The sequence below is a fragment of the Bradyrhizobium sp. Kon56 genome (genome assembly GCF_055807635.1).
Genome location: NZ_JBVVOU010000015.1, coordinates 1 through 54,686, shown reverse-complemented (window position 1 = coordinate 54,686; position 54,686 = coordinate 1). Strand labels below are relative to the sequence as shown.

The window sequence follows — 54,686 nt, the reverse complement described above, 5'->3', positions numbered from 1 at the left end:
CGCCGGAAAACCGCGGAAATGATTGTCGTCCGCTTTCATGCGCAGATCGGCGAAATATAATGCGCTGGTGACGATGATGGCGACGCCGAGCAGGGGAGCTGCGACCGGCAGCAGCAAGCCGCTGGCCACGATCGCATAGGCCGGCACGAAGACGTAAGTGACGAAATCGACCACGAGGTCGAGCACGTCGCCCGACCAGTTCGGCTGCACGTCCTTGACGTTGAGCCGGCGCGCGATCGGCCCATCGATCGCGTCGATGATGAGGGCGACGCCCAGCCATTGAAACATCGCCGCCCAGTGCTCACGCACGGCCTCAAGCATCGCCAGCAGCGCGATCGCCGCACCGAACGCGGTGAAGATGTGCACCGAGAAGGCAGCGGCGCGGATCGCGGGCCTGGGCTTCAGGGAATCCTCTTGGCTGTCCATGACTTCTGCTATCAGAATGACACCGGTTTGCACATAAGCCATTGCGGCGCCTGGTCGCACAATTCGTCATAAAATCAGGGAAATATGAGTGGGCTTGAATTTGCCGCGGGGCATGTCCAATGTCGTTCCATGACAGATGCATCGACACTCTTTGACGCGGCCGTGATCGGCGGCGGACCGGCGGGACTGAGCGCCGCCATCGCATTGGCGCAGGCGGGCGCACGGACCGCGCTGGTGGCGCGTCGCATGCCTTATGCCGACAATCGAACCACGGCGCTACTCGGTGCCTCCGTCGATCTGCTGGAGAGCCTCGACGTCTGGCCGCGCTGCAAGGACAAGGCGGCCGCGCTCGAAATCATGCGGCTCGTCGACGACACCGGCCGGCTGTTTCGTGCGCCGGAGGTCCGGTTCTCCTGCCACGAAATCGGCCTCGATGCCTTCGGCTACAACATCGACAACCGCTCGCTGATGCTGGCGCTGGAAGCGCGCGCGGCCGAACTGCCCGATGTCGTCCGTTTCGACGACGAGGCCGAAACTGTCGTCATCGAAGCCGATGACGTCGCGATCCGCACGGCCGCTGCGCAATTTCTCTCGGCCCGCCTCGTGGTCGGGGCCGACGGCCGGCATTCGCTGTGCCGCGAAGCCTCCGGCATCGCGGTGACGCGGCGCGAGCTGACCCAGACGGCACTGACTTTCAACGTCGGGCACGCGCGGCCCCACCGCAACGTCTCGACCGAGTTCCACACCCCGCATGGTCCTTGCGTGTTCGTGCCCCTGCCCGGCGATCGTTCCAGCGTCGTCTGGGTCTCGGCGCCTGCGGACGCCGAGCGGCTTCGCGGCCTGAGCGATGAGGAATTGTCCGCCGCGATCGAGAAGCAGTCGCATTCGATCCTCGGGCGCATGACGGTGGAGCCGGGCCGCCATCTGTTCCCGCTGGCGATCGAACGTCCCAAATCCTTCGGCGGCGACCGCATTGCGCTGGTCGGCGAAGCCGCCCATGTGGTTCCCCCGATCGGCGCCCAGGGTCTCAATCTCGGCCTCCGCGATGCCGCCGACATTGCGAGGCTTGCAGGCGAGGCCATCGCATCAGGCCAAGATCCCGGCGCAGCAGACGTGCTCAAGCGTTATGACCGGGCGCGGCGTCCGGACATCCTGAGCCGGACCTTTGCGATCGACATCGCCAACCGCTCGCTGCTCAACGATTTCCTGCCACTCCAGCCCGTCCGCGCGGTCGGCATGCACCTGCTCGGCGCGATCGGCCCGCTCCGGCGTTTTGCGATGCGCGAGGGGCTCACGCCGACTTGGCGGAAGTAACCGCCGCTCAAGGAAACGCCAGCCGGCCAGTCTGGATCGCCCACATCACGCTGGTCAGCGTGACCACGGACGCAAACGTCCCGAGCAGCACCGCGACGGAGGCAGACTCGATCCAGGCGTCGTTCTGCCGGGCGATGACGAACACGTTTAGCGCCGGCGGCAGCGAGGCCATCAGCACGGCGGTCGCGGCCCAGGGCTGCGCAAACGGGCCGAGCGCCAGCATCAGGCCGAAAGCTGCAAGCGGATGGATCAGGAGCTTGATCGCGATCACGCCCGGCACTTCCCACGGGACCCGATCGAACGGGCGGAGCGCCACGGTCACGCCGAGCACGAACAGCGCGGTCGGAGCGGCTGCGTTCTGGAGGAAGGTGATGGTGCGATCGAGTGCGACGGGCATCTCGATATGCAGCGATGCGAAGGCCGCGCCAAAGCAGGCCGACATGATCAGCGGGTTGAGCACGATCTGCTTCAGCACGACGCCGAAGGCATGCACGATCGAGGGATGATCGCGGTCGGAGAGCTCGATCAGCAACGGCACGATCGTGAACAGGAAGATGCTGTCGCAGCAGAAGATCAGCGCAGTCGGCGCGGAGGCCTTCGGCCCGAGCACGGCGAGCGCCAGCCCCGGTCCCATGTAGCCGATATTGCCGTAGCCGCCGGAGAGCCCGGCGAGCGTCGCCTCGCGCAGCGTCAGCCCGCCCAAAACCTTGCCGACGACCAGCGCGAGTGTGAACGCCGCAACGGTCGACAGGGTGGTCGCGACCAGGAACGGCGGGTTGTTCAATTCCGAAAACGGCGTCTTCGACATGATCGCAAACAGCAGCGCCGGCAGCGACACATAGAGCAGGAAGAAGTTCATCCAGGCGAGGCCCGATTCCGGCAGGGATTTGACCTTGCCACAGGCGAATCCAACGAAGATCAAGCCGAAATATGGTAGAGCTAGATTGAGGATATCGACCATTGATGAAGTGTTTTCTGAAGATTGGGGGCCTATCTGCCCCGCAACCGCGGGTTAATTCCAGATCAGGGCACTAGCATCGGCCACAATCCTGGTCTATCGACGGGGAATGATTAAAGCGCGGACCGCCAAATTCCAGATCGGACAGGTCGTGCGCCACCGGATCTTCTCGTTCCGGGGCGTGATCTTCGACATCGATCCGGAATTCAACAACACCGAAGAGTGGTGGCTGTCGATCCCCGAGGAGGTGCGGCCCCACAAGGACCAGCCGTTCTATCACCTGCTCGCGGAGAACTCGGAGTCGGAATACGTCGCCTATGTCTCCGAGCAGAATCTCGTGCCGGACGATTCCGGCGAGCCGGTCCGGCATTCCCAGGTCGCCGAGATCTTCGTCAAGGACAAGACCGGCTATCGCCCGCGCAATCCTTCGCTGAACTGAGTTTCGAAGCCATCAACTGGCCAGCAAAAAAGGCGCTCGAACCGAGCGCCTTTTTCATGTGCGGGATTGATCCCTGATTACTTCTGTCCGGCCGGAGCGGCGCCAGGCGCTTGCTGCTGCTTCTTCTGCAGCTCTTCAGCCTTCTTCTGGAGCTCTTCCTGCAGCTTCCTCTGGGTTTCCTCGAACACCTTCGGATCGGTCGGCGGGCCGTCATAGGCCTTCTGGAATTCGCCGGCGAGCGGCAGCGGCAGCGTCAGCGGTGCGCCGTTGGCATTGATCGCCTGAACAACCAGGTTCTGGCCCTTCTTCATGTTGTTGATGAACTCGGGCGTGGCTTCGTAGTCGGACATGCAGCCGTTCTGGAAGCAGATCACATACGGGCTCTGCAACGGCGGATTGTTGTCCACGATGATGCGGGTGCCGTGCACCAACTGCATGCCGAGCGGCAGCGTCACGCGCAGGATCTTTTTCGGCTCGCCTTCTGGCTCGATGATGACGGCCGCGATGACCGGCTGGCCCGACTCGATACGGCCGTCCTTGCCGGTGAAGCAGACCTGCTTGGCATTGGCGTCCTGGCCCTTGAGGCAGAACTTGGTCCAGGGGGCGTAGATCAGCTGGATTTGCTGATCGGCCGGCTGGGCCGCGCCCTGCTGCGCTGGAGCGCCCTGCGCCGGAGCGCCCTGGGCGGGTGCCGGCTGGGCCGGTGCCTGAGCGGCCGGCGCCGGAGCCTTGGGGGCAGCCTTCGGAGCGGCCTTCGGGGTCGCCTTGGGCGCGGGCGTGCCCGGAGCTGGCGCGGGAGCCTGGGCCTCGGCGGCAAACGGGACGGCCAACGCCGTCGCCGTCAACAAGGCGAGAAGTCGCCCGCGCGGCCGGACGGACGCGGCCAAGTAACGGAAATTCATTGCGGAAAACCCTTTCTGAACGGGAAGTGCCCGAACCGCTTCGACGCACCGAGCCTGGCCGCGTTGGGCGCGGCTCTCTCCCCGTCAAATGAGGCAGATAAGTGACGGGCTCGGCGCTCTTGCGCGATTGCGTGCCTTCTTAACGTGGCCGACGAAAAGATCAATGCCGACAAGCGCCTTTGACCGCGCGTCGGCGTGCGCCCCCGGGAAAATCCCTGTGATAGGATTCAGGCCTGCGGTCCTCGAATCAACGTGTCCACATGTTCATGTTCCAGCGCCTTCTCGAGGGCCGTCCTGAAGGTCTTTGCGTCCGCCTCTGTGTCCTGGCGTTCGCCTTGGGGCTCCCGTTTTCCTTGGGGCTTCCGGCCAGCGGCGCAGAGGCCGAGGAAGCCCACGCCATCGCCATGCACGGCAAGCCGGCGATGCCTGCCGGTTTCACCCACATGCCTTACGTCAACCCTGACGCCCCCAAGGGCGGCCGGCTGACCTGGGGCGTTCTCGGCACCTTCGACAGCCTCAATCCCTTCATCGTCAAGGGACTGGCCGTTCAGCCGGTCCGGAACTACGTGGTCGAGAGTCTGCTCGCGCGCGGCAATGACGAGCCGTTCACGCTCTACGGACTGCTCGCCAGATCGGTCGAGACCGATGACGAGCGGAGCTTTGTCACGTTCCACATCGATCCCCGCGCGCGCTTCTCCGACGGCAAGCCGGTCCGCGCCGAGGACGTGCTGTTCTCCTGGCAGTTGCTGCGCGACCACGGCCGCCCAAACCACCGGCAATATTACGGCAAGGTGGCAAGGGCCGAGGCGCCGGATCCCCTCACCGTCCGCTTCGACCTTGCGGGAGCCAATGACCGCGAACTGCCGCTGATCCTCGGCCTGATGCCGATCCTGCCGAAACATGCGGTCGACGTCGCGGCTTTCGAGGAGACGACGCTGTCGGGCCCGGTCGGCTCCGGCCCCTATCGCGTCACCGCCGTGAGGCCCGGTGCCAGCGTGACGCTCACCCGCAATCCCGACTATTGGGGCCGTGACCTCGCCATCAATCGCGGGCTCTACAATTTCGAGGAGATCAGGCTCGACTATTTTCGCGAGGCCAACGGCCAGTTCGAAGCTTTCAAGCGCGGCCTCTATGATTTCCGCATCGAGCACGAGCCGCTGCGCTGGCACGACGGCTACGACTTTCCCGCGGCGAAGAATGGCGACGTGATCCGCGACACCTTCAAGCCGGGCGTGCCGCAACCTTCCGAATTTCTGGTGTTCAACACGAGGCGTCCCATATTCGCCGACATCCGCGTGCGCCAGGCCTTGACGCTGCTGTTCGATTTCGAGCTGGTGAACCGCAACTACTTCTTCAACCTCTACTCGCGCGTCGCCGGCTATTTTGCCGGCTCGGACCTCTCAGCGTATGGCAAGCCTGCGGATGCGCGCGAGCGCGAGTTGCTCAAGCCGTTCGCCGCGCAGATCCCGCCTGACATCATGGACGGCAGCTACCGCCTGCCGGTGACCGACGGTTCGGGCCGCGACCGGACCACGCTGCGCGCGGCGCTGAAGCTGTTGTCGGAGGCCGGCTACGATCTCGACGGCACCGTGCTGCGCAACCGTGCGACCAAGGCGCCCTTCACCTTCGAGATCCTGGTCACGACCCGCGACCAGGAACGCGTCGCGCTTGCCTTTCAGCGCGACCTCAGGCGCGCCGGCATCGAGCCCAGCGTGCGATCGGTCGATCCCGTGCAGTTCGACCAGCGCCGGCTCGCCTACGAATTCGACATGATCCAGAACCGCTGGGACCAGTCCCTGTCGCCCGGCAACGAGCAATATTTCTACTGGGGGAGCGCTGCCGCCGACAGTCCGGGCACCCGCAACTACATGGGGGCCCGGGATCCCGCGGTCGATGCGATGATCGCCGCACTGCTGGAAGCCCGTGAACACACGGATTTCGTATCCGCGGTGCGGGCGCTCGACCGCGCTTTGATCTCCGGTTTCTATACAATCCCCCTGTTTAACGTATCCGAGCAATGGATCGCGCGCTGGAATCGGATAGAACGGCCAGAGGCCACCTCGCTGTCCGGCTATTTGCTGGAGACCTGGTGGTCGAAGGGGCAGCCGCAAGCTCATCAAGCAAAGTGACGCCGTGAACCAGCCAGCCGTATCGCCGACGCTCGACACACTGTTTCAGCGCACGCTGATGCGGCAGCCGCACGCGACCGCTCTGCTCGACCCCCTGAACAAGTTCCGCGTGACCGGGCACGAGCCGCGGCGGATGAGCTATGCCGAGGCTGACACCGCCATCGAGGCGCTGTCCGCCTATTTCGTCGAATCAGGCCTGCCGGCCAATTCCGTCATCGCCATCCAACTGCCGAATACGGTCGAGTTCGTGCTCACCGTTCTCGCCGCCCATCGCGCCGGTCTTGTCGTCGCCGTGCTGCCGCTGCTCTGGCGCCATGCCGAACTGACCGCCGCTCTCAATCGTACCGCGGCGCGCGCCATCGTCACCATGAGCACGGTCGACGGCGTCAGCTATGCCGATCTCGCCATGCACGCGGCCGCGGAAGCCTTCTCGATTCGCCATGTCTGCGGCTTCGGCACCAACCTGCCCGAAGGCATGGCCTCGCTCGACGACGTGCAGGCCCGTCCGCCCGGCACAGCGCGCGCCGTGATTCAGGATGGCCGCAAGGCGGCGATGATCTCCTTCGACGTCACCGCGGAAGGCTTTCGTCCGGTGCCGCGGCCGCATTTCAGCCTGATCGCCGGGGGGCTCGCGATGTCGCTGGAAGCCGACATCAGGCAAGGCGCAACCGTGATGGCGGCGTTCACGCCGATGTCGTTCGCAGGGCTCGCCTCCTCGCTCGCGGTGTGGCTGCTGTGCGGCGGCACGCTGGCGCTGCATCACCCCTTCGAGAACGACGTGCTGGAGCAGCAGATCAATGCGCACGAATGCGACGTGCTGATCGCACCGGCACAGTTCGCCCAGCGGCTCGGCGATTCCGAGCTGGCGGCGCGGATGCCGAGCTTGCGCAACGTCATCGGCCTGTGGCGCGCCCCCGAGCAGGTGTCGGCGAGCGAGGCATGGATTGCGCCGCATGCGCCTTTCACGGACGTCTATCTGTTCGGCGAGGCCGGATTGTTCGGCGCCCGGCGTGGCGAGGACGGCATGCCGGTGCCGGTGATGCCGGGACCGCACGGCGCGCCGCGCGAGCAGTCGGGTTCGTCGATCGCCGGCGAGATTCTGCTGACGCCGAAGGGCACGCTCGGCCTGCGCGGCCCGATGGTGCCGATCGCGGCCTACGCTCCGCCGCCGCCGGCCGGCGACAGCCTGATCGCGCAGCCGCCACGCGACTATGTCGACACCGGCTACGCCGCGCGGCTCGATCGTCCCAGCGGCGCGATCTGTATCACCGCGCCGCCCTCCGGGATCATGGCCGTCGGCGGCTACCGCTTCCTCTCCAACGACCTGCAGGAATGGGCGCGCCGGCTCGGCCAGGGCGCCCTGCTGACCGCGCTGCCTGACCGACTCTCCGGTCACCGGCTCGCGGGCCGGGCTCAGGACAATGCCCGCGCCCGCGAGGCGCTCAGCGAACTCGGGCTTAACCCCCTGATGGTCGAAGCTTTTCGCGACCGTTCCGGGCCGGTCTAAGCGGAGTTTCGACTGTTCCATTGACGCTGCATTAAGGCGGCCGGACTAGATTGCGCAGCACCTGTTGCGTGACCAGAGTTTCTCGATGTCCCAGGCCGGCCCGATCCTGTTTGTGTCCAATGGCGAGCGGCCGACCTTCCTTGCGGCGCTGGACGAGGCGCGATTCTTTCCCGTGATCGACACCGGCTGGGCCGGCGCTGCGCGCGCGGTCGAAGAGGTACAGCCGGCCGCGGTTCTCGCCGCGATGCATGCCGGGCACGAGCCGCATCTGGCGCCGCTCGCCAGCAAGATCGCAGAGCAATCCCCTTACCTTCCCTTCGTGGCATTGGATGCGGCGGGCGCGCTCCCGCACAACGTCCTGCCCTTCTCTTCCTCGCGCGCCGGCCATTCCGAACGCCTGATCGCGCGGCTTCGCGCCGCTCTACGGATTCGCACGCTCCATGCCACGGTGCTGCGCCGGCTGCCGGAGGTCAAAGTCGCGCTGCCGGAGGCTGATCCCGTTCGCGATGCCACGGTGCTTCTGATCGGCCGCGGCGCGGCTTACCCCGCGCTTTCCGTCGCGCTCGGCGAGCGCGTCGGCGTGATCGGGGCGCTCTCGATCGAGGCAGCGGCCAAGCATCTCAACACCCGCGACCTCGACGGCGTCGTGCTCGCCGAAGGTTTTACCCCCCGCGTGACCGATGCCTTTCTCACGGTGCTTGCCGAGGACACCCGCTTCCGCAGCCTGCCCGTGGTCGTCACTGCGCATCAGCTCACGCAGACTTACGACCTGCCCAATCTCGAGCTGATCCCGGGCGAGCCGGCGAAGGTCGCCGCCAACGCGCTGCCCCTGATCCGCCAGCACGCCATGGAAGCCCAGCTGAGCCGTACGCTGCGCTCGATCGATGCCGGCGGCTGGCTCGACCCGCGCAGCGGCCTGCTCACGGCGGAAGCTTTTGCGCGCGATTTTGCCAAGGCGGTCGAGCAGACGCTGGCCCGCGGCGGCGGCCTCTCGGTCGCACGCTTCGCCTTCGATCCCGGCAATTCCCGAGCCCAGCTCGATGCCGCGCGCATTCTCAGCCGGCTGATGCGGCAGATGGATTTTGGCGTGGCGCAGAAGGACGGCTCGGTCGTCGTCGTGTTCGCGGAGACCGACTTCCGCACTGCGCACATGATCGCCCGCCGCCTCTCCGCGGTGATGCGGCACACGTCGAACGGCAAGCACGAGATGCGCAGCGATCCCGTCGTTTCGGTGGATTCGCTGTCGCCCTCGGATACGGCAAGGTCGCTGCTTGGGCGGCTGTCGGCCGAGGCATCGCGGGCGGCGTCGTAATCATCCGCGAGCGCTCGCTGCCGTCGGAGCTCGACTGCTCACATGTGGAAGCTTTACGCGAAACGCACCGTTCGCATTCTCATTCGCGAGGGCCGGCCGCTGGCGCAAAAAACCCGCGGCCGGTAAACGGTCGCGGGTCAAAATCCGAAGCTCTGCCAGTACATCCGTGGTCAAAGCAACGTCATTGGGATTGCGGCAGCCTATGCGGCGCGCAGATCTTCAGCAGCAGACTTGCCGGTCTTGCGATCTGCAACGATTTCAAAAGAAACCTTCTGCCCTTCGTTGAGGGTATTCATGCCGGCGCGTTCAACGGCGCTGATGTGAACGAAGACATCCTGGCTGCCCTCGTCCGGCTGAATGAATCCGAAGCCCTTTTGGCTGTTAAACCACTTCACAGTTCCCGTCGTCATGGGGATCGTCCTTTAAGATAGATAAACGTTTAGCCGCGCTCAGAAGCGCGGTGGGTGTCGTCGAGATCTGGAGGGAGGGTCGTCAGTCAGGCGCGCTTTTCAGCGGCGAGGCCAAGTCGTTCGGCCGAAACTCGATAGACTGAACCTAGCAACTGTTCGATCATTGCGCAAGTGATCATATGTCGCTGTTCGGGGATCCGAGTGCGGCGCGTCGTTTCGCGCCGCCTCCGGAAACCTCTACGCCGCCTTCTTGCTCTGCGCGAGCTGCGCCAGCTGGCGCATGATCTCGGTGGTGCCGGCAAGACGCTCTTCCGGCGTCTCCCAGTCCTGCAGGAACACCACCTTCATGTCGGGCCGCACCTTCGCGGCCTGGCCGTGGCTGCGGATGAAGCTCACCAGCCGGTCGGGATGGGCGAAGGAATTGTCGCGGAAGGCGATGACGGCGCCCTTCGGACCGGCATCGATCTTGCCGACATTGGCTTGGCGGCAGAACGCCTTGATCGCGGCGACCTTGAACAAATAGCGCACCTCGTCCGGCAACACGCCGAACCGGTCGCGCATCTCGGCGCCGAAGTTCTCGATCTCCTCCTCGCTGTCGAGGTCGGCGAGCCGGCGGTAGAGTGACAGCCGCACCGAGAGATCGCCGACATAATCCTCCGGAATCAGCACGGGCATGCCGATGGTGATCGTCGGCGACCAGCGGTCGGCCGCGGGCTCGGACACGCCAGCCTTGAGGTTGACGATCGCCTCCTCCAGCATCGATTGATAGAGCTCGAAGCCGACCTCCTTGATATGGCCGGACTGCTGCTCGCCCAGGATATTGCCCGCGCCGCGGATGTCGAGATCGTGCGAGGCGAGCTGGAAGCCCGCGCCCAGCGTCTCCAGCGATTGCAGCACGGTGAGCCGGCGCTCGGCCTGCGCCGTGATCTTCTGCTGCGCCGGCAGCGTGAACAGCGCATAGGCCCGCAGCTTGGACCGGCCGACGCGGCCGCGGAGCTGATACAGTTGGGCAAGGCCGAACATGTCGGCGCGATGCACGATCAGCGTGTTGGCGTTGGGGATGTCGAGGCCGGATTCCACGATCGTGGTCGACAGCAGGATATCGAACTTGCCGTCGTAGAACGCCGTCATGATATCCTCGATCACGGCGGGCGGCATCTGCCCGTGCGCAACCGCAACCTTCATCTCCGGCACGTTCTTGTCGAGGAAATCCCTGACCTCGGCGAGGTCGTCGATGCGCGGCACCACGTAGAACGCCTGGCCGCCGCGATAGCGCTCGCGCAGCAGCGCCTCGCGGATCATCAAGGGGTCGTGCGGGGCGACGAAGGTGCGGACCGCGAGGCGGTCGACCGGGGGCGAGGCAATGATCGAGAGCTCGCGCACGCCGGTGAGCGCCAATTGAAGTGTGCGTGGAATCGGCGTGGCCGACAGCGTCAGCACGTGCACCTCGGCGCGGAGCTGCTTCAGCCGCTCCTTGTGGGTCACGCCGAAATGCTGCTCCTCGTCGACGATCAGCAGGCCGAGATCCCGGAACTTGATCGACTTGCTGAGCAGCGCATGGGTGCCGACGACGATGTCGACCGAGCCGTCGGCGAGGCCCTTCTTGACCAGATTGAGCTGCTTGGCGGGCACCAGCCGGGAGGCCTGGGCGACCTGGACCGGGAAACCCTTGAAACGGTCGGTGAACGTCTTGTGATGCTGACGGGCGAGCAGCGTGGTCGGCACCACGACCGCGACCTGCTTGCCTTCGAGCGCCACCGCGAAGGCGGCGCGCAGCGCCACCTCGGTCTTGCCGAAGCCGACGTCGCCGCAGATCAGCCGGTCCATGGGACGGCCGAGCTCGAGGTCCTTCAGCGTGGACTCGATCGCACCAAGCTGATCCTCGGTCTCGTCATAGGGGAAGCGCGCGCAGAACTCGTCGTAGAGGCCCGGCTGCACCGGCAGCTTCGGCGCCTCATGGAGGTGGCGCTCGGCGGCGATCTTGATCAGCTCGCCCGCGATCTCACGGATGCGGTTCTTGAGCTTGGCCTTGCGCGTCTGCCAGCCCGAACCGCCGAGACGATCAAGTTCGACCGTGGTCTGGTCGGAGCCATAGCGCGACAGCAGCTCGATGTTCTCGACCGGCAGGAACAGCTTGGTCTCGGCGGCATAATGCAGCTCGAGGCAGTCATGGGGCGCGCCGGCGACGTCCAGCGTCTGCAGGCCGATGAAGCGGCCGATGCCGTGATCGACATGGACCACGATATCGCCGGCGGCGAGGCTCGTCACCTCCGAGATGAAATTGTCGAGCTTGCGGCTCGCCTTGCGCGGTCGGACCAGGCGATCGCCAAGGATATCCTGCTCGCTGATGACAGCGATCTCGTCGGTCTCGAATCCGCTTTCGAGGCCGAGCACGGCCAGCATGGTCTCGTTGCGCGGGGTCGCCTGCACCGTGCGCCAGCTGTTGACGCTGGTCACGGGGGTGAGCTTGTGATCGCGCAGCATCGAGGTCATGCGGTCGCGCGAGCCCTCCGTCCAGAGCGCGATGACCACCTTCTTGCGGTTTGTCAGTAGCCCATGCACATGTGCGACGACGGCTTCGAAGACATTGATCTTGTTATCGTTGCGCTCCGGGGCGAAGTCTCGTCCCTTGCGCGCGCCGGCATCGACCACGCTGGTACCATCAGCGGGCACCGAAAACTGGGTCAGCCGCACCAACGGCATCCCGCTCTCACGCTTGCCCCACTCCTCCTCGGTCAAATAGAGCCTGTCAGGCGGCAGCGGCTTGTAGATGGCACCGCCGCCCGGATGCTCCATGGCGTCGCGGCGGGCCTGGTAATAATCGAGGATCTGCTTGAAACGCTCGCGGATGGCGTCCTCGGCCTGCGGCTCGATCGCGACGCAAGCTCCTTGCAGATAGTCGAACAGCGTGTCCATCCGGTCCTGGAACAGCGGCAGCCAATGCTCCATGCCGGGATGGCGGCGGCCCTCGCTGACGGCCTCGTAGAGCGCATCGTCGCGCTCGGGCGCGCCGAACTCGGCGACGTAGCCCATGCGAAAGCGGCGGATGGTCTCGGTGACGAGCTGGAATTCGGAGATCGGCACGAGATCGAGCGCGCGCATGTCGAGCAGCGTGCGCTGGGTCTCGGCATCGAAGGTGCGGATCGATTCCAGGCTGTCGCCGAAGAAATCGAAACGGACGGGCTGGTCCAGGCCGGCCGGAAACAGGTCCAGAATGCCGCCGCGCACCGCGTATTCGCCGGGCTCGCGCACGGTCGAGGAGCGGTTGTAGCCGTTGTGCTCGAGCCAGGCGATGATGGTATCCATCGGCACGACGTTGCCGGGCGCGACCGACAGCGCCTGCGCCGCGACGAGCTCGCGCGCCGGCACGCGCTGTACCACGGCGTTCACCGTGGTCAGCACGATCAGCGGCTTGTCGCTACCGGTCAGTGACGCCAGCCGCGCCAGCGTCGTCAGGCGCTGCGCGAGGACGCCACCATGCGGCGAGACGCGGTCATAGGGCTGGCAGTCCCAGGCCGGGAAGGTCAGCACGGGCAAATCGGGCGCGAAGAATTGCAGGGCACGTTCGAGCTGCTGCATCCGCGGCCCGTCGCGACAGATCACCGCGAGGCTGACAGCCGGCTTCTTCGGCCGCGCCGCGATGGCGCGCGCGAGATCAGAGATGACGAGGCCCTCGGCACCCTCGGCAACATTGGCAAGCGTGAGCGCGCGGCCGGGCGTGAGCAGCTCGGCCGGCGATTTCATCCCCTGCTTCATACGTCGCGGTCCGCGATCGGAAACCCCTTGATGCGCGCAAACAGCGGGCCGATGACGTCGGCGGCAAGCACCTTGTCGCCGGTGATGGCGGCATAGAGGTCGGGATCGGCCTCTTCGAGCAGGGTCTCGAGCTGCGTCAGCTCGTCATCGGACAGATTGCCGATCTCGGCATCCGCGAACCGGCCGAGGATCAGGTCCATCTCGCGCGTGCCGCGGTGCCAGCAGCGGAACAGAAGCCGCTTGCGGCGGTCGTCCAGCCCGTTGCTCGATCGTGTCGTTCCCGTCATGTCTCAAATCCAGTCAAACGCCAAAAGCCCGGACGTGCCGGGCCGGGGTGATATAGCCACTCGGGCGAGCCCTGTCAGCCCTCGATTTGTCATGGCCCGCTGCCCCGCAGGGGCACGAAAAAACACGTGGATGCCGGGCATAAAGCCGGGCATGACGAGCGAAAACGGTCCTAGATTCGCCTGATGCGCCCCAGCCTGCTCAACCCGCTGTTTGCCCCCGTGACCAGCCTGCCCGGCGTCGGTCCGAAGCAGGACAAGCTGCTGCAATATCTGCTCAGCCGCAATGAGACGCCGCGGCTGGTCGATCTGTTGCTGCATTTGCCGAGCCAGGTGATCGACCGTCGCGCCCGGCCGAAGATCCGCGACGCCGTGCAGGGAACCATGGTGACGCTGGAGGTCACGGTCGACCGCCACCGCCCGCCCCCGCCGCGCAATGCGCGCGCGCCCTACCTCGTTTACGCCAGCGACGACACCGGCGACGTCGTGCTGACGTACTTCCGCGCAAAGCCCGGCTATGTCGAGAAGCTGCTGCCGATCGGCGAGAAGCGCTTCGTCTCCGGCACGCTCCAGATGTACGACGCCATCCCGCAGATCGTGCATCCCGACCGGGTGCTGGACGAGGAGGCGATTTCCAAACTCTCCGGCATCGATCCCGTCTATCCCTTGACCGAGGGCCTTGCACTCGGCTCGCTGCGCCGTGCGGTCGCGCAGGCGCTGCAGAAGCTCCCGGCACTGCCGGAATGGATCAGCCCGGAGGTGCTGCGCCGCTGCGGCTTCCCGCCGATCGCCGAGGCGCTCACCCGCGTGCACCAGCCGGTCGAGCTCACCGACATTCTGCCCGACCAGCCGTTCTGGTCGCGCCTCGCCTTCGACGAACTCCTGGCCGGGCAACTTGCGCTTGCCCTGATCCGCGCCCAATTGCGACGCCCGGCCGGTGTGCGCAACGCCGGCGACGGGCACCTCCGCAACAAAATCATCGATGCCCTGCCCTATGCGCTGACAACCTCCCAGCGCGACGCAGCAGCCGCCATCGCCAATGATCTACAACAGCCGGTGCGCATGTTGCGCCTGCTCCAGGGCGACGTCGGCTCCGGCAAGACCGTGGTCGCGCTGCTGGCCGCCGCTGCCGTCACTGAGGTCGGCAAGCAGGCCGCCTTGATGGCGCCGACCGAAATTCTGGCTCGTCAGCATATCAAGACCATCGCGCCGCTCGCCGAGCGCGCGGGCATGCGGGTCGCGATCCTCACCGGCCGCGAAAAGGGCAAGGAGCGGCGTGACCTGCTGGCACAACTCGAAGCCGGCGAGATCGACCTGCTCGTCGGCACCCATGCGCTGATCCAGGACGACGTGATCTTTAGCGATCTCGCCCTCGCCGTCGTCGACGAGCAGCATCGTTTTGGCGTGCGCGAGCGGCTGGCGCTGACGGCAAAGGGCGAGGCCGTCGACGTGCTGGTGCTGAGCGCCACGCCGATTCCGCGCACGCTGGTGCTGACCTATTTCGGCGACATGGACATCAGCGAGCTCAGGGAGAAGCCGGCCGGCCGCCAGCCGATCGAAACTCGCACCATATCGATGAGCCGCCTCGGCGAGGTCACCGACAGCATCGGCCGCGCGCTCGAATCCGGCAAGCTGGTCTACTGGATCTGCCCGCTGGTCGAGGAATCCGAGGCCGAGGGTACCGAGCACCTGACCAATGCGACCAGGCGCTTCGAAACCCTGCAAAAGCGTTTCGGCGACCGTGTCGGCCTCGTCCACGGCCAGATGAAGGGCACAGAGAAGGACCGCGTCATGGGCCAGTTCGCCGCCCACGAGATCGGTCTGCTGGTCGCGACCACCGTGGTCGAGGTCGGTGTCGACGTGCCGGCGGCGACCATCATGGTGATCGAGAACGCCGAACGCTTTGGCCTCGCTCAGCTTCATCAATTGCGCGGCCGCATCGGCCGCGGCTCGGAGGCCTCGACCTGTCTGCTGCTCTACTCCGAGCCGCTCGGCGAGATGTCGAGAGCACGGCTGAAGGTGATCCGCGAGACCACCGACGGCTTTCGGATCGCCGAGGAAGATCTGAAGCTGCGCGGCGAAGGCGATGTGCTCGGCGTGCGCCAGAGCGGCCTGCCCGGCTACCGCATCGCCCGCTCGGAGGTGCACGGCCAGCTCATCACGCAGGCCCGCGACGAGGCGCTGCGCATCCTGAAGGACGATCCAAAACTCAAGGGCGAGCGCGGCGAGGCACTGCGCTGCCTGCTGTATCTGTATGAGCGGGATGAAGCGATCCCGCTGATCGGAGCGGGTTAGCTGGCCGCTCGTTGCCGCCCAATCTCATAAGCCGCCACATGCGCCCGGGCGAGATCCAGCAGGGGCGTGTCGATGCCGAGTGCACGGGCCCGGTTGGCCATATCGCCGAGGATATGCTCCGCCTCGGTGACCGAGCCGCGCTCGATATCACGCAGCATCGAGGCCTTGAGCGGGGAATCCGGGGTCGTGAACAGCTTGCGGTCAAACTCGATGAAAGGCGCTCGCGGCTCAAAACCCGAGGCCGTGGCGACGGCGCAGCATTCGGCAAACAGGCGGAAGATGGATTGCTCGCCGTTCGGAACGGCCAGAATGTCTCCGATGCTTGCACGCATCAGGCAGGTGATGCCGGCGAGCGTCGAGAGCTGGACGAATTTCTCCCACATGTCCTGCATGATCGCTTCGCTGGCGCGCACGTCGATACCGGGCACGTGCAGCAGCGTCTCCAGGGCGAGCACACGCTCGCTCAACGACCCCCCGATTTCGCCGAAGACGATGGTCTGATTGGCCATGAACTGAACGACGCGACCATCCGCATCGAGCCCGGCACTGACGTTCGCGAGCCCGCCGAGAACCTGAGCGGCGCCGAACCGCGCCGTCAGGGCGTCGACATGTTTCAGCCCGTTGAGGATCGGCAAAATCATCGTGTGGGCGCCAACGGCCGGGGCAAACTGGTCCATCGCATCGTCGAGCGAGTAGGATTTCACCCCGACGAGCACGACGTCGAACGTTTCCTTGAGGTCGTTGGCCAGGATGATCTTCGGCTGCACGGCGAAATCGGCCTGCGGGCTCACGACCTGCAATCCATTCCGCCGCAATTGCTCCGCACGCCCGGCCCGCACCAGAAAGTTCACGTCGCCGCCGGCTCGGACCAGGCGCGCTCCGTAGTAGCCTCCGAGCGCTCCCGCGCCGATCACAAGCACTCTCATTCGAACTCCCATTGCGGAGTGACCGCTTTCGCAGAAACAATAACAGATGAGCCTCGCGACGTCTCCTCAACCGGCGTGCGCGCGCAAGAACCTGCCGTGCTCGGCTTCGGTCCCCTCGTTGGCGGGGAACATGCACTCGAGCCGCAGCTCCTCCGCCGTCACCGTCTGCGGCGTTCCAACCGTCGTGATCAGGGAGAAGTAGTCCAGCGTCACACCGTCCTTGACGAAGGACAACGGGATCATCGGCATCGCATCGGATGCCGACGGCGCACGCCATTCCGGCTTCACCCCGGGGTATTGCGACAGCTCCTCCAACAACGCCTTCGTCCTGATGTCAACCACGTGTCCGACTGCCTCGCGATACACCCGCGCCAGCAGCCCGCGTGCGGTCTGCGGCCAGTTCGCGATAAAAGGGCGCATGCCCTCCGGATCGAACATAAGATGCAGCAGGTTTCGTGGCGCCGGCCGTGCGGACATGTCGATGAAGCAATTGAACAGAAGCGGCGCGGCCTCATTGGTCATCAGCACGTTCCAGTACCGGTCCATGACGATGGCGGGAAACGGCTCGTGCTGACGCAGCATGCGTTGCAGGGCACGGTTGATGCTCGTCATGGCGGGCGCCTTGAGCGCGGGCTCGGAATAGGACGGCGCATAGCCGGCGGCCAGCAGCAGCTCGTTGCGTTCGCGCAAGGGCACGTCGAGGGCTTGCGCAAGGTCGAGCAGCATCTGGCGGCTCGGAACGCTGCGGCCGCTCTCGACGAAGCTGATGTGCTTCTGCGAGACGCCGGCGTCGAAGGACAGGTCGAGCTGCGTCTTGCCGCGAATGTCCCGCCATTGACGCAGCAGCGCGCCCGCGGAACTGGCGCGCGTCTTGAGGGCACTGGCCGTCGCTTTCATGGCCGACTGATCCTTCCTGTCGATGTGCGGCATCGTCAACGCGCATCGGCGGCGGTACGTCGGCTTGTCCGAGGCACCACCGCCGATGGTAGCAGGTTCGTGGCGATCAACCGAAGGCGACCGGCCCCACGGCACCGACCCAGTGCCGTACCTTGGTGTCGTTCCTCTCGTCCATGTAGAAGAAGTGCGTCATGGTGGGATGAACCGTCTTCATTGAGGGATCATCGGGTGTCATGTCCACGACACCCCGAAACACCTTCAGCGAGCCCGGGTCCCAATATTCGGTGATGTGATGGAGCGCGGTGAATCCGGTGTCGATGAAGGCCTTCAGATTGCCGCGGATCGCCTCGCGCCCCTTCCAATCGGCGACGCCGAGGTTGCAAACGGCATCTTCCGTAAAACAGTCGAAGCCTGGTCCGAAGGTCTTGTTGTCGATCTCCCGCCACATGTCGAGCAGCCATTGCGGCGGCTCCTTCTTCGTAAACACGACTTGCATAGCTCTCTCCTCATGCACCGACACACACGCGACAGGAGGCTTGATGGAATGCTTCCTGTCGGGTGAATGACCGGGACAGTAGCCAAGCTGCAGATGGGCTCAATTACATGCCAGGTAATAAGGCGCGTTCGGAGGCCTCCTCTTTCCCTTCGCCCGACTTTATGGAACCCTACGACGATGCGCCGGATCATCGTTGTAGGCTGTCAGGGTAGCGGAAAGACGAGCCTCTCCCGAAATCTCGGGCAAAAGCTCGCGCTGCCGGTGGTGCATCTCGACGTGCTCTACTGGCGGCCGGGATGGAAGCCATCCGACAAACCGAACTTCCGAGCACGGGTTACTGAGGCGATCGCGGGCGACGCATGGGTTGTCGACGGCAGCTTCTCGGGACTTGCCTTCGATCTCACGCTCGCGCGCGCCGATACGCTGGTCGTCATCGACCGCCCGCGCTGGCTCTGCCAGTGGCGCATTCTCCTGCGATCCGCCTTCGATCGCGACAAGGCCCGGCCTGATCTCCCGGAGGGGTGCCCCGAGCAGTTCGACTGGAAATTGATGCGCGAGGCGTGGCGCTACGACACCGAGCGCGCGCCTGTCATCGAGGCCGAGCGTATGCAGTATGGCGCTGACGTTCCGGTCGTGCGCTTGAGACGCGATCGAGACATCCAGGGGTTTCTGGATTCGCTGCACGGCACATGATGGATGGCGGTGACGTGAGACCGGACGATCAGGATTTCTTCTGCGCGATGCGCGCGGCGAATGCCTTCATCAGGTCGGTATCCGCCGCCTCGCCTTTCGCATCCTCGGCGAGGTGGTCGAACCAGCGCGCAAAGCCTTCGTAAACCTGGCTCGCCGGATGATCGGGGCCGAGGAAGCCGGAAATCTCCCGCATCTCCGCGACCCAGCGATAGGCTTTCGGAATCATGTCCGGCAGCGCGACTTCGAGCCGGGCCAGAACCGCGGGCTGGCTGAGTGCGAGTTCGTCGCGCAGCGCATCCGCAGCCCCCGCTTTCGTTGCCGCGACCACCATCGCCGCGCCGATCCCGGCGAGGCCCTTGACGATCCCGGCATAGGACATTTTCAGCGCGGACGCGGCACCGACCGGCCCTTCGACGATCCGCACGTCGAGCCCGAAATCCTTCAGCACGGCGACATCCTTGGCGTGCTCGCCCGACATGTAGAAGGCCGGGCTCTTGCCACCGGGCTGGGGCGGGAACCCGATGATGCCGGCATCGACGAACGGCGCCTGTGCCGAGCCGATGATCTCCTCGATCCTCATCACGGTATCGACGTTGACGGCATTGCAATCGACCACGACCGGCCTCTTCTCGCGCCGGACGATCAGCCCGGCCAGCCGCTCGGCGAGCGCCACGGCTTCGCCCGGCGGCACGATCGACAGGATGATGTCGGCGTCCGCGATCGCGTCGTCCTCGGCGCCGATCATGCCGGCATCCGTGGCGCGTTTGCGCGTCGCTTCGCTCCGCCCTCTCAACGACGTCAGCACACGCGCACCGTGCTCGCCGAGACGGCGGGCCACGGCACTGCCCATGGCACCGGGCGCGAGGATCGCAATAGTTTTGGACATCGTGCACTCCAGATCGAAGCCCGAGCAACGCGCTCAGTTCAATCGGAGACTAGCAGAGGACGAGACGCCCGCGTGAACGGCGGCCATCCCGCAGGGGAATGGCCCTACTCCACCTTCGCAGGCTGGGGCTGCACCGCCGCCGAGGCGTTGGCAATACGCGCGGCATTCGCCATGCCCGCCAGCGCCGCTGCCTTCTTCGAATCGGGCGCTGAGCCCGGCTGCACGACGCCGGCCGACATGATCAGCGTCGCGGCATCCTCGGTGCTCATGTCGACCTCGACGATCTTGCTCTTGGGCACATAGAAGAAGAAGCCGGTCGTCGGGTTCGGCGAGCACGGCAGGAACACCGAGACGTGCTCCTCCTGACCCGGCAGGCTGCGGGAGACGTCCTCGTTCGGCGCTTGCGAGATCAGCACGATCGACCACATGCCCGGCGAGGGAAACTCAACCAGGCCGACTTTGCGGAAGCTCGAGCCCTTGCCCGAGAACAGCGTCTCGAACACCTGCTTCAGGCCGCGGTAGATGGCGCGTACCGCCGGGATGCGGCCGAGGAAGGTCTCGCCGACATCGACCAGTGTCCGGCCGATCAAATTGGCCGCGAGGAAGCCGACCAGCGTCAACGTGAAGAATGCGACGATCAGCCCCCAGCCGGGAATGACATAGGGCAGATAAGTCTCGGGCCGATAGGCCAGCGGCACGAACGGCCGCACCACGCCATCGACCCAGGTGACGAACCACCAGACCAGATACAGCGTGATCGCAATCGGCCCCGTCACGATGAGACCGGTGAGGAAATAGTTACGGAAGCGGCCGATCAGGCCGGTATGCGGCTCGGGCACGGCATCAAGAGGCGCAGGCGCGTCGTCACGGGGGTTCATTCGGGTTCCAAGTCAGTCGCTTCGTCCAAGCTAGGGTCTTCTAGCAGGTTTTGGAAGACCACGAAGCGTCCCGCACTCGACCCCTCTGCCTATTCCACCGTCACGGATTTCGCGAGATTGCGCGGCTGGTCGACATCGGTCCCCATGATGACCGCCGTATGATAGGCGAGCAGCTGAACCGGGACCGCATAGACCATCGGCGTGAACGCCGCCGCCATATCGGGCATGACGATGGTGACGAGGGACTCGACGGTCGCCTCCTGCGCGCCTTTGGCGTCGGTCATCAGGATGATCTTGCCGCCGCGAGCGGCGACCTCCTGCATGTTGGAGACGGTCTTTTCGAACACCCGGTCGTAGGGCGCGATGACGACGACAGGCATGGTCTCGTCGATCAGCGCGATCGGGCCGTGCTTGAGCTCGCCGGCGGCATAGCCCTCGGCGTGGATGTAGGAGATCTCCTTCAGCTTCAACGCCCCTTCGAGGGCGAGCGGGAAGCTGGTGCCGCGACCGAGATAGAGCACGTCGCGAGATTTCGCGATCTCGCGCGCGAGCTTCTCGATCTGGAGCTCGGTGGTGAGCGCATCCGACATCAAACGCGGGATTTCGACGAGCCCGTGAACGAGCTTGGTCTCGTCCTCGTCGGTCAGTTCGCCGCGGGCCTTGCCGGCCGCGATCGCAAGATTTGCCAGCACCATGAGCTGACAGGTGAACGCCTTGGTCGAGGCGACGCCGATCTCTGGGCCGGCCAGCGTTTGCAGCACGGTCTCGCTTTCGCGCGCGATCGTCGAGGTCGGCACGTTGACGACGGCCACCGTGTGCACGCCTTGGGCCTTGGCGTAGCGCAGCGCGGCCAAGGTGTCGGCGGTCTCGCCCGACTGCGAGATGAAGATGGCGAGATCACCCTTGCGCAAGGGCGCCTCGCGGTAGCGGAATTCGGAGGCGACATCGACCTCGACCGGCACGCGCGCGAAACGCTCGAACCAGTATTTTGCGACGAAGCCGGCGTAGCTCGCAGTGCCGCAAGCCGTGATGTTGATGCGCTGGATGTTCTTGAAGTCGAACGGCAGCTTGACCGGCAGCGAGACCCGCTCGGTCGCCATGTCGACATAGCGTGCCAGCGTGTGGCCGACCACTTCCGGCTGCTCGTGGATCTCCTTGGCCATGAAGTGGCGGTAATTGGCCTTGTCGACCAGCGAGGTCGAGGCCGCGTGCTTGGTCTTCTCGCGCTGGACGGCATGGCCGTCCTTGTCGAAGATCGAAGCGCTTGTATGGGTCAGCACGACCCAGTCGCCGTCCTCGAGATAGCTGATCGTGTCGGTGAACGGCCCGAGCGCGATGGCGTCGGAGCCGAGATACATCTCGCCGTCACCATAGCCGATCGCGAGCGGCGGACCGTTGCGCGCGCCGATCATCAAATCGTCCTCGCCCGCGAAGATGAAGCCGAGTGCGAACGCGCCGCGCAGCCGCGCCAGCGTCAATTTCACCGCTTCCACCGGCTTGTTGCCGCGCGTGAGCAGGTCGTCGACGAGATGCAGCACGATCTCGGTGTCGGTCTGGGTGTGGAACACCGTGCCTTTCTTTTCGAGCTCCTCGCGCAGCTCGCGGAAATTCTCGATGATGCCGTTGTGAACGACGGCGACACGCTCGGTCGCGTGCGGGTGCGCATTGTTCACGGTCGGCTTTCCGTGGGTGGCCCAGCGGGTGTGACCGATTCCGGTCGTGCCCTTGAGCGGCTCGGCCTCCAGCCGCTTCTCCAGATTCTTCAGCTTGCCCTCGGCGCGGCGGCGCTCGAGATGCTTGCCCTCGAGCGTGGCGACGCCCGCGGAATCATAGCCGCGATATTCAAGACGTTTGAGCGAATCCACCAATTGCTCTGCAACCGGCTGGCGCCCGAGAATGCCGACAATCCCGCACATGCGGATCAATATCCCCCAAATCGTCGAAAAATCGCCTAAACGACCCGCTCGGTTTTTAGCGAAGTTCCTAAGGAACCAGATACTCAATAATTATTGCTGATTGAGACAGCACCGACGGCGACCGAGCCTCGCCTGCGTCGAACTGGCTGGGCCTTAAACCGCGCGCGTTAACTTGTTGTCAACAAATTTGGCCAACCCTTGCGTACCAAGGAGAGAGGCCATGAAAGGCTCATCCAACCGCAAAGGCCTGTCATCGATGGCGGTGCGCGCCAGCGAGACAACCGGCACGCACCTCGCGCATTGGCCGCCGCCCCAGCGCGGCAAGGAAAGCAAGCCCGTCTTCATCAAGCATGTCGCGGGCGAGCCGGCGAAGCGTGCCAAGCCGCGCGGCTGGCGCCTGACGCGCGCGATCTTCTCCGAATTCGCCGACGACGAATAGCGGCGTTCATTTCTCCGGCTTCTTGCCACCCGTCTTCAGCTCGCGATAGCGCACCGCCCCACCTTCGCGGATGGTCTGCGGGCTCCGCTCCAGCGCCATGGCGTCGTCGGGCACGTCGCGCGTGATCACGGAGCCCGAGCCGATATAGGCGCCGTTGCCGATTGTCACCGGTGCGACCAGCGAGGAGTTGGTGCCGACGAAGGCGCCCTGCCCGATGATCGTCTTGTGCTTCTTGAACCCATCGTAGTTGCAGGTGATGGTGCCGGCGCCGATGTTGGAATTGGCGCCGATGGTGGCGTCGCCGATGTAGGAGAGATGGTTGACCTTGACGCCGGCCTCCAGCGTCGCGGCCTTGGTCTCCACAAAATTGCCGATGCGCGCGCCGTCGCCGAGCGAGGTGCCGGGCCGCAGCCGCGCATAGGGGCCGATCGAGACCTTCTTGCCGAGCTTGGTCTCGACGATATGCGAGAAGGAATGGACCACCGTGCCGTCGCCGATCGAAACGCCGGGGCCGATCACCACGAAGGGCTCGATCGTCACGTCCTTGCCGAATACGGTATCCGCGGCGAGATAGACGGTTTCGGGCGCGATCAGCGTGACGCCGGACTCCATCGCCACTTTCCGCAACCGCGCCTGCATCACGCCTTCAGCCTCGGCGAGCTGCGCCTTGGTGTTGATGCCGCGCACTTCGTCCTCGCTGGTTTCGATCACCACGGCATCCCATCCCTGTTCGCTGATAATGCCGACCGCGTCGGTCAGATAATATTCGCCCTTGGAATTCGCATTGCCGATCTTGTCGAGGATCGCGAGCGCGCGGCGCCCGTCGATCGCCATGACCCCGGCATTGCACAGGTCGATCTTGCGCTCCTCGGCGCTGGCATCGGCCTGCTCGCGGATCGCGACCAGGCGGTCGCCCTCGACGATGAAGCGGCCATAGCCGGTGGGATCGGCGGCGCGGAAGCCGAGTGCGGCAATTGCGGCGCCTTTGGCCAGCGGCGCGCGCAGCCGCGCAAAGGTCTCGGCCGAGATCAGCGGCGTGTCGCCGAACGCAATCAGCAGATCATCCACGCCCCGCGCAATGGCATCACGCGCCGCCAGCACCGCATGTGCGGTGCCGAGCCGTTCCTGTTGCACGAAGGTGAGCGCGTCGGGACGGATGCGCCTTGCTTCGTCCGCCACCGCCTGATGGTCGGGTCCGATCACGACTGCGAGCGAGGTGCCGGTTCCCTTGGGCGCCGCGGCGAGCACGTGGGCGAGCAGGCTCTGGTGCGCGACAGGATGCAGCACTTTCGGCAGGTGTGAGCGCATACGCGTGCCTTCGCCGGCGGCGAGCACGATCGTGAGGCTGGAACGGGCGGTCATCGCAATCCTGTCAATCGGCCGAATCAATCGGCGCCAGCGGGCGACGGGCCGCCCTCATCAGCTATCGCCTTGCTACCCCCGCAAACGCCCGGAGTTCAAGTGCGACACGCTTTTCCTGTTAATGTTCCCTGATTGATTCGGGGAAGCCGGACAGGGGTTGGGCACTTAACGTTCATGGCAAAGGATTCCGACCCACTGGCGGATGCCTTCGGCGCCAAGGAGACCGGCGGGCTGTTCTCCGGACTTGTGGCCGAGGAGAGTTCGTTCGATCGCGGCATGATGTGGCGGCTGGGCTCATGGGGCGTGGCGGCCGTCGGCGCCGTGGTGCTTGCCGTGTTCGCCAACCAGGCCCAGCTCGGCTGGCGGCGCGACCAGGTCGCATCCGCCGATCTCGCGCGCCAGGCCGACCGGCTCCAGATCCTGACCAAGGAGAGCCAGAACGAGGCCCGCCGGCTCGCCTCCGCCATCGAGACGCTGAACACCGATCGCGACCGGCTCTATTCGCGCGTCACCGTGCTGGAGCAAGGGCTCGATTCCGTCACCGGCGCCATCGCCAAGCAGACGACAACGCCGCCGCAGGCGTCCGTTGCGAAGCCGCAGGACGCGCCGGCCTTGATCGGCCCGCCGGCGCCCGGCATCGCGCAGGTCGCCTCGACACCGGCTCCGGCCAACGACAAGCCGCGCGCCGAGGCCGCAAAGGAGCCGTGGAGTCCGCCGCCGCAGAGCGCGGCCGCGGCCTCGCTGGTCGCGCAGTTGCCGGCGACGAATTCGGCACTGCCGATGCTTCCGTTGGTCCCATCCAAATCGATCATGGCGCCGCCCGATCCGGCCGCCCCGAAACTGGTTCAGCCCGAAACCGCAGAGAAGGCGACCGAGAAGGCTGCCGAGACGAAGCCAGAACCGGTGCCCGCTCCGAGCGAAGTCGCCGCGGCACCTGCCAAGCCGCCGGAGGCCGCCGAAAGCGAGGCTCCCGCGATCGCGGTCCAGCAGACGCGCTTTGCGATTGATCTCGGTGGCGCCAACTCGCTCGATGGCCTGCGCGCGCTGTGGCGCGGGGTCACCAAATCCAATCCCGAAATCGCAGCGCTGCGGCCGATCATCATGATCAAGGAAGGCAACACCGGCCTTGGCATGCAGCTCCGCCTCGGCGCCGGTCCGCTGATCAATGCAGCGGCTGCAGCAAAACTCTGCGCCGGCCTCGCCGAGAACGACCGCCACTGCGAGACCACCGTGTTCGACGGCCAGCGGCTGTCAATGCGCGGCGGCCAAGAGAAGAAGCAGGACAAGGGGCAAGACAAGGGGCAAGACAAGACCCAAGACAAGACCCAAGACAAGACCCAAGACAGGGTTCAGGAGAAGGACTCCGACAAGCCCCAGGACTCGGTGCCGCAAGCCGAGACCGCCCCAGCGCCCGCGCCGGCCGCCAAGCCCGACAAGCGTCGCCGCAGCTATTCCTCAAAACGCTCATCGAAGCGCGAGGAGCCCGCGCCTGCTCCTGCGGCGCAGCCGGCCGCACAGCCGAAGCCCGAGACGGCGTCGGCGGGATCAACGCTGTCGTCGTTCTTCAGAAGGTAGCTTACCTCGCGGCAATTCATCAGCGTAATGGGTGAAGGATCTCACGCAGGTCGCGAGAAACTTGCGCCTCCCCTGTTGCCCCGTTCCACCATCCCGACCATATTGCCGCCATGACAAAAAAGCCCTTCCGCCTCACGCCCTACCAGGTGCAGTTCCTGATCGTCGTCGGCTTCGCCAGCGTCGGCTATGCGCTCTATCTGCGCTATCTCGGAATCGAAAACTCGCAGGTCGGTCTCGCCTGCGACGCCGGGCTTCAGACCCTGGTCTGCAAGGCGCGCTCGGTCTCGACCGTGCTGTTCAAGAATTCGGTGTTCGGCATCGTCGCGCTGGTGGTGGCAACGCTGAACCTGATGCGGCCGTCCATCGTGCTGCTCACCGCCGGCATCATCGCCGCGGGCCTTGGCATCGTGCTCTACAATGTCGTGCTGTCGGGCCTGGCGATCGGCCTGCTCATTCTTGGATTTGCTCGGCCCGCGCCCGCCACAGCGTGAGCGCGAACAAGAGATAGATCGCGCAGGTCCACAGCGACTGCCAATTGTCGCGGCCCTCGTTGAACAGCACATAGGCCGCCGACAGCGTCAGCACGCCGGCGAAGACCGATTCCGCGATCGGACGCTGGCCGATCTGCGGCCGGTTCAGCATCAACAGCGCAAACGGCACAACCGCCATCGTCAGCGCGGCGTAAGGGAAATCCTTGTAGCGCGGGTCGAACACGAATCCGAGCGCGGTCTGCGCCGCGATGACCGCCGTCACTGCCAGCGTCAAGCCGAGCACGGCGGTGAGCTTCGACCATTTCCGGCCCTCGCGCGGACCAAGCAGATCGAGGAAGGTCGGAAGGCTGCGGCCGATCACCATCGCCTGCGCGCAGAAGATCGGCGACAGGATGCCAGCCGCGAGCAGCGCGCCCCACAGCAGCCAGCCGCCGATGCCGTAGCTCTCGTAGTACATCTTGTCGGCGCCGATCCCGAGCAGAATGCCGGCCGAGGTTGCCGAGATCGCCACGCCGAGCCAGGACGAGAAGCGCGGCGTCCAGGGTCTGCGCCGCAACGTCAGGCCCGCGACCGCGAACACCAGCACGGAGAGGCCCATGCCGGCGGCCATGTACCATTTCCAGTACGGGAAATTGCTGATCGGCTCGCCCGGCGGATATTTCAGGCTCCGGCGCACCGAGTCATAGAGGCCCCAATAGCCGCCGACGGTGCCTTCCAGTTTGCGCTTCCACGGCTGGTCGTAGGACTCGATCAGATTGACGCGGAATTTCTGCGCTTTCGCCAGACTCAGGATCTCCGAGACCACGCGCGCCTGGTTGGTGCGCGACGGCAGCGCGCCATCTCGCATGCGCCCTTCGCTCGGCCAGCCGGTTTCGCCGATCAAAATCTCCTTGCCGGGAAATGCGACCGCCATGCGCTCGCGGATCTGTTCAACATGGGAGGCGGCGAACTTGGCCCGCACCGGATTGTCTTCCCAATAGGGCAGGATGTGGATCGTGACGAAGTCGACGGCGTCATAGATCTCGCGATTCCTGAGCCAGAACTCCCAGACATCGGCATAGGTGACGGGCACGCTGACCTGCGCCTTCACCGAGCGGATGATGGAGACGAGGTCCGCGGTCGTCATCTCGCCGCGCAGCAGCACTTCGTTGCCGACGATGATGCTGGTGATGATCCCGGGGAAATCCTTGGAAAGGCGAATGGCGAGCGCGGCCTGCTCGAAATTCTTGGTGCGGTTGCTGGAGAGCCAGATGCCCTGGAGCACCTTCAGCCCGCCGATCCGGGCCGCGATCGCCGGCACCTGGTCGAGCCCGTTCTCCATCGAATAGGTGCGGACGCAGTCGGTGATCTCCTTGAGCTGGCGCAGGTCCTGCTCGATCTGATCGGCCTCGATATGAGTCCATGCGTTCAGCGGCGACTGCTCGCCGCGGAACGGCGCGTAGGAGACGCATTGGACCTTGTCGGCGGGATCGATCGGGGCGCGCGCGAGCGAGATCGGCGTGGCAAGCCACCACCACACGGCAGCGATCGCACCCAATGAAACGAGCAGAAGCGCCAGTGGCGTACGAAGAGAAATCGGTTCCGTCCTCCGCGAAGGACCGTCGATTACCTGCTAGCACGCCGTCTGCCAAGGGGGTGACTCCGTTATGGATCCATCCCTCCCCTGAGGAATTTACCTGCGGCCGTTCGACCGAGGCCTAGGATCGTGACTTTGCTGGACAAAATTCCAGATTCAGGCCATGGACTCGGGAGGACTTTTCCGCCGCATTGGAGACCCATTTGGACGCCATCACCGGGCGCGTCCGCGAAGGTCCTGACGCGGACGGTCAGTGATATATTGGGGAATTCATGCGGCAACGGGTGTTCGAGTTACGAAATGCGGTCCTGCGGCAGTTCGCCGCCACCTTGGCCGTTTCTTCCCTTGTCATCCTGATGGGTATCGGCGCGGCCTCCGCCCAGAGCGGCACGCCCGCCCCCGACCAGAGCAAGGCAGCCGCCCAGCCCGCCGACACGGCCAAGGATGCCGCCCAGAATCAGCGCCGCACCGACGAATTCGCCGAAGCAGCCCAGGTCATCAGCGGCCCGGCCGGCAACCCCGAATGCGTCTGGCTCGGCCGCCGCGTGGTGCGGCTGATGTGGCGGGACGACCTCGATACCGCATTCCGCCATCTCGACCTCTATGACCGTTTCGGCTGCCCCGGCGGCCACATCCAGGCCGCCTTCCGCTGCCTGACCCGCTTCGGCGGCCAGATCGATCCCAAGGTCGCCGAGACCCTGGACAGCCGTGTGCACGCTTGCTGGATCAACCCGGCGTCGCAGCCACAGCAGGCGGCGGCCGCGGCCTCGCAGCCGGCCGCGCCCGCATCGGGCAATGCGCAGCCGCAGCCGGCCGCGAGCCCCTCGCCGGCGGCAAGCCCGTCACCGGCGCCCCCGAAATAGCCGCGATTGTTTCAGCCTCCGTTCAGGAACGATCGGCGATAGAAGCAATTGGCACTGCTGCGAATTTCGAAATGTGCATGCCCTCATTCGGTCATGAGGCGATGACAGTTGTGAAACCGCGCGGCAGAGGTATGCTCCATTTGCCGCGGACTTGGTCGGATCTCGGGGTCGGATCCGCTTCCCTGCCCCCTCAGCCCCTTTTGGTTTAGCCGCGATGCGGGTTGTCGCCGCCGTTCTGTTGCTTGTGTCCGCGCTCCACGCCGGCCTCTGGGGAGTCTCGCGCGACAAGGAACCCGCGCCCGACTTCAAGGGCCTGCTGCCCAGCGTCTCCTACGCCCCGTTCGAGGGCTCGGCTCATCCTGATATCGACAACATTCCGACGGTGGAGAAAATCCGCGCCGACCTGAAGACGCTGTCGACGATGACGCGCGCGATCCGCCTTTATTCGTCCACGGGCGGCGTGGAACTGGTGCCGCCGATCGCGGCGGAGTTCGGCCTCAAGGTCACCGTCGGCGCGTGGATCGACAAGGACAAGGATCGCAACGAGCGCGAGATCAAGGCCGCCATCGAGCTCGCGCGCAAGAACAGCAACGTCAACGGCGTCGTCGTCGGCAACGAGGTGATCTACCGCGGCGAGCAGAAGGTCGAAGACCTCATCGAGATGATCAAGAAGGTCAAGGGCTCGGTCCGCGTACCCGTCACGACCGGTGAGATCTGGAACATCTGGCGCGACAATCCCGACCTCGGCTCCAACGTCGACTTCATCGCCGCCCACGTGCTGCCCTATTGGGAAAACTTCCGCTCGGATCAGGCGGTCGACCAGGCCGTCGACCGCTACAATCTGTTACGCAACCTGTTCCCCGGCAAGCGCATCGTGATCGCCGAATTCGGCTGGCCGAGCGCGGGTTACAATTTACGCAACGCCGACCCCGGTCCGTTCCAGCAAGCACTGACCTTGCGCAACTTCGTCAGCCGCGCCGACGCCATCGGCATGGAATACAACATCGTCGAGGCCATCGATCAGCCCTGGAAATACTTCGAAGGCGGCGTCGGTCCGTACTGGGGCATCCTCAACGCCAGCCGTGAGCCGAAATTTGCCTGGACCGGCCCGGTGCAAAATCCCGATTATTGGAAGCTGATGGGTGTGGCGCTCCTCGTCGGTATCCTGCTGTCGCTGCCGATCCTGCGGCTGCAGCAGCCGACGGCGAAGCAGGCGTTCCTGCTGTCGGCCACCGCCAACGGCGTCGGCGCCTGGGCTGCCACCGTGTTCGCGTTCTGGAACGGGCACTATTTCATCTTCGGCTCGGCCTTCGCGCTCACGCTCGGCATGATCCTGCTTGTTCCCCTCGTGCTGATCGCGATGGCGCGCATCGACGAGATCGCGGCCGTCGCATTCGGCCGGCCGCCGCAGCGGCTGCTCACGAAAGGTAAGCCGGTCGAGGACGTGCCCGAGAATTATTGCCCGAAGGTCTCGATCCACATCCCCGCCTATTTCGAACCAGTCGAGATGCTCAAGCAGACGCTCGATGCGCTGTCGCGGCTGAACTATCCGAACTACGAATGCGTCGTCATCATCAACAACACGCCGGACCCTGCCTTCTGGCAGCCGATCCAGGATCATTGCCGCGCGCTCGGTGAGCGCTTTAAGTTCATCAACGCCGAGAAGGTGCAGGGCTTCAAGGCCGGGGCGCTGCGCATCGCGATGGACCGCACCGCCGTCGACGCCGAGATCATCGGCATCCTCGATGCCGACTACGTCGTCGATCCCGACTGGCTGAAGGACCTCGTGCCGGCGTTCGCCGATCCCAGCGTCGGCCTGGTGCAGGCGCCGCAGGAACATCGCGACGGCGACCTGTCGATCATGCACTACATCATGAACGGCGAATATGCCGGGTTCTTCGACATCGGCATGGTCCAGCGCAACGAGACCAACGCCATCATCGTGCACGGCACGATGTGCCTGATCCGCCGCGCCGCGATGGACATGGCCGGCGGCTGGTCGTCGGACACGATCTGCGAGGACTCGGATCTCGGCCTTTCGATTCAGCAGCTCGGCTGGACCACGCACTACACCAACCACCGCTACGGCCAGGGCCTGCTGCCCGATACCTACGAGGCCTTCAAGAAGCAGCGTCACCGCTGGGCCTATGGCGGCCTCCAGATCGTCAAGAAGCACTGGCGGAACTTCCTGCCCGGACGGAGCCGGCTGACGCCCGACCAGAAGCGCGAATATGGCCTGGGCTGGCTGAACTGGCTGGGTGCCGAAAGCCTCGGCGTCGTCGTGGCGCTGCTCAACCTCGTCTGGGTGCCGATCGTCGCCTTCGCCGACATCGCCATCCCCGACAAGATCCTGACGCTGCCGATCATCGGCGCCTTCATCGTCTCGCTCGTACACTTCTTGTCGATGTACCGCGCGCGCGTCGCGATCAAGCCCGGCCAGATGCTGGGCGCGATGATCGCGGCGATGAGCGTGCAGTGGACGGTGTCGCGCGCGGTGGCGCAGGGACTGATCACCGAGCACATTGCGTTCGCGCGCACCTCCAAGGGCGGCCTGTCCAGGATGTCGATCGAGTTCCAGGCGTTCTGGGAGGCCGTGATCGGCGCCCTGCTCCTGATCGGCGCCGGCGTGCTGGTGGCCTCCAACAGCTACCGCCAGATCACCGAGATCTACATCTTCGCCGGCGTGCTGGTGCTGCAGAGCCTGCCGTTCCTGGCCGCGGTCGCCATCGCCATCCTCGAGCTCAGCCGCATCAACTCGTTCCAGTTCTGGCGCGACAGCGCGATCCGCACCGCCGAGCTGATCGGCTTGCGCCCGGTCGCGCTACCCACCCCCGCCGGCACGCCGCAGCAAGTGCCGGTGCCGAGCGAGGTCCGGCGGGAAGCGAACTGACGGGGCTCCGAACGTGGCATCCTCCGTCCCGTGGGCGGACGTCGCGGCTTCTTCGGCGTGGATGACGGCCGCCATTCGGGTTGAAAATCCCGGCTCAAGCATTGGAAACGGCGAGCGAATTCCCGCTGTTGCCTTCAAGTTCGGCAACCACCCGAGCTATTGACCTCCGCGCCCCATCCCCCTACACAGCGCGGGCCGAAAGCATGATCCGGAAACAGCCGGTTTTTCCGCAACGCTTGCGTCGATGTGGCGGCAAGACATGCTTTTCCAAATGACCGAAGACGATGGCGATTTCTTTGAAGCCATCAGCGGCCATGGGAGCGCGTAGCTCAGCCGGTAGAGCACGTGACTTTTAATCACGGGGTCCTGGGTTCGAGCCCCAGCGCGCTCACCAACACAATGAAGCAGTAATCCCAAACGCAACTTCGACAGAAAGCTCCATGTCGGCACTGTGTCGGCAGCTGGAATTCCGCTGCCGACGCGTCCTGCCGCCGCAAATGAGCGGCGCTTTGATGTCGGCGCTTGCCGACGAGACTCTTCCGGAAAACTGGTGTGCCCAAAGCCATTCCGCCCCAAATAGGCCGCCTCAGTTGCCGCTCTCTCAGACGGTGCCGACGTCCCGCACGCCGGGCTCCGCCTCGTCACCGGAGCCAGAGAACAAGTAAAGTAAGGCGGCGCCGGTCGTCCCCGCCTTAAGCGCGCAATCTTGATTTGGGCTCTCTCCCCGGCGACAGGCCAATCCTATATGATAACCAACGGACCATCGGCAGGAGCCACTCCATGCTTGCCTCAATCATGTTTGGCTTGGTCATTGTCACCCTGATGATGTGGTGTGGGCGCGTGACCGCCAATTTCGCGGCACAGAGAGGCCGGTCTAGGCGCATTTGGTTCATCTGGGGAGCGCTGCTGTTTCCACTGTTTCCGGCTCAATGGTTCGTCTTGGGACTTCTGCCAAAGAAGTAAGGCCGCTTCTCAAACGTCCGCCTCTTTCATTTGCCTATCGGCCTGAGTTCCGGGCGGAACGAACGGACAGTCGAACGATTGCTCCTCTTGAGTAGGAGTTGCGTCATGCGTCATGCGCCGTCGATTGTGCCGCTGGATCGGCTCGACCGGGAGATTTACCTGGTACTGGAAGACTTCGGCGCGCGCGCCGGCTGCTCCTGGCGCGAGGCCGACGAGCAGGATACCGACGTCGAGACCATCATCCGCGACCTACTCTCCGGGCAGTACGCGTATCCCGTCCGTATCGTCGCCTTCAACGCCATCGAGGGCTGGTCTCGCGATGCCACCAGCGAGATCGCAGATGAGCTTGCCGAGCGTGTCACGAGTAGCGAGATCACGCCGGCCTTGCAGGGCTTCGTCCAAGCAAATGCTTCCCGACCTTTTGCTGTACAACTGGCGCTTCCTCTACGGGGGGCCGCCTGAGTTTCAATCTGTGATCGTGATGTTGCGTGGGGATTGCGGTGCCAGTGCACTAAACAGGCACAGCCGTCGGAAGTTCGCGCTTCCCTTCGGCATGATTTTTTGGTACCAAATAAAATGAAACCAGCAAAAAAGATTCGTGCCAAAAAGCATCGCGGCCGCCCCGCTACTGGTCAAGGCGTCCAGATCGGCACGCGCTGGCCGGAGGCGACTGTCGCTCAGATCGACGCATGGGCGTCGGGGCAGGAAGACACTCCGGCTCGCTCTGAATCCATCCGTCGGCTGGTCGATATTGGCTTGGGCAAACCCGCCTCCGCCCTCGCGGTTACGTCTGCAGCCAAGGCCTCGTCCGAGCGGGCTCGGGAAATGGCGCGTAATGCGATCGACAAGCTCAAAGACAACAAAGCGAGCCCGGATGACCAGGCCAGCCGCAAGCGGCGGCTCGTCAAGGGACCCGAGGAATTCCAGAATGTTCGACGCGACCGGCCAAATCGAAAATGAATTGACCGGCGCCCGCTTGGTCAATCTCGCCTGAAGGCAAAAAGCAAATGATCAAACCCAAACGGTCGGCCGCGCAACAAGTCGCGGACGAAGCCGATCGAAGGACCCTCAATCCGATAGGATCGAGACAGACAATAGCGGACAGCCAAGCCACTCCGGAGTTTCAGGAAAACCTCAAACGCCTGAAGTCCGAGCGGCTGGAGCGTGAGGCTAGACTGAATCCGAAGCGCAAGGTCTGATTTGAGCTTATCGACCCTTGGCCTCGCCTGGCTGGGCCGGTCAGGCGAACGGGCTGCGTCGGATGGAGGGTGCAGAAGGTCATGGGAATGTTGAACCGACGGTGGATGATCTTGCTGCTGGTTTCCGTGGTGATTGTTTGCTCGATCTTTGCAGGCGCTCGGTACTATCTGAGCAAATGTCATGGCATGGATGCGTGCGCGGCCGCCGAAGCCGAGAGCCATGAGCGAGACAAGCCAACCGAGCCACAATAGTTTTTGGGTGAAAAGCAGGCTGCGGAGGCGGATGAAGCCACCGGCGAGTTCGCGAACGAATGTCAGTCGACCCCGACGACGGCCTACACCACGCCGCCGAAGTCGATGCCTTCCTTGGCGAGCGCCTCGGCTTCCTCGGCGGACGCTGTCGGCTTCGTCTCGAGGTAGGGTAGCTCGGTCGCCGGCATTATCGTGCGGATGTTTTGGCCGTCTGTCCGCGTGATGCGAGCAACCCAGCGCTTGGGGCCGTGCTCGACTTGCTGGATATGGTACTGCTTATAGGTAATCATGACTCACGGACGCAACTGACGCTAACGGCGGCTCCCTTTATATCCAACGGCACGCCGCCGAACAACGATTTCCTAAAGTGAGGTTAAGATCGCCGGCGTGAACCCGTTCAGCGATCATTCAGCCGCTCAGGCGTAGGCATAGTGCGATTGGGAGAAGTTTGATGATCGGTGCAGTTGTGGCAACCTTGCTGGCTCTACAGCTCGGTGAGGTTCATCAGGTTCAATACCGTGTCCCTGTGCACCCACCGCCGTGCGGCCACGGCTGGGACGTCAGCGCCCGCGACGGCATGTGCTACCCCAACGGCTACTTGCCGCCGCAAGAACAGGCCGCACGGCAGTACTATGGTGGCGGTAGAGGCTATGGCCACTATCCCGTTCCTTGCGGAAACGGTGCCGATATCGATACCCGCGACGGCCAGTGTTACCCGACCGGAACGGTTCCGCCGCAGTTTCAACAGGGTCGGCAAGGCTATTACGGCGATGATTATTACGAGCGCCGTCCGAGGCGCCGCTACTATTGAAAGACCCTGAGGGCAAACGGGCGGGCCCCTGATCATCGCTTCTTAGGATTCGCGGTGACAGTGCCGGAGCGCACTGTCACCAGCATTCCGTAGTTCCAAGTCGGGTAAAAAGCCGCGCTCACGTGAGCCCGTCAAGTGAGCGCGGACAAAGTCCCAGATCACTTGCCCGACCTTATCTTCAGCTCTCCGGGCCCGAAACGGTGGCAGGCACGCTCAGCGGCGCTCCTCCAACTGAAACCGGACCTGCAGATTTCGACTGCCGAACGATGCGCTTGCGCATCGCGGCGGACAGTCCATAGCGCGCATGCGCTCTTCGAACGGAGGACGTGACGTCCGACATCATGGCATTTTGCAGCGAGTCGATCTTCGCAATCAGCGTGGACAGCTGCGAAGATACCTTCCTCACATCGACCCGTTCATCCGTGATGCTCTGCCGGAGCGAAAGCAGCACCATCGAATCCGCCTGCAGCACAGCCGCGTTTTGTTGCAATGCCTGATTGCTCTCCTGCAGCGAAGCCGTGTGTTGCTGCTGGGTCGACTGAATATCCTTCAAGGCCGCGACAACCGGATCCGGCTTTGGCGCTGAAGCCTCTTGGCGCGGGAGCAGATCAGCCAGGCTGCTCAGATTCAGCGATGGCAAGCCGGACGGCCATGTGTAGATCGCCGCGGCGCCGTTGATGGCCAGGGCACACACCGACAGCGCCATGACGGACGTCCGGCTGGATCGCTTGATCGGTTCCGGAGCGTCCAAACTTGCGGGTTCGCCGGCGGCGATGGCCGCAGCCAGTGCTGCAGGGTCGAGCTGTTCGACAAGGCCTTGCGTTTCGAAAGTCGCGGTCATGGCATTGACCCCAAATGAGCGAGCAACAGGAAGCCGTCGCCGGAACGTCCTCGCGACAGCTCCCTTACGCAGCACCCATCTACAACTGTCTAAAATTGTGGGCTTTTCAGCTTAATTCCACGTTAGCGGCCGCGGCCTGCTGCAGACCCCGCCACCCCCGGCCGACTACGGGATCGTGCGAGGGTCATGACAGGCAGGCCGGTGCGCGAGCTCCTCCCGATCCCGGGAAGCCGCCCTGGTCCGAAGCGGATTTTCCGAAGTTGGCAGACGACCCCTGTTTTGCCCGACGCGTCAACCCGGCGTCTCCGCCGGATGCAGGACCGCCATGTGCCAAAAAGAAAGCGTTGCGCCAGCGGGACTTAGCTACTGTGCATGGGGTTGTTTTCGCGATTTTGGCCATCGCCTGCTCGTGCGCCGGGCCCCTGTCCCAAAAGCCGCGAGACAACCCGCTCAAAAAGTGTAGGATTCGACAAAACAGGGAGGAGCGGCATGTTTGAAATCAGCGGTTTCGACACGGCAGGAATCGTCAGCCTCAAGCGGCTGTCACTCGCCGCCGCCCTCAAGAAGGCCAAGGAGCTCATCGCCGACGGGTGCTGGGGCGTTCAGGTGATCGGTCCAGGTGGCCAGGTCTACACCTCGTTCGAGGAGCAAGCCGCGTAGTCGCCCGCCTTCGGCACCAGCCTTCGGCATCATTCGAAAAGCACCCGACCGATCGCGCGCCGCGCGCTCTGGCCGTGGCGGTGATCGACGTGAAAACCCCAGCGCCTGGTGGAGCGCTGGGGCGTTTTCAAAATATCAATCGGTCAAGCAATGAGGCCTTCGTAGCAGCGATCTCGACCATCGCTTGTGAACTGCTTCACACGGCCTTCGATCTTTCCACATCTTGACGAGGCTCAACTGCCGCGCGCCGTGCCGTTGCCAATCAACTCGTTTGGGAGCACGCTCTCTCCAGGCGCGCAGACGCCGCTCAGGGAGAAAGCCATGAAGGACACGGGCCTGGATCATCGCCACCGCGACAAGGATGGCGCGATCAGCAAGAAGCACGGCAACACGCTGGTCGGTACGTTGCGCAAGATCTACGGCAAGGGTTTTGCTGCCGGTTATCCGGATACGACTGAACTCAGCGAGGTCTTGCATCAGTTGAACGAGACATCGCTCAGCCAGTTGCGGCGCGATCACGACACCGGGCATCTCGGCCACAAGATCGACCACGTCCCGAAGTGACGGACGTCACGAGTCCCAACTTCAGGTAGTTGAATCAACTGGGCTGCCGGGCGTCTCGGCGAACTTGCCGTTTGAGCCCTCGCCGCCCGAGCGCTAGGATGAGCCTTTTACGGAGGCTCATTTGAAACAGTTCATGATCATCACCGCCATTGCACTCGCCGTGACGGCTCCCGCCCGCTCGCAGGCTCTCGTCGATCCCAACAAGGTTGCTCCCGAATATCGCGAGGCGGCCGAGAAGCGGCGGGCCGAGCAGATGCGGCAGCGCGAATGCGCGCTGAAGGCGGATCTCGAGAAGGTGCTGCCCAGGGATCGCACCGTCTATCTCAACCATTGCCTGGACACGATGGCGGCCAAGCAATAGCGCCTGATCGAGCGGCTTGGTGTCGCCGACGCGTTCAAGCTTTCTTCAGACATTTGGGATCACCTGACGATCCATTTTCATCAGTCATTGTCGATCGACCGCGCATGAGTTTCGTCCAGATTCAGTGCACGCGCTGCAAGACCGTATTCCGCGACCGCGCGGGACGGTTGCAGGACGGCTATTCCAGGCAATGTCCGAGCTGCGAGGTGGTGCTGTTCTTCGCGGAGGATTCACCGAACCCTCAGGTCAAGCAGGCCATGAAGCGCGCGCGCAAGGCTCGCAAGGAGCAGCGCGAAGCCGAAATGGCCAGAATGTCCGCGCCGCAACCGCGCGCCAATTTTTCGCGGGCCCACACCGGACGGATACAGCTCTCGTCGGAGGACCACGAGGAGGCCTAGCTCACCCGCGCTTCCGCGGAAACAGGCGGTCGCGGATATAGCGCGAGGTCGGCGTTAGGCGGATGCCGCGCGGCTTCTGCCAGACGGCGCGGTCGATCTCGTGCTTGTCGCCGATCGCGAGCCTGCCCTTGGCGCCCTTGGCGATGAAGATCGCGTCGCTCATCTTGCGGCCGGAACGCTTGTTCCTGGCCGTCACTTCCTTCCAGAGGCTGATCCGGCCGAGCTTCAGCTTGGGCAGCTCTTCCTTGATCTCCCGCCGCAGGCAGTCCTTGTCGGACTCGCGCGCGCGCTTGCGGCCGCCCGGAAACATCCACAGGCCGTCCGACCGGCGTCTGACCAACAATACCTTGCCGCGCTTGGCGGCAACCAGTTTGGAAGACTTCGCCATGTCCGCCGTAATCGAAAATAGAATCGAGCCCATGGTAACTTGTCTAGTCGGATAGACAAGTTCCGGATGGATCTTGATCACCCGGGCCAAGGCCGTCAGATCTGATTAAACCCGGCAGGCCGATCCCGCCGTTCGAGGCGCCAGATCAGCCCTCGCCCGCCGCTGTGCCCGCCCTTGCCCCCGCCTCTGCCCGGTCCTCCGTCCTGATCCAGGCCATCATCATCTCCCAGGCCACCGACAGGATGATCGGGCCGATGAACAGGCCGACGATGCCGTGGGCGAGCGTGCCACCGATCACGCCGACGAAGATGACGATGGTCGGCGTGGTCAGGCCGCGCCCCATCACCAGCGGCTTCAACATGGTGTCGAGGAAACCGACGAGGACGAGAAACACGGTGAGCAGCAGCGCGGTGGTGACGTCCTTGGCGGTCCAGATCCAGATGATCACCGGCAGCAGCACCAGGAAGGCGCCGATCTGCACGATCGAGAGCAGCAGCACAATGAAGGCGAGCAGGCCGGCGCTCGGCACCGCGGCAAGCTTGAAGCCGATGCCGGCGAGCAATGCCTGCACGATCGCGACGCCGATCACGCCTTGCGCCACGGCGCGGATGGTCGCGCCCGCGAGCCCCAGGAAATGCTCGCTCTGTTCGGGCACGATGCGAAACAGGAAACCGCGGCCGGCCGCAACCAGCCGCGGCCCGTGCGGAAACAGGAAGCCGGCCACGAACACCGAGACCAGGAACTGGAGCGTGCCGACGCCGGCATCGCCCGCGAGCGACAAGAGCGGTCCCGCCAGCGGCTGGAGATACGGCGCCACCTCGCGGAGCACTGCGCGGATGTTGTTGTAGGCCTGCTCCCAGAGGTCGAATAACCAGGGGCCAACGACCGGCCACGACTTGAGCTGCTCCGGCGCCGATTGAAGCGCGAGGTCGCCGGTGCCGAGCTGGTGCGCCAGCTCGCGCACTCCGTCCACTGCGCTGATACCGAGCCAGGTCGCAGGACCGATGACGATGCCGAGCGTGATCAGGGTCAGGATCGCCGCTGCGGTCTTGGGCCGGCCGCCGAGGATCTTGGCGACCCAGCTGAAGGCCGGGTAGAACGCGACCGCGAGCACGCCGCTCCAGGCAAGGATCGGCACGAAGGGGCGGATGATCAGCAAGGTCCAGATGATCAGCAGGCCGAGCAGGCCGACGCGGATCACGAGCTGGATGATGTCCTCGCCCGTCAGGAGCTGACGCAGACTTTTCACGGGCACGGCTTTCCTTGCGGCATTGACGCGGGTTCCGGCACTTGCGCGGCCCCGCGTTATTGCCAGCCGCGCACCCGGCGTCAAGACGCCGGGCCGGCACGAGCCGGCGATTAGGAACGCATCGGGCCATTCTGCATTCCGAGACGATGGCACGCCGCCCCAGAGAGCCCGTCGCACACGCGGGAATTCACCGCGGCATCCGCTTTTCGCTGAAGCCAAACGGCGCACCGGGCTATTGGCGCTACGCCTATGCCGTCGGCGACAGGGCCCGCACCGGGCGCGTGCAAGGCAGGCTGCCGTTGCTCGCCATCAGGCGCGTGCAGATGTGCATCGACCGGGACATGCGAAGCATCCGGACCGGCGATTGATCTTGCGGCGGCGCCGTGGGCGAGCGCCGGCAAGGTGCGCGACGTGATGCCGGCTTGGCTAACGGTGATTAACCGGATTTCGGCCGACCGGTTTACGTCGATGCAAAGGCGTGCACCTACGCTTCCATCGAGGTCCCTCAAACCACTTCGGTGCAATGGCCAATACCATCTGGACGATCGAAGAATTCACCTGCGCGGGTTGCAGCATGAACTACACGGCGACAAGGGAGGAGCACGCCGAAGCGCATTCCGGCACCTTCAAGTGCAGCATCTGCAGCGGCGTGGTGCACACATGGTCCGGCAAACATCATTTCTTCGGCTGGGAAGCGGTGAAAACCAAGCCACCCGTGTTCGGAAGGCGTTGGGCCGGAGCCGGCGGGTAGACTGCTTCCACCGGACCCAGACCAGCTACTCCCGTCAACGCCCCCTGCCCGAACTGCGGCTTCTGCTACTCTGCGGCAACGGTTAAACTCTCCGCCCCGCAACTGAAGCCGACACGCAATGACCTCACCCTTCGTTCCCCAGATCGCCCTTTACCGCACCTGGCTCGCCGAGAAGCGCGGCCTCAACTTCGACAGCTACGAGGAGATGCGGCAATGGTCGGTGCGCGATCTCGACGGGTTCTGGCACGCCATCTGGGACTATTACGATCTGCAATCGCCGACGCCGTTTGCCGCCGTGATCACCGAGCGCAAGATGCCCGGCGCGGTCTGGTTTCCCGGCGCGCAGGTCAACTATGCCCGGCAGGTGTTCCGCCACGTGGACGCGGCTGACGCCGCCGGCCTGCCCGCAATCGTCAGCTGTGGCGAGGACGGCAGGCTTTGCGAGACGAGCTGGCCGGAGCTGCGGCGCAAGGCGGCTGCGCTCGCGCTGCATCTGAAAGAAAAAGGCATCAAGCCCGGCGACCGCGTCGCCGCCTATCTGCCCAACATCCCCGAGACCATCATCGCATTCCTGGCGAGCGCCAGCATCGGCGCGATCTGGAGCCTGTGCGCGCCCGACATGGCCGCGCCCGCCGTGATCGACCGCTTCAAGCAGATCGAACCGAAAGTACTGATTGCCTGCGACGCCGTCACCTATGCCGGCCGCCGGCACGATCGCAAAGACGTCCTCGCCGAGCTGCGGCGGTCGCTGCCGACGGTCGAGCACGTCATCCTGCACAGCGAGGCCGCCGCGCCCGCAGCGGCCGACGCCCTGCTCTCCGAAATTATCGCAACAACCGGCGCGGAGATCGACGCGTTCGAGCCGGCCTGGCTGCCGTTCGATCATCCGCTCTGGATCGTCTATTCCAGCGGTACCACCGGCCTGCCGAAGCCAATCGTGCACGGCCATGGCGGTATCATCATCGTGGTGCTGGCGCTGCTCGGCCTGCACAACGATCTTGGCTGCTCCTACCACGAGAACTCGTTCGGCGAGCGCTATCACTGGTACTCTTCGACGGGCTGGATCATGTGGAACAGCCAGGTCGGCGGCCTGCTCAGCGGCACCACCTGCTGCATCTTCGACGGCAGCCCCGGCGGCGCCAGGGACAAGCCAGACTGGACCACGCTGTGGCGCTTCGTCGCGCAGTCGAAAGCGACCTTCTTCGGCGCGGGCGCCGCGTTCTTCGCCAACTGCGCCAAGGCCGAGGTCGACCTCGTCGCCGCCGGTGATCTCTCACAGCTTCGATGTCTCGGCTCGACCGGCTCTCCGCTGAGCGCCGACACCCAAGCCTGGTTCAACAACCGCTTCGCTGGCCTGTCGAAGACCAACGGCAGCAAGGCGCAGGCCGATATCTGGTGGGCCAACATCTCCGGCGGCACCGATTTCGCCGGCGCGTTCATTGGCGGCAATCGCGAACTGCCGCAGACGCCGGGCGCGATGCAGTGCCGTCTGCTGGGTGCTGCCGTGGAAGCCTTTGACGAACAGGGCCGCGCCGTCATCGGCGAGGTCGGCGAGCTCGTCTGCACCGAGCCGATGCCGTCGATGCCGCTCTATTTCTGGAACGACAAGGGCGGTGCGCGCTATCGCGCGAGCTATTTCGAGACCTATCCGGACAATTTCGACGGCACCGGCCGTGGGCCGGTGTGGCGGCATGGCGACTGGCTCAAGGTCGACCCGGACGGCTCCTGCATCATCTATGGCCGCAGCGATGCCACCATCAACCGGCATGGCCTGCGCATGGGCACGAGCGAACTCTATTCCGCGATCGAGGCCTTGCCGGAGGTGCTGGATTCCCTCGTCGTCGATCTCGAATATCTCGGCCGTGACAGCTACATGCCCCTGTTCGTGGTGCTGCGCGAAGGCGTCGCCTTCGACGGCGCGATGCAGGCGAAGATCAACAAGGCGATCGAGGCCGGCCTCTCGCGCCGATTCCTGCCCAACGAGATTTTTGCGGTCGCCGAAATTCCCCGCACGCTCTCGGGCAAGAAGCAGGAGCTGCCGATCAAGAAGCTGCTGCTCAGCCAGCCCGTCGAGAAGGTCATCAACCGGGAGGCGATGGCCAATCCCGCCTGCCTCGACTGGTATCTCGCCTTCGCACGCGACTATCTGGCGCGGAGCGAGACTTGAGGGAGATCGCCGCAATTGCGCCGATGCCGTTTGGACTCCGTTCACCGATCGCCGCTAGAGCAGGATGCATCTTCCGCAACGAACGCGCGCCATGGCCGACCTCAACGCCGTCCTCTCCAGGCTGAACGACCGTCTGCTCCGCCTCGAGGGCGAGCTGTTCGTGCTGCGCTCGCTGGCCCGCGCGACGCTGACGGCGGGCGATGACCACGCGGCGCGAATGCGCAAGCTGGTCGAGGCCGCCAAAGTCGCGCTCGACGACGAGGCCACGCGTCCCCTCGACAAGCCGACGCGCAAATATGTCGATGCGGCGACCGCGCTGGTGGAGGAATTGCTGGTCGAGCCGACCCAGGCGCGGCCGTTATTCACCGTCATCGACGGTGGCCGGCGCGACTGAACGTCAAACTGGCCGTCCGTCGTCCGTCGCGGCGATATCGCCCGACTTGAACCGGCTGAGGCCGGCTTCGATGATCGCGATCTCCTCGTCGATCTGGCCGATCGGCAGGCTGAAGTCGTAGCCGGACCTGCTCTTCAGATCGACTGCAAGCCGTTGCCTGTGCATCATCAGTTCGTCGAGGCCGCGCCGGTTCTTCAGCCGGACATAGACGTCGACGATCTGCTCAATCGCGCTCGGCATGAAATAGGTCCCGGCGAAAAAGCCCGCACGGCGCACCCGCGCCGGCGCGACAATCTCGGTGTCGCGGTACGCAATACAAATCCGCGACGGATTCGTCGATACGCCAAGCTGGTTGAGATCACGTTACCGTCAGATGATTTCGTGATGGCCGAGCATGAAAAAGCCGCTGGCGATCACGCCAGCGGCCAAATCCGGGTTCGAAAACGGATGCGGGTTGAAATGTCGCCAGCCCCGGTCGGTCCACGTTCTAACGGCAAATCCTGGGTCTCTCTGTTAAAAACGAAACACAGGAACCGGCCGTCGGCACTCGCCGCACCACCGTGGCGGCGCGGCAACGCTAGTCTGTGACGCAGAAATATTTGCGCGGCAGCCTGCGGTAGGCGCTGTAGCGGTAATGCGGCCGGTACGCGTAGCCGCGATAGAGCGCCGGCGGCTCCTGGCCGTAATAGGCGCCGTGATAAAAATTGGTGACCGGCCCTTCCGCGCAGCGATAGGTGTACCAGGTCGGGCCGATGAAGGGCGCCACCCCGACCTCGGGCGGAACCACGGGATAGGGCGGTCCGCCAGCGCGCGCCGAAGTGGTTGCAACCAAGGCCGCGAGAAGGACAAACCACGCGCTCCGCATGCGTTCACTCCGAGCCGATGCCATGCGCATGGAAGCACCGGACCGGCCGACACCGCAATCGCGGAATTCATCGCGCAGCCTCGCCCGGCGCGTTGTTGATAACCGGCGCAAACCCAGCGCGGGTGGTGACAGGACGTCCGGACGTGTTATCGGGAGATGACGCAGTTGCGAGACGGATCGGACACCCATGCGCATTACTCTTGTCGGCTCCCGCCATTTCGGCGTGACCACCCTGAACATGCTCCGGGAGCATGGTGTCTCGATCGTGCGCGTCGTGGTGGCCGACGCTGAGGATCGTCTCGCCGCAACAGCCAAGGCGGCGGGCATCGACGTCGTGGTCCAGGCCAATCCCAAACTGGTGGTGGCCTCCGAGATCGCCCCCGACACCGATCTGATCGTCACCGCGCACAGCCACGCCCGGATCGGCAAGGACGCGCTTGAGGCAGCGAAGCTGGGCGGGATCGGCTATCATCCCTCGCTGCTGCCGCGTCACCGCGGCAAGGCGGCCGTGGAATGGACCATCAAGGAAGGCGATCCGATCGCCGGCGGCACGATCTATCACCTCGCCGACCGCATGGACGCTGGCGCCATTGCGGCCCAGGAGTGGTGCTTCGTCAAGAAGGGCGAGACGGCGCGGGAACTGTGGGAGCGCGCGCTCGCCCCGCTCGGGCTCAAATTGCTGGCCGACGTGATCGACTATGCCAAGGTCCACAAGGCGCTGCCGTCCAAGACTCAAGACGAGCAGTTCGCGACTTCAGCGCCAAGTCTTTCCTGAGGCCCTTTTCCTGAGTCGATCTCCTGACGTTTACTCTTAACGTGACGGGGCATTGATTTTGCTTCAAGAATCCCAGCCTGAACCCCAAATAAACCATTGTTCCCACAGGAACAATTTTCGATTTGGCACTGCACCAAATTTCCGTCACATTTGGCCCGAATAAGGGTCAGCATATCAGACAAATTCAAGGACGGATTTTATGCGTTTTGCTCGCATTGCGGCGTTCTGTGCCGCCTCAGTTACCACCCTCGCCGCGCCCGCCTTTGCCCAGACCCCCTATGACGGCAACTGGCACGTCACCATCGTCACCAAGAGCGGCACCTGCGAGCCGACCGCGAGCTCCTTGCTGACGGTTGCCGACGGCAAGATCACCGCGCCCGGCGCTAACGTTTCCGGCACCATCGGCAGCGGGGGACTTGTGAAAGTTTCGATCAATGGTGCATATGCCAACGGTCAACTCAGCGGCAACGCCGGATCGGGGAAGTGGAATGGAGCATCTGCAGGCATACCGTGCAGCGGGCGGTGGGAAGCATCGCGCCAATAGAAAAATCGTGACGAGCGGTGTGGGCCGGCGGCTGCTGATCGCGGCCGCCGTTATGTTTGCCGCCGGAATTGCAAACTCCGAGAGCAAGGCCCAGTCCGGCCCGTTCGCCCCGCTGGCCGGCAACTGGAGCGGCTCAGGCACGGTCACCCTGGATGACGGCTCGACCGAACGGATCCGCTGCCGGGCGAAATACGCTCCGATCGGACCGACCATGGAGTTGTCTCTGACCTGCGCCAGCGACGCCTACAAGTTCAACCTCGGCGCCAACGTCAAGGCTGAAGGCAGCGCCATCGCGGGCAGCTGGTCCGAGGCCAGCCGCAATATCAGCGGCTCCCTTTCGGGTCGCGGGGCCGGCGGAAACTATGAGCTGCTCGCCTCCACTGCCGGCTTCAACGCCAACATTTCGCTGAAGACGTCCGGCAACAAGCAGAACGTCACGATGCGCGCCGACAGCCAGTTCCGCGGCGCCAACATCTCGCTGTCGCGCTAAGCCGATACGAGTAGATTGACAATCGACCCGGCGATCTCGCCGGGTCGATTTTTTATGTGTCCGGCACGAACGCCGTGACCTCGATCTCGACCTTGGCCCGGTCATCCACGAGGCCGCCGATGTAGAGCAAGGTCGAGGGCGGGAAATTGCGCCCCAGCGTTTCCTTCCAGGCCGCGCCGATGCCGGCCCCGGCTGCCTCATATTCGCTGCGGCTGGTCAGGTACCAGGTCAGGCGGACGATATGCTCGGGGCTGGCGCCGGCCTCGCCCAGGAGCTTGATGATCCGCTTCAGCGCGGTCCCGACCTGCGCTGCCATGTCAGGCGCGTAATTGCCGGTCTCGTCGCCGCCCGTCTGCCCGGCCAGCACCACCCAGCGGCCCGGCCCCTCGACCACGACACCATGGGAAAAGCCGCGCGGTTTTTTCCACTCGGCCGGCTGCAAGATGTGCATGAGCGAAGATCTCCCGATTGTTCTCGTTGTTCACTGATGCCTTAGCACGGCGCCCTGCATCGCTGCACCGGCAGATTTGACCGTTGCAAACGGCGAGGATGTCGCCGATACCGGCCTTCCCTCAAGACCTCGCCTCTCACACCCGCGCCGATGAACACGACACCGTCCAAAACGATGGCTGCCCTGTGGATGGCCGGCTGGCTGTCGCTGATGCTGGTCATGGCGGTCGCCGGACGCGAGACCACGCGCGAGCTGAATGTATTTCAGATCATGGAAGTGCGTTCGCTGCTAGGATTCCTGTTGCTTTCGCCGTTCATCTATGGGGCCGGCGGCTTCAAAGTGCTCAGGACGTCGCGCCTGCCGCAGCACATCGGGCGCAATTTGGTGCACTATGTTGCGCAGCTCGGCTGGTTCTTCGCGCTGACGCTGATCCCGATCGGCCAGGTGGTGGCAATCGAGTTCACCATGCCAATCTGGACGGCGCTGCTCGCAGCGAGCCTTCTCTCCGAGCGCATGACGCCGTGGAAGATCGCCGCCATCGCGCTTGGCCTTTTCGGTGTGATCGTCATCGTCCGACCCGCCACCGGCGAGATCAATCCCGGTCAACTCATCGCACTCGGCGCCGCGATGGGCTTTGGGGTGTCCATGGTGCTCGTCAAATCGCTGACCCGCACCGAAAGCGCGCTGTCGATCCTGTTCTGGATGCTGGTGGTGCAATCGGTCGCAGGCTTCATTCCGACGCTGTTCGTCTGGACGTGGCCCTCAGCCTATGTCTGGGCGTGGGTCGGCGTGATCGGCGTCTGCGGCACGTTTTCGCACTACTGCCTCGCCAGCGCGATGCGCTATGCGGATGCGACCATCGTTGTTCCCATGGACTTCCTGCGAGTTCCATTGACCGCGACCGCTGGCTGGCTGCTGTATTCGGAGCGGCTTGACACCTGGACGGTGGTCGGCGCCGCGCTGATCCTGTTCGGCAATCTCCTGAATCTAAAGCGAGCTCCGGCAGATCCTGCTCCCGCGCGCTGAACCTCGCGCCGCCTCGCGCGACAAAACCAAGTGGCCGTGTGATTTGGATCACGTTGGAAGGGTATTCCATCGTGCACATTCTGCCACACAGCAGCGGGTTGAACGCGACGAACTGCCGTTTTGGTGGCGCCGAGGCGGGCACTTCATGTAAGTTCGTTGCCAATTCGTTGCTGCCTGCAATTTCGATTCTGTTGGGGATTCCAGATGCGCACTCTCACCCTCCTCGCGTCGCTGATGTGCATGGCACTGTCGGTCAGTGCCGCGAAGGCCGACCGCCGCGTTGCTTTCGTCGTCGGCAACGGCACCTACAAGAACGTCGCACAATTGCCGAACCCGCCGATCGACGCCAAGGCGATGGCGGCAACGCTGCGCAATGTCGGCTTCGAGGTGATCGAAGGTTCGAACCTCTCGCGCGACCAGATGACGGAGAAGCTGCTGGACTTCGGCCGCAAGGCGCAGGGCTCCGACGTCGCAGTGTTCTATTATGCCGGTCACGGCATCGCGGTCGGCGGCTCCAATTATCTTCTGCCTGTCGACGCCGACATCAAGTCGGAGATGGACGTCAAGCTCGGTGCCGCCATCAACATCGATCTGACGCTCGAGCAGACCATGGGCGACGCCAAGGTCAAGCTGGTGTTCCTTGACGCCTGCCGCGACAATCCGTTCGCCGCCAAGATCAAATCGAACTCCGCGACCCGCAGCGTCAACGTGCAGAGCGGTCTTGCTGAGATGAAATCCGGCGAAGGCACGCTGATCGCGTTCGCCACCGGCCCGGGCCAGACCGCGCTCGACGGCCAAGAGGGCAACAACAGCCCGTTCACCCGTGCGCTCATCGACAACATCACCAAGCCTGGTGTCGAGATCCAGCAGGCGATGACGTCGGTCCGCGCCCAGGTCAACGAGGAGACCCACAAGGGGCAGCTGCCCTGGGGCCACACCAATTTGACCGGCGCGGTCTATCTCAACCAGGCTCCGACGACGCAAGTCGCCAATGCGGCACCGACGGCTGCTGGCAGCGTGCCAATGGCGACGGGCGGCAGCTCGGACGGTGTCGAGCTCGAATACTGGCGTTCGGTCAAGGAGAGCAATAAGTCGGAAGAGCTCAACGCTTACCTCTCCGCCTACCCGAACGGTCAGTTCAAGGCGCTTGCGCTGGCACGCCTCGCGGCCATCAAGAGCGGCCCCTCGACCGCGACGCGCACCCTCACCGCTGGCGTCGATCCCGCGACCTTCACCGAAGAGGCCACCCAGCTTACCGAGGACCAAATCGGCCTCGACAAGAACCAGCGCCGCGACGTTCAGCGTCGCCTGGGCGGGCTCGGCTTCGACAACAAACAGACAGGCGTCTTCGGCGACGAGACCCGGTCGGTGCTCAAGCGCTGGCAGGCGGCGCGCGGCTATCCCGCGTCTGGCTACCTGAACAAGCTCCAGCACAAGGCTCTGCTTTCGGAAGTCGTGGCCGGCCCGCCGACCGCGAGCGACAACAGCCAGAAGGCAGCCCGCCGGGCCGCCGCCCCCGCGGCCAGCAGCGCGCCCGCACCGGCTCCCCATCGCAGCAGCGGCGGCGATCCTGCCGGCGCAGCCTTCGTCGGCGGTGTCGTCGGCGGCATGATGGGCGGCATGTTCCGCCGCTGAGGCGAGGCCAATCGCAGATACAAAAGCCCGGCTCGCGCCGGGCTTTTTCGTTGCGAAAAACCAAAGCTTTGGCGTCTACTTCCCCGCGGCCTTTCGCAGCGCCTCGTTGATGCGGTCCTGCCAGCCGGGCCCGCCGGACTGGAAATGCTCCAGCACGTCCTGGTCGATCCGCAGCGTGACCTGCTCCTTGACCCCCGGCGCCACGTTCTGCTTTGGCGGCGCCGCAGCGACCTTCGCCGTCACCTTCTTGAACGCCGCCTCGGCCTCCGTCCTGGCGTCGCCCAACGTCCGCGGCCGCCTCGGTGGTTGATCCGCCATGTCCTAGATTCCCTCAAACAGAGCCGTCGAAAGATACCGCTCGGAGAAGGACGGCACTATAGCCAGGATGGTCTTTCCCGCAGCTTCGGGTCGCTTGCCGATCTCGACGGCCGCGGCAATCGCGGCGCCCGAGGAGATGCCGCCCGGAATGCCCTCATGCCGCGCCAGTGCCCGCGAGGTCTCGATCGCCGTCGTCGAGTTGACCTTGACGATCTCGTCGATCACCGAGCAATCGAGAATGTCAGGGACGAAGCCCGCACCGATGCCCTGGATCTTGTGCGGCGTGTGCTGGCCACCCGACAGCACCGGGCTCTCCTCCGGCTCGACCGCAACCACGCGCAGCGAGGGCTTGCGCGGCTTCAGCACCTGGCCGACGCCGGTGATGGTGCCCCCGGTGCCGACGCCGGCGACGAAGAAGTCGATGTTGCCGGCGGTGTCATTCCAGATCTCCTCCGCGGTGGTGCGGCGGTGCACCTCGGGATTGGCGAGATTCTTGAACTGCTGCGGCATCACCGAATTCGGCGTCGTCTTCAACAGCTCTTCGGCCGTCGCGATCGCGCCCTTCATGCCTTGCGCGGCCGGTGTCAGCACCAGCTCCGCGCCGAGAAAGGCCAGCATCTTGCGGCGTTCGATCGACATCGACTCCGGCATGACCAGCTTGAGCCTATAGCCGCGCGACGCCGCGACGAAGGCCAGCGCGATGCCGGTATTGCCGGAGGTCGGTTCGATCAGCACGGTGTCGGGCTTGACGATTCCGGCCTTCTCCATGGCGATGATCATGGCCGCGCCGATGCGATCCTTCACGCTTGCGGCGGGATTGAAATATTCAAGCTTTGCCAAAATGGTCGCGTTCACGCCATGCATGCCCGGCAGCCGGCGCAAGCGCACGATCGGCGTGTCGCCAAAAGCATCGACGATCGAGTCATAGATCCGGCCGCGGCCGGGTTGGTGCGCTGCACCCGTGGTGGACGATGCGTCCATGATGAACTCCCTGTGGCGACGATTGTGCTTCTAGACAGCCTGCGGCGACACGCAAGCGAGATTGCGTTACATGCTAAATACGCTGCATCGCAAAATCGCGTGAGCAATAATTATCAGAAAACCAACGCATTTGTGTTGCGACCTCGTCAACTGATTCTGCTTATGTTAGACTTAGGTCTCAAGCTGGGAGGTCACCACGATGTCAGCAGTCGCTGAAGTGTTGTCGACCGTCGCACCGAACCGCGCTCCGCGTTGCAGTGAGTTGCCGGCCTGTCCCGTCTGCGCCGACTCCATGATCGCCGCCGAAGGTTCTGCGTATCTGTCGGAACACGTGATCAGCTATCTCTGGACCTGCGACAATTGCGGCTACGGCTTCGTGACCAAGCACTCCGTCAAGCAGCGCCTCGTCTGCAACTGACGTTTTGCACTTGACCTAGCGCGGGGCGATGTCGCCCCTCCCCCAGTCTTCGCGCGTACGCCGATAGAACTCCTCGAACGTTCCCTGTGCGATCGCGTCCCTGATGCCCTGCATCAGGAACTGGTAATAAGCGATATTGATCTCGGACAGCAGCATCGCACCTAGCGTCTCGCCCGCCTTGACGAGATGGTGCAAATAGGCGCGCGCGTAGCTGCGCGCCGACGGCCAGGAGCTCTCTTCGTCGAGCGGACGGGGATCGTCGGCGTGGCGCGCGTTGCGCAAATTCACCTGGCCGAAGCGTGTGAAGGCAACGCCATGCCGGCCATTGCGCGTCGGCATCACGCAGTCGAACATGTCGATGCCGCGCTTGACCGCCTCGAGGATGTCGTCGGGTGTGCCGACGCCCATCAGGTAGCGCGGCCGCTCTCTCGGCAGCAGCGGCGCTGTCTCGTCGATCATCGCCAGCATCACCGCCTGCGGCTCACCGACGGCGAGGCCGCCAATGGCATAACCATGGAAACCGATCTCGATGAGGCCTTGCGCGCTGGCATGGCGAAGCTGGGGTATGTCGCCGCCCTGCACGATGCCGAACAGCATGTAGCCGTCGGGCGCGCTCTCGAAGGCACGCTTGCTTCGCTCGGCCCAGCGCAGCGACAATTGCATCGCGCGGTCGATGTCGGCGCGCTCGGTGGGCAGTCGCACGCATTCGTCCATCTGCATGGCGATATCGGAGCCGAGCAAACGCTGCACCTCGATCGAGCGCTCCGGCGACAGCTCGACCTTGGCGCCGTCGATATGCGAACGGAAGGTCACGGCCTGCTCGCTGACCTTGCGCAGATCCGCCAGCGACATCACCTGGAAGCCGCCGGAATCCGTCAGCATCGGCCCGTTCCAGCCGGTGAATGTCTGCAAGCCGCCAAGCGCCGCGATCCGCTCGGCGCCGGGACGCAGCATCAGATGATAGGTGTTGCCGAGCACGATGTCGGCACCGGCCTCACGCACCTCGCGCCAGTGCATGCCCTTCATCGCGCCGGCGGTACCGACCGGCATGAAGGCGGGCGTGCGCACCACGCCGTGCGGCGTGGTCAGGCGCCCGGTGCGCGCGGCGCCATCGGTGGCGAGCAGTTCGAAATGATTGGGCAGACAGGTGTCAGGACGATTCATGACGGTGCTTATTGCGTGTCGGAGCAGGCCGATCAACCCGCTCGGGCGATGCCTCGGCCGGCTTATGCATCAGACTGGGACAATGGGTGCAAATATTGGGGGACACGGAATTGTGCGCCTGCGACGCTTGTTAAACAAAACGATACAGTGTAGTTTTACCTTGGGCTGGGACGAGATGCCGCGGCGATGTTGCCGGCGGCGGTAGATGCGTGATCGCCAGCCACCGCAATGCCCCTCCCTTCAAGTTCGACTGACCCAGCCGGCCGTTCGCATGGCTGGACGAGGTGGACCGGCGCCCGCCTGTTCGGATTGCTGGTCCTGACGTGCAGCTTGGCGCTCGGCGCCTGCACCTCCCTGCCCCGCACGCCCTATACGGCCACCGAAGCCAGCACATCGCGCGTGCTCGATATCGATGGCCTGCGGCGCTACGCCGACGAACCCATCACGAAATTCAATTTCGAGAAGGACACCAGCACCGCGACGAAGTCCTACCTGGCGCTCTCAGGCGGCGGCGCAGATGGCGCCTACGGCGTCGGTGTGCTCAACGGCTGGACCGCGGCCAAAACCCGTCCCACCTTCTCGGTGGTCTCGGGCGTGAGCACCGGCGGCCTGATTGCGCCCTTTGCGTTTCTCGGCTCGCGATATGACGACACGTTGAAGGAGGTCTACACCAGCGGTGTCGCGGAGAGCCTGTTGAGTGATCCTAGCATCATGCGCGTGCTGTTCGGGTCCGGCCTGTTCGGCAACACGCGGCTGCGCGAGCTCGTCGCCCGCTATGTCGGCCCCGAAATCATGGCGCAAGTCGCTCGTGAAAACGCCAAGGGCCGAAGGCTGCTGGTGGTGACGACCGATCTCGACACCCAGCGCACCGCGATCTGGGACATGGGCAAGATCGCCGAGGTCGGCACGTCCGAGGCGCTCAAGCTGTTTCGCGACGTGATGGCGGCCTCCGCCAGCATCCCGCTGGTGTTTCCGCCGATCATGATCGACGCCGAAGGCGAGGGCCTCAGATTTCAGGAGATGCATGTCGACGGCGGCGTGACGGCCCCGGTGCTGACACTGCCGGAAGCCCTGCTTTTCCAGGGCAGTCGCCTGCCCGGCCCCGCGAAGCTGGACATCTACATCCTCGTCAACAAGAAGATCGAACGCAATTTCGAGCTCGTCTCCAACAGCACCATCGACGTTGCCTCCCGCAGCCTGTCGTCGATCACCCAGTCGCAGACCCGCTCGATCATCTTCTCGACTTATGATTTTGCGAAGCGCAACCGCCTGGGCTTCCATCTCTCCTATATCGCGCGCGATTATCCGGCCGCCCCCTCGGAAGGGTTCGACACCGCTTATATGCGGGCGCTGTATCAGTACGGATATGAGAAGGCGGCTTCGGGCGAGGCCTGGACTTCGACGCTTCCGTGAGCGCTCGGTGAGGAACGGGGCCGTGCCGAGACGGTTGACGATGCGGTCATTCGGCCAGATTAGCCATGACGCACTCGTTGCCGCGCGTTATAGAGCAATGACTGATGTCACGACCGCGCAGGAATCATTGGGCATGGGATTGACTGCGACCAGGACAAGACCGGCGGCGCCGCGGCGCGAGGTGCCGAAATCGCGCGGCGGCCGGCCGACGAAAAGCGCCGCGATCGAACGCGATCAGCGGCTGATCGAGGTCGCCACCCGCCTGTTCCTGGATCGCGGCTTTGATGCGACCTCGCTCGATGCGGTCGCGGAAGCCGCGCGAGTGAGCAAGCCCACCGTCTATGCCCGTTACGGCGACAAGCGCGGCCTGTTTGCAGCCGTGCTGAGACGCGAGATCGCGCGATGGCTGGCACCGCTGTCCGCGGCCGCCGAGACGCAGCTCGGCAGCGCCTCGGATATCTCGGTCGAGCAACGGCTGGTCGAGATCGGGCGCGAGATGCTGACATTCACCTGCGGACCCGATGCCGTCGCCTTCAGCCGCATGATGACGTCGCAGGCCATCAACTTTCCCGACATCGCCAAGCTCGGCAAGGAGGAAGGCTGGCTCAAGGCCGTCGCCACCACGGCACGCTTCTTCGACCATCTGGTGGCGCAAGGCGCGCTCGACGTCGACGACACCACCATCGCGGCGGAAGTGTTTCTCGACGTCGTCGTCGGTCATAACCATCGTCTGGCGACGTTTGGAACGCCGCCGGAGATGAAGGCCGCGGAAAAGCGCATGCGCGCTGCGATCAAGCTCTTCCTGGCAGGCGCGCTGGGATCAGCGGACGGCAGCCAGAGTGCCGCCAAGGGCACGCAGCGGCGGCGCCCATCGCGCTGACAATTCCGTGAGCTTGCGAACTTTCCAGGAGATCCCGTGGCCGCGCCGTTGACCAAAACAAAACGATACGGTATGGTTTAATTATAGGGCGATGCGGATCGCTTTTTCACCAGCCCCAAGAGGTCCGCACCGCTTCGATCGTCGCGGCGGTACAGCCCGTGGCGACGTTCAGCGGCCGAACGATGCCCAAGGTCGGCCGCAAATTCTTGACGATCATCCGGCATACTCGCTGGCCGAGGGTTCGAGCATGACGACGGCCAAACGACGGATCTCGGGACTGCTCGCGATCGCCCTGTCCGCACTCCTCCTCGCAGCGCCGGCGCGGGCGATCGTGAGCACGGGCACGCCGACCACCCTTCACAGCGACACAGATGGTGACGCCGAGGCCGATCGCCAAGCGGTCAGCCGCGAGATCGAGCGCTTCCGCAGCTCGTCGATCTCGATCAACCAGGCCATGGCGATTGCGGAAGCCCGCCACGTCGGTGCCACCACGGCAGATGTGAGTTTCGACGGATCCTCCGGCGTGCCGGTCTACCGGGTGAAGACCCTGCACAACGACCGGATCTGGCGCCACACCATCAATGCCGCGACCGGCGAGCTCGTCGGCGGGGAAGCCGCCCTCCCTCTCGCCGAGCTCGACCTCGACGATCGCAGCAATCTCGCAGCGCTCGGTGCCATCAAGCACCGACTTGCGGATGCCGTCCACGTCGCCGAACGCGCGGCCTCCGGCAAAGCCATCAGCGGCGGACTGGTGCGCGAACGCGGCCGGCTGAATTTCGCGATCGTCGTCATCAGTGGCGACAACCTCAAGGAGGTCATCCTTGAACCGCCGGGCGCCCGGATCAAATAGCGGCAGCCCAATCCCGCCGAAAAGCGATTGACGGGCGCAAAACTCTCCCGCATAAGCTCTCGCCATGTTCACGACCACCAAACGCACGACTAAAACCACCACGGCCTTCGGGGCCCGGGGAGGCGTGCGCGTGTAGTCGTCGACTAGAACGCAATCCACTCTACCGAAGCCCCGCCCATGATGGTCCGGGGCTTTTTTGTTGTCTGAATTCTCAAATCAATGGAGGACAAAGTGAGTAACGATCCCGTCGTCGCGATT

General features: G+C 64.5%; 57 protein-coding genes and 1 tRNA gene (1 of these 58 running past the window's edge). 34 read left to right on the top strand and 24 right to left on the bottom strand.

The genetic code is table 11. From position 1 onward, the window contains the following. Positions 1-468, bottom strand: the 5' portion of a protein-coding gene (gene pcsA, locus AC0L3B_RS23010) for a phosphatidylcholine synthase (RefSeq protein ID WP_085353096.1). 300 nt of this gene lie to the left of the window's left edge; only the first 468 of its 768 coding nucleotides appear in the window; it begins with the start codon at positions 466-468; its stop codon lies off the left edge, out of view. Between the two features lie 87 nt (positions 469-555). On the opposite strand from pcsA, the gene AC0L3B_RS23005 reads away from it, so the two are divergent. Then, positions 556-1,740, top strand: coding sequence for a UbiH/UbiF family hydroxylase (locus AC0L3B_RS23005; protein WP_018457925.1), 1,185 nt, complete (start codon positions 556-558; stop codon positions 1,738-1,740). 7 nt (positions 1,741-1,747) lie between these two features. On the opposite strand, the gene AC0L3B_RS23000 is transcribed toward AC0L3B_RS23005, so the two are convergent. Continuing rightward, positions 1,748-2,701 (bottom strand): AEC family transporter, encoded by a 954-nt coding sequence (locus AC0L3B_RS23000; protein ID WP_204511255.1) that lies wholly within the window; start codon positions 2,699-2,701, stop codon positions 1,748-1,750. Between the two features lie 106 nt (positions 2,702-2,807). Here AC0L3B_RS23000 and hspQ point away from each other — a divergent pair, with 106 nt between their 5' ends. Then, positions 2,808-3,137 (top strand): heat shock protein HspQ, encoded by a 330-nt coding sequence (hspQ, locus tag AC0L3B_RS22995; protein ID WP_018457927.1) that lies wholly within the window; start codon positions 2,808-2,810, stop codon positions 3,135-3,137. A gap of 77 nt (positions 3,138-3,214) precedes the next feature. Here the strand turns inward: hspQ and AC0L3B_RS22990 are convergent, their stop codons facing one another. Continuing rightward, positions 3,215-4,039 (bottom strand): invasion associated locus B family protein, encoded by an 825-nt coding sequence (locus AC0L3B_RS22990; RefSeq protein ID WP_018457928.1) that lies wholly within the window; start codon positions 4,037-4,039, stop codon positions 3,215-3,217. A gap of 260 nt (positions 4,040-4,299) precedes the next feature. Here AC0L3B_RS22990 and AC0L3B_RS22985 point away from each other — a divergent pair, with 260 nt between their 5' ends. The 3 genes from AC0L3B_RS22985 to AC0L3B_RS22975 all read left to right on the top strand — a co-directional run bounded on the left by AC0L3B_RS22985 (position 4,300) and on the right by AC0L3B_RS22975 (position 8,987). After that, positions 4,300-6,168, top strand: coding sequence for an extracellular solute-binding protein (locus tag AC0L3B_RS22985; RefSeq protein WP_473381102.1), 1,869 nt, complete (start codon positions 4,300-4,302; stop codon positions 6,166-6,168). Between the two features lie 4 nt (positions 6,169-6,172). Next, entirely contained in the window at positions 6,173-7,675 is a 1,503-nt protein-coding gene (locus AC0L3B_RS22980) for an AMP-binding protein (protein ID WP_473381101.1), read from the top strand. Positions 7,676-7,760: 85 nt separating this feature from the next. Beyond that, positions 7,761-8,987, top strand: coding sequence for a GGDEF domain-containing protein (locus tag AC0L3B_RS22975; RefSeq protein ID WP_473381100.1), 1,227 nt, complete (start codon positions 7,761-7,763; stop codon positions 8,985-8,987). Between the two features lie 200 nt (positions 8,988-9,187). Here the strand turns inward: AC0L3B_RS22975 and AC0L3B_RS22970 are convergent, their stop codons facing one another. The 3 genes from AC0L3B_RS22970 to AC0L3B_RS22960 all read right to left on the bottom strand — a co-directional run bounded on the left by AC0L3B_RS22970 (position 9,188) and on the right by AC0L3B_RS22960 (position 13,440). Continuing rightward, complete coding sequence (locus AC0L3B_RS22970; RefSeq protein WP_018457932.1) at positions 9,188-9,397, bottom strand: cold-shock protein; 210 nt, start codon at positions 9,395-9,397, stop codon at positions 9,188-9,190. Between the two features lie 237 nt (positions 9,398-9,634). After that, positions 9,635-13,153, bottom strand: coding sequence for a transcription-repair coupling factor (gene mfd, locus AC0L3B_RS22965; RefSeq protein WP_018457933.1), 3,519 nt, complete (start codon positions 13,151-13,153; stop codon positions 9,635-9,637). Continuing rightward, positions 13,150-13,440 (bottom strand): FAD assembly factor SdhE, encoded by a 291-nt coding sequence (locus tag AC0L3B_RS22960; protein ID WP_018457934.1) that lies wholly within the window; start codon positions 13,438-13,440, stop codon positions 13,150-13,152. Before AC0L3B_RS22960 ends, mfd begins: the two co-directional genes overlap by 4 nt. 183 nt (positions 13,441-13,623) lie before the next feature. On the opposite strand from AC0L3B_RS22960, the gene recG reads away from it, so the two are divergent. Beyond that, entirely contained in the window at positions 13,624-15,732 is a 2,109-nt protein-coding gene (recG, locus tag AC0L3B_RS22955) for an ATP-dependent DNA helicase RecG (RefSeq protein ID WP_473381099.1), read from the top strand. Here recG and panE read toward each other — a convergent pair. The 3 genes from panE to AC0L3B_RS22940 all read right to left on the bottom strand — a co-directional run bounded on the left by panE (position 15,729) and on the right by AC0L3B_RS22940 (position 18,051). Further along, positions 15,729-16,658, bottom strand: coding sequence for a 2-dehydropantoate 2-reductase (panE, locus tag AC0L3B_RS22950; protein WP_473381098.1), 930 nt, complete (start codon positions 16,656-16,658; stop codon positions 15,729-15,731). The two genes, recG and panE, sit on opposite strands and share 4 nt — an antisense overlap. 66 nt (positions 16,659-16,724) lie before the next feature. Continuing rightward, entirely contained in the window at positions 16,725-17,555 is an 831-nt protein-coding gene (locus AC0L3B_RS22945) for a helix-turn-helix domain-containing protein (protein WP_473381097.1), read from the bottom strand. Positions 17,556-17,661: 106 nt separating this feature from the next. Next, the gene (locus AC0L3B_RS22940; protein WP_473381096.1) at positions 17,662-18,051 is read right to left on the bottom strand and encodes a nuclear transport factor 2 family protein; all 390 of its coding nucleotides are present in this window, start codon (positions 18,049-18,051) and stop codon (positions 17,662-17,664) included. Between the two features lie 177 nt (positions 18,052-18,228). Here AC0L3B_RS22940 and AC0L3B_RS22935 point away from each other — a divergent pair, with 177 nt between their 5' ends. Then, complete coding sequence (locus tag AC0L3B_RS22935) at positions 18,229-18,744, top strand: P-loop NTPase family protein (protein WP_018457939.1); 516 nt, start codon at positions 18,229-18,231, stop codon at positions 18,742-18,744. 28 nt (positions 18,745-18,772) lie between these two features. On the opposite strand, the gene AC0L3B_RS22930 is transcribed toward AC0L3B_RS22935, so the two are convergent. From AC0L3B_RS22930 to glmS, 3 genes are all read right to left on the bottom strand, one after another. Then, positions 18,773-19,630, bottom strand: a complete 858-nt coding sequence (locus AC0L3B_RS22930) for an NAD(P)-dependent oxidoreductase (RefSeq protein ID WP_473381095.1) — start codon at positions 19,628-19,630, stop codon at positions 18,773-18,775. 104 nt (positions 19,631-19,734) lie between these two features. Further along, entirely contained in the window at positions 19,735-20,508 is a 774-nt protein-coding gene (locus AC0L3B_RS22925) for a DUF502 domain-containing protein (RefSeq protein WP_018457941.1), read from the bottom strand. A gap of 89 nt (positions 20,509-20,597) precedes the next feature. Then, on the bottom strand, positions 20,598-22,424 hold the full coding sequence (gene glmS, locus AC0L3B_RS22920) for a glutamine--fructose-6-phosphate transaminase (isomerizing) (protein WP_247296667.1): 1,827 nt from the start codon (positions 22,422-22,424) through the stop codon (positions 20,598-20,600). Between the two features lie 220 nt (positions 22,425-22,644). Between glmS and AC0L3B_RS22915 the strand changes: the two genes are divergently transcribed. Further along, positions 22,645-22,863 carry a hypothetical protein gene (locus tag AC0L3B_RS22915; RefSeq protein ID WP_018457943.1) on the top strand — a complete coding sequence of 73 codons (219 nt, stop codon included), beginning with the start codon at positions 22,645-22,647 and terminating at the stop codon, positions 22,861-22,863. 6 nt (positions 22,864-22,869) lie between these two features. Here the strand turns inward: AC0L3B_RS22915 and glmU are convergent, their stop codons facing one another. Next, positions 22,870-24,225: a bifunctional UDP-N-acetylglucosamine diphosphorylase/glucosamine-1-phosphate N-acetyltransferase GlmU gene (gene glmU / locus AC0L3B_RS22910; protein ID WP_473381094.1), complete on the bottom strand. Its 1,356-nt coding sequence runs from the start codon at positions 24,223-24,225 to the stop codon at positions 22,870-22,872. A gap of 174 nt (positions 24,226-24,399) precedes the next feature. Here glmU and AC0L3B_RS22905 point away from each other — a divergent pair, with 174 nt between their 5' ends. Then, positions 24,400-25,800, top strand: a complete 1,401-nt coding sequence (locus tag AC0L3B_RS22905; protein ID WP_473381093.1) for a hypothetical protein — start codon at positions 24,400-24,402, stop codon at positions 25,798-25,800. Positions 25,801-25,910: 110 nt separating this feature from the next. Then, positions 25,911-26,291: a hypothetical protein gene (locus AC0L3B_RS22900; protein ID WP_018457946.1), complete on the top strand. Its 381-nt coding sequence runs from the start codon at positions 25,911-25,913 to the stop codon at positions 26,289-26,291. On the opposite strand, the gene AC0L3B_RS22895 is transcribed toward AC0L3B_RS22900, so the two are convergent. Continuing rightward, positions 26,251-27,810 carry a glycoside hydrolase family 17 protein gene (locus tag AC0L3B_RS22895; RefSeq protein ID WP_162496338.1) on the bottom strand — a complete coding sequence of 520 codons (1,560 nt, stop codon included), beginning with the start codon at positions 27,808-27,810 and terminating at the stop codon, positions 26,251-26,253. The genes AC0L3B_RS22900 and AC0L3B_RS22895 overlap by 41 nt on opposite strands. Before the next feature lie 329 nt (positions 27,811-28,139). On the opposite strand from AC0L3B_RS22895, the gene AC0L3B_RS22890 reads away from it, so the two are divergent. From AC0L3B_RS22890 to AC0L3B_RS22865, 6 genes are all read left to right on the top strand, one after another. Next, entirely contained in the window at positions 28,140-28,730 is a 591-nt protein-coding gene (locus AC0L3B_RS22890) for a beta-1-3, beta-1-6-glucan biosynthesis protein (RefSeq protein ID WP_085353125.1), read from the top strand. 214 nt (positions 28,731-28,944) lie between these two features. Then, positions 28,945-31,620, top strand: a complete 2,676-nt coding sequence (locus AC0L3B_RS22885) for a glycosyltransferase (protein ID WP_085353127.1) — start codon at positions 28,945-28,947, stop codon at positions 31,618-31,620. A 318-nt stretch (positions 31,621-31,938) separates the two neighbouring features. Further along, positions 31,939-32,014: transfer RNA gene (locus tag AC0L3B_RS22880), tRNA-Lys, on the top strand. 674 nt (positions 32,015-32,688) lie between these two features. After that, positions 32,689-33,045, top strand: a complete 357-nt coding sequence (locus AC0L3B_RS22875) for a hypothetical protein (RefSeq protein WP_473381092.1) — start codon at positions 32,689-32,691, stop codon at positions 33,043-33,045. Positions 33,046-33,159: 114 nt separating this feature from the next. After that, positions 33,160-33,543, top strand: a complete 384-nt coding sequence (locus AC0L3B_RS22870) for a hypothetical protein (protein WP_473381091.1) — start codon at positions 33,160-33,162, stop codon at positions 33,541-33,543. 47 nt (positions 33,544-33,590) lie between these two features. Next, on the top strand, positions 33,591-33,782 hold the full coding sequence (locus AC0L3B_RS22865; RefSeq protein ID WP_018457953.1) for a hypothetical protein: 192 nt from the start codon (positions 33,591-33,593) through the stop codon (positions 33,780-33,782). A gap of 335 nt (positions 33,783-34,117) precedes the next feature. On the opposite strand, the gene AC0L3B_RS22860 is transcribed toward AC0L3B_RS22865, so the two are convergent. Then, positions 34,118-34,324, bottom strand: coding sequence for a hypothetical protein (locus AC0L3B_RS22860; protein WP_085353134.1), 207 nt, complete (start codon positions 34,322-34,324; stop codon positions 34,118-34,120). A 161-nt stretch (positions 34,325-34,485) separates the two neighbouring features. Here AC0L3B_RS22860 and AC0L3B_RS22855 point away from each other — a divergent pair, with 161 nt between their 5' ends. After that, entirely contained in the window at positions 34,486-34,845 is a 360-nt protein-coding gene (locus AC0L3B_RS22855; RefSeq protein WP_143273397.1) for a hypothetical protein, read from the top strand. Between the two features lie 178 nt (positions 34,846-35,023). Here the strand turns inward: AC0L3B_RS22855 and AC0L3B_RS22850 are convergent, their stop codons facing one another. Next, complete coding sequence (locus tag AC0L3B_RS22850) at positions 35,024-35,686, bottom strand: hypothetical protein (RefSeq protein WP_085353138.1); 663 nt, start codon at positions 35,684-35,686, stop codon at positions 35,024-35,026. A gap of 489 nt (positions 35,687-36,175) precedes the next feature. On the opposite strand from AC0L3B_RS22850, the gene AC0L3B_RS22845 reads away from it, so the two are divergent. The 4 genes from AC0L3B_RS22845 (at position 36,176) to AC0L3B_RS22830 (ending at position 37,669) form a co-directional block, all read left to right on the top strand. Then, positions 36,176-36,346 (top strand): hypothetical protein, encoded by a 171-nt coding sequence (locus AC0L3B_RS22845; RefSeq protein WP_018457957.1) that lies wholly within the window; start codon positions 36,176-36,178, stop codon positions 36,344-36,346. Positions 36,347-36,667: 321 nt separating this feature from the next. Further along, entirely contained in the window at positions 36,668-36,910 is a 243-nt protein-coding gene (locus AC0L3B_RS22840; RefSeq protein WP_007590794.1) for a hypothetical protein, read from the top strand. A 133-nt stretch (positions 36,911-37,043) separates the two neighbouring features. Further along, positions 37,044-37,271, top strand: a complete 228-nt coding sequence (locus AC0L3B_RS22835; RefSeq protein ID WP_018457959.1) for a hypothetical protein — start codon at positions 37,044-37,046, stop codon at positions 37,269-37,271. A gap of 104 nt (positions 37,272-37,375) precedes the next feature. Further along, on the top strand, positions 37,376-37,669 hold the full coding sequence (locus AC0L3B_RS22830) for a hypothetical protein (RefSeq protein ID WP_473381090.1): 294 nt from the start codon (positions 37,376-37,378) through the stop codon (positions 37,667-37,669). 1 nt (position 37,670) lies between these two features. Here AC0L3B_RS22830 and AC0L3B_RS22825 read toward each other — a convergent pair whose 3' ends face one another. Together AC0L3B_RS22825 and AC0L3B_RS22820 are read right to left on the bottom strand one after the other, a co-directional pair. Beyond that, on the bottom strand, positions 37,671-38,057 hold the full coding sequence (locus AC0L3B_RS22825) for an NUDIX hydrolase (RefSeq protein ID WP_026233469.1): 387 nt from the start codon (positions 38,055-38,057) through the stop codon (positions 37,671-37,673). Positions 38,058-38,202: 145 nt separating this feature from the next. Next, positions 38,203-39,312 (bottom strand): AI-2E family transporter, encoded by a 1,110-nt coding sequence (locus AC0L3B_RS22820; protein ID WP_026233470.1) that lies wholly within the window; start codon positions 39,310-39,312, stop codon positions 38,203-38,205. Positions 39,313-39,452: 140 nt separating this feature from the next. Here AC0L3B_RS22820 and AC0L3B_RS22815 point away from each other — a divergent pair, with 140 nt between their 5' ends. The 4 genes from AC0L3B_RS22815 (at position 39,453) to AC0L3B_RS22800 (ending at position 42,618) form a co-directional block, all read left to right on the top strand. Beyond that, a complete protein-coding gene (locus AC0L3B_RS22815) occupies positions 39,453-39,674 on the top strand; it encodes a hypothetical protein (protein ID WP_018457963.1) in 222 nt (73 codons plus the stop codon). Positions 39,675-39,829: 155 nt separating this feature from the next. Continuing rightward, a complete protein-coding gene (locus tag AC0L3B_RS22810) occupies positions 39,830-40,057 on the top strand; it encodes a hypothetical protein (RefSeq protein ID WP_018457964.1) in 228 nt (75 codons plus the stop codon). 118 nt (positions 40,058-40,175) lie between these two features. After that, complete coding sequence (locus tag AC0L3B_RS22805) at positions 40,176-42,224, top strand: acetoacetate--CoA ligase (protein ID WP_473381089.1); 2,049 nt, start codon at positions 40,176-40,178, stop codon at positions 42,222-42,224. Between the two features lie 91 nt (positions 42,225-42,315). Further along, positions 42,316-42,618, top strand: coding sequence for a hypothetical protein (locus tag AC0L3B_RS22800; protein WP_085353143.1), 303 nt, complete (start codon positions 42,316-42,318; stop codon positions 42,616-42,618). Between the two features lie 3 nt (positions 42,619-42,621). On the opposite strand, the gene AC0L3B_RS22795 is transcribed toward AC0L3B_RS22800, so the two are convergent. Together AC0L3B_RS22795 and AC0L3B_RS22790 are read right to left on the bottom strand one after the other, a co-directional pair. Further along, positions 42,622-42,858 carry a hypothetical protein gene (locus AC0L3B_RS22795; RefSeq protein ID WP_247409285.1) on the bottom strand — a complete coding sequence of 79 codons (237 nt, stop codon included), beginning with the start codon at positions 42,856-42,858 and terminating at the stop codon, positions 42,622-42,624. Between the two features lie 337 nt (positions 42,859-43,195). Continuing rightward, positions 43,196-43,483 (bottom strand): hypothetical protein, encoded by a 288-nt coding sequence (locus AC0L3B_RS22790; RefSeq protein WP_247370365.1) that lies wholly within the window; start codon positions 43,481-43,483, stop codon positions 43,196-43,198. A gap of 187 nt (positions 43,484-43,670) precedes the next feature. Between AC0L3B_RS22790 and AC0L3B_RS22785 the strand changes: the two genes are divergently transcribed. The 3 genes from AC0L3B_RS22785 (at position 43,671) to AC0L3B_RS22775 (ending at position 45,292) form a co-directional block, all read left to right on the top strand. Beyond that, complete coding sequence (locus AC0L3B_RS22785; protein WP_018457969.1) at positions 43,671-44,258, top strand: formyltransferase family protein; 588 nt, start codon at positions 43,671-43,673, stop codon at positions 44,256-44,258. A gap of 199 nt (positions 44,259-44,457) precedes the next feature. Then, positions 44,458-44,802, top strand: coding sequence for a hypothetical protein (locus AC0L3B_RS22780; protein ID WP_018457970.1), 345 nt, complete (start codon positions 44,458-44,460; stop codon positions 44,800-44,802). Beyond that, on the top strand, positions 44,747-45,292 hold the full coding sequence (locus tag AC0L3B_RS22775; RefSeq protein WP_247370363.1) for a hypothetical protein: 546 nt from the start codon (positions 44,747-44,749) through the stop codon (positions 45,290-45,292). Before AC0L3B_RS22780 ends, AC0L3B_RS22775 begins: the two co-directional genes overlap by 56 nt. Positions 45,293-45,344: 52 nt before the next feature. Here the strand turns inward: AC0L3B_RS22775 and AC0L3B_RS22770 are convergent, their stop codons facing one another. Beyond that, positions 45,345-45,743: a RidA family protein gene (locus AC0L3B_RS22770; protein WP_247370361.1), complete on the bottom strand. Its 399-nt coding sequence runs from the start codon at positions 45,741-45,743 to the stop codon at positions 45,345-45,347. 150 nt (positions 45,744-45,893) lie between these two features. Here AC0L3B_RS22770 and AC0L3B_RS22765 point away from each other — a divergent pair, with 150 nt between their 5' ends. Together AC0L3B_RS22765 and AC0L3B_RS22760 are read left to right on the top strand one after the other, a co-directional pair. Next, positions 45,894-46,769: a DMT family transporter gene (locus AC0L3B_RS22765; RefSeq protein WP_456654168.1), complete on the top strand. Its 876-nt coding sequence runs from the start codon at positions 45,894-45,896 to the stop codon at positions 46,767-46,769. Positions 46,770-46,973: 204 nt separating this feature from the next. Continuing rightward, complete coding sequence (locus AC0L3B_RS22760) at positions 46,974-48,404, top strand: caspase family protein (RefSeq protein WP_018457974.1); 1,431 nt, start codon at positions 46,974-46,976, stop codon at positions 48,402-48,404. A gap of 75 nt (positions 48,405-48,479) precedes the next feature. On the opposite strand, the gene AC0L3B_RS22755 is transcribed toward AC0L3B_RS22760, so the two are convergent. Together AC0L3B_RS22755 and cysK are read right to left on the bottom strand one after the other, a co-directional pair. Next, positions 48,480-48,722, bottom strand: a complete 243-nt coding sequence (locus tag AC0L3B_RS22755; protein WP_007610629.1) for a BrnA antitoxin family protein — start codon at positions 48,720-48,722, stop codon at positions 48,480-48,482. A gap of 3 nt (positions 48,723-48,725) precedes the next feature. Beyond that, on the bottom strand, positions 48,726-49,703 hold the full coding sequence (gene cysK, locus AC0L3B_RS22750; protein WP_456654167.1) for a cysteine synthase A: 978 nt from the start codon (positions 49,701-49,703) through the stop codon (positions 48,726-48,728). Positions 49,704-49,902: 199 nt separating this feature from the next. On the opposite strand from cysK, the gene AC0L3B_RS22745 reads away from it, so the two are divergent. Further along, on the top strand, positions 49,903-50,121 hold the full coding sequence (locus tag AC0L3B_RS22745; protein ID WP_026233474.1) for a hypothetical protein: 219 nt from the start codon (positions 49,903-49,905) through the stop codon (positions 50,119-50,121). A 15-nt stretch (positions 50,122-50,136) separates the two neighbouring features. On the opposite strand, the gene tgt is transcribed toward AC0L3B_RS22745, so the two are convergent. Continuing rightward, positions 50,137-51,285 (bottom strand): tRNA guanosine(34) transglycosylase Tgt, encoded by a 1,149-nt coding sequence (gene tgt, locus AC0L3B_RS22740; protein ID WP_473381088.1) that lies wholly within the window; start codon positions 51,283-51,285, stop codon positions 50,137-50,139. A 228-nt stretch (positions 51,286-51,513) separates the two neighbouring features. On the opposite strand from tgt, the gene AC0L3B_RS22735 reads away from it, so the two are divergent. The 3 genes from AC0L3B_RS22735 (at position 51,514) to AC0L3B_RS22725 (ending at position 54,428) form a co-directional block, all read left to right on the top strand. Continuing rightward, the gene (locus tag AC0L3B_RS22735; RefSeq protein WP_473381087.1) at positions 51,514-52,698 is read left to right on the top strand and encodes a patatin-like phospholipase family protein; all 1,185 of its coding nucleotides are present in this window, start codon (positions 51,514-51,516) and stop codon (positions 52,696-52,698) included. Between the two features lie 133 nt (positions 52,699-52,831). Further along, complete coding sequence (locus AC0L3B_RS22730; RefSeq protein WP_018457980.1) at positions 52,832-53,578, top strand: TetR/AcrR family transcriptional regulator; 747 nt, start codon at positions 52,832-52,834, stop codon at positions 53,576-53,578. 247 nt (positions 53,579-53,825) lie between these two features. Continuing rightward, positions 53,826-54,428, top strand: coding sequence for a PepSY domain-containing protein (locus tag AC0L3B_RS22725; protein WP_247369949.1), 603 nt, complete (start codon positions 53,826-53,828; stop codon positions 54,426-54,428). Positions 54,429-54,686: the final 258 nt, after the last annotated feature.

Bases quoted from the DNA above. Each gene is read 5' to 3' on its own strand.
- AC0L3B_RS22810 (WP_018457964.1), top strand. From the start codon at position 39,830: ATGGCCAATACCATCTGGACGATCGAAGAATTCACCTGCGCGGGTTGC.
- AC0L3B_RS22830 (WP_473381090.1), top strand. From the start codon at position 37,376: ATGAGTTTCGTCCAGATTCAGTGCACGCGCTGCAAGACCGTATTCCGC.
- recG (WP_473381099.1), top strand. From the start codon at position 13,624: ATGCGCCCCAGCCTGCTCAACCCGCTGTTTGCCCCCGTGACCAGCCTG.
- AC0L3B_RS22900 (WP_018457946.1), top strand. From the start codon at position 25,911: ATGACAAAAAAGCCCTTCCGCCTCACGCCCTACCAGGTGCAGTTCCTG.
- tgt (WP_473381088.1), bottom strand. From the start codon at position 51,285: ATGAATCGTCCTGACACCTGTCTGCCCAATCATTTCGAACTGCTCGCC.
- AC0L3B_RS22935 (WP_018457939.1), top strand. From the start codon at position 18,229: ATGCGCCGGATCATCGTTGTAGGCTGTCAGGGTAGCGGAAAGACGAGC.
- AC0L3B_RS22940 (WP_473381096.1), bottom strand. From the start codon at position 18,051: ATGCAAGTCGTGTTTACGAAGAAGGAGCCGCCGCAATGGCTGCTCGAC.
- AC0L3B_RS22775 (WP_247370363.1), top strand. From the start codon at position 44,747: ATGGAGCATCTGCAGGCATACCGTGCAGCGGGCGGTGGGAAGCATCGC.
- AC0L3B_RS22835 (WP_018457959.1), top strand. From the start codon at position 37,044: ATGATCATCACCGCCATTGCACTCGCCGTGACGGCTCCCGCCCGCTCG.
- AC0L3B_RS22970 (WP_018457932.1), bottom strand. From the start codon at position 9,397: ATGACGACGGGAACTGTGAAGTGGTTTAACAGCCAAAAGGGCTTCGGA.
- AC0L3B_RS22975 (WP_473381100.1), top strand. From the start codon at position 7,761: ATGTCCCAGGCCGGCCCGATCCTGTTTGTGTCCAATGGCGAGCGGCCG.
- AC0L3B_RS22780 (WP_018457970.1), top strand. From the start codon at position 44,458: ATGCGTTTTGCTCGCATTGCGGCGTTCTGTGCCGCCTCAGTTACCACC.
- AC0L3B_RS22960 (WP_018457934.1), bottom strand. From the start codon at position 13,440: ATGACGGGAACGACACGATCGAGCAACGGGCTGGACGACCGCCGCAAG.
- glmU (WP_473381094.1), bottom strand. From the start codon at position 24,225: ATGACCGCCCGTTCCAGCCTCACGATCGTGCTCGCCGCCGGCGAAGGC.
- AC0L3B_RS22790 (WP_247370365.1), bottom strand. From the start codon at position 43,483: ATGCGGAGCGCGTGGTTTGTCCTTCTCGCGGCCTTGGTTGCAACCACT.
- AC0L3B_RS22815 (WP_018457963.1), top strand. From the start codon at position 39,453: ATGGCACGCCGCCCCAGAGAGCCCGTCGCACACGCGGGAATTCACCGC.
- AC0L3B_RS22885 (WP_085353127.1), top strand. From the start codon at position 28,945: ATGCGGGTTGTCGCCGCCGTTCTGTTGCTTGTGTCCGCGCTCCACGCC.
- AC0L3B_RS22945 (WP_473381097.1), bottom strand. From the start codon at position 17,555: ATGAAAGCGACGGCCAGTGCCCTCAAGACGCGCGCCAGTTCCGCGGGC.
- AC0L3B_RS22735 (WP_473381087.1), top strand. From the start codon at position 51,514: ATGCCCCTCCCTTCAAGTTCGACTGACCCAGCCGGCCGTTCGCATGGC.
- AC0L3B_RS22770 (WP_247370361.1), bottom strand. From the start codon at position 45,743: ATGCACATCTTGCAGCCGGCCGAGTGGAAAAAACCGCGCGGCTTTTCC.
- AC0L3B_RS23000 (WP_204511255.1), bottom strand. From the start codon at position 2,701: ATGGTCGATATCCTCAATCTAGCTCTACCATATTTCGGCTTGATCTTC.
- AC0L3B_RS22765 (WP_456654168.1), top strand. From the start codon at position 45,894: ATGAACACGACACCGTCCAAAACGATGGCTGCCCTGTGGATGGCCGGC.
- AC0L3B_RS22865 (WP_018457953.1), top strand. From the start codon at position 33,591: ATGATCAAACCCAAACGGTCGGCCGCGCAACAAGTCGCGGACGAAGCC.
- AC0L3B_RS22985 (WP_473381102.1), top strand. From the start codon at position 4,300: ATGTTCATGTTCCAGCGCCTTCTCGAGGGCCGTCCTGAAGGTCTTTGC.
- AC0L3B_RS22825 (WP_026233469.1), bottom strand. From the start codon at position 38,057: ATGGCGAAGTCTTCCAAACTGGTTGCCGCCAAGCGCGGCAAGGTATTG.
- AC0L3B_RS22905 (WP_473381093.1), top strand. From the start codon at position 24,400: ATGGCAAAGGATTCCGACCCACTGGCGGATGCCTTCGGCGCCAAGGAG.
- AC0L3B_RS22845 (WP_018457957.1), top strand. From the start codon at position 36,176: ATGTTTGAAATCAGCGGTTTCGACACGGCAGGAATCGTCAGCCTCAAG.
- AC0L3B_RS22875 (WP_473381092.1), top strand. From the start codon at position 32,689: ATGCGTCATGCGCCGTCGATTGTGCCGCTGGATCGGCTCGACCGGGAG.
- AC0L3B_RS22795 (WP_247409285.1), bottom strand. From the start codon at position 42,858: ATGCCGAGCGCGATTGAGCAGATCGTCGACGTCTATGTCCGGCTGAAG.
- AC0L3B_RS22870 (WP_473381091.1), top strand. From the start codon at position 33,160: ATGAAACCAGCAAAAAAGATTCGTGCCAAAAAGCATCGCGGCCGCCCC.
- AC0L3B_RS22990 (WP_018457928.1), bottom strand. From the start codon at position 4,039: ATGAATTTCCGTTACTTGGCCGCGTCCGTCCGGCCGCGCGGGCGACTT.
- AC0L3B_RS22730 (WP_018457980.1), top strand. From the start codon at position 52,832: ATGGGATTGACTGCGACCAGGACAAGACCGGCGGCGCCGCGGCGCGAG.
- AC0L3B_RS22915 (WP_018457943.1), top strand. From the start codon at position 22,645: ATGAAAGGCTCATCCAACCGCAAAGGCCTGTCATCGATGGCGGTGCGC.
- mfd (WP_018457933.1), bottom strand. From the start codon at position 13,153: ATGAAGCAGGGGATGAAATCGCCGGCCGAGCTGCTCACGCCCGGCCGC.
- panE (WP_473381098.1), bottom strand. From the start codon at position 16,658: ATGAGAGTGCTTGTGATCGGCGCGGGAGCGCTCGGAGGCTACTACGGA.
- AC0L3B_RS22860 (WP_085353134.1), bottom strand. From the start codon at position 34,324: ATGATTACCTATAAGCAGTACCATATCCAGCAAGTCGAGCACGGCCCC.
- AC0L3B_RS22890 (WP_085353125.1), top strand. From the start codon at position 28,140: ATGCGGCAACGGGTGTTCGAGTTACGAAATGCGGTCCTGCGGCAGTTC.
- AC0L3B_RS22855 (WP_143273397.1), top strand. From the start codon at position 34,486: ATGATCGGTGCAGTTGTGGCAACCTTGCTGGCTCTACAGCTCGGTGAG.
- hspQ (WP_018457927.1), top strand. From the start codon at position 2,808: ATGATTAAAGCGCGGACCGCCAAATTCCAGATCGGACAGGTCGTGCGC.
- AC0L3B_RS22755 (WP_007610629.1), bottom strand. From the start codon at position 48,722: ATGGCGGATCAACCACCGAGGCGGCCGCGGACGTTGGGCGACGCCAGG.
- AC0L3B_RS23005 (WP_018457925.1), top strand. From the start codon at position 556: ATGACAGATGCATCGACACTCTTTGACGCGGCCGTGATCGGCGGCGGA.
- AC0L3B_RS22760 (WP_018457974.1), top strand. From the start codon at position 46,974: ATGCGCACTCTCACCCTCCTCGCGTCGCTGATGTGCATGGCACTGTCG.
- AC0L3B_RS22925 (WP_018457941.1), bottom strand. From the start codon at position 20,508: ATGAACCCCCGTGACGACGCGCCTGCGCCTCTTGATGCCGTGCCCGAG.
- AC0L3B_RS22850 (WP_085353138.1), bottom strand. From the start codon at position 35,686: ATGACCGCGACTTTCGAAACGCAAGGCCTTGTCGAACAGCTCGACCCT.
- AC0L3B_RS22745 (WP_026233474.1), top strand. From the start codon at position 49,903: ATGTCAGCAGTCGCTGAAGTGTTGTCGACCGTCGCACCGAACCGCGCT.
- AC0L3B_RS22930 (WP_473381095.1), bottom strand. From the start codon at position 19,630: ATGTCCAAAACTATTGCGATCCTCGCGCCCGGTGCCATGGGCAGTGCC.
- AC0L3B_RS22800 (WP_085353143.1), top strand. From the start codon at position 42,316: ATGGCCGACCTCAACGCCGTCCTCTCCAGGCTGAACGACCGTCTGCTC.
- AC0L3B_RS22725 (WP_247369949.1), top strand. From the start codon at position 53,826: ATGACGACGGCCAAACGACGGATCTCGGGACTGCTCGCGATCGCCCTG.
- glmS (WP_247296667.1), bottom strand. From the start codon at position 22,424: ATGTGCGGGATTGTCGGCATTCTCGGGCGCCAGCCGGTTGCAGAGCAA.
- AC0L3B_RS22785 (WP_018457969.1), top strand. From the start codon at position 43,671: ATGCGCATTACTCTTGTCGGCTCCCGCCATTTCGGCGTGACCACCCTG.
- cysK (WP_456654167.1), bottom strand. From the start codon at position 49,703: ATGGACGCATCGTCCACCACGGGTGCAGCGCACCAACCCGGCCGCGGC.
- AC0L3B_RS22805 (WP_473381089.1), top strand. From the start codon at position 40,176: ATGACCTCACCCTTCGTTCCCCAGATCGCCCTTTACCGCACCTGGCTC.
- AC0L3B_RS22840 (WP_007590794.1), top strand. From the start codon at position 36,668: ATGAAGGACACGGGCCTGGATCATCGCCACCGCGACAAGGATGGCGCG.